This window comes from Streptomyces sp. NPDC006925, from assembly GCF_042869575.1.
Classification (GTDB): Bacteria; Actinomycetota; Actinomycetes; order Streptomycetales; family Streptomycetaceae; genus Streptomyces.
Map to the genome: position 1 here is coordinate 3644 of NZ_JBIAGB010000023.1, position 56592 is coordinate 60235.

48 protein-coding genes and 1 riboswitch are annotated in these 56592 nt (G+C 73.1%); of the genes, 14 read left to right on the forward strand and 34 right to left on the reverse strand.

What is annotated here, in order from left to right; translation table 11 throughout:
• Positions 1-157: 157 nt before the first annotated feature.
• A complete protein-coding gene (locus tag ACFYNS_RS25145) occupies positions 158-1315 on the reverse strand; it encodes an acyltransferase (protein ID WP_360294326.1) in 1158 nt (385 codons plus the stop codon).
• Between the two features lie 292 nt (positions 1316-1607).
• Between ACFYNS_RS25145 and ACFYNS_RS25150 the strand changes: the two genes are divergently transcribed.
• The 5 genes from ACFYNS_RS25150 to ACFYNS_RS25170 all read left to right on the forward strand — a co-directional run bounded on the left by ACFYNS_RS25150 (position 1608) and on the right by ACFYNS_RS25170 (position 9061).
• Positions 1608-2006, forward strand: a complete 399-nt coding sequence (locus ACFYNS_RS25150; RefSeq protein WP_360294329.1) for a YrhK family protein — start codon at positions 1608-1610, stop codon at positions 2004-2006.
• Between the two features lie 996 nt (positions 2007-3002).
• Complete coding sequence (locus ACFYNS_RS25155) at positions 3003-4640, forward strand: DUF4331 domain-containing protein (protein ID WP_360294331.1); 1638 nt, start codon at positions 3003-3005, stop codon at positions 4638-4640.
• 108 nt (positions 4641-4748) lie between these two features.
• Positions 4749-6134, forward strand: a complete 1386-nt coding sequence (locus tag ACFYNS_RS25160) for a tetratricopeptide repeat protein (protein WP_360294334.1) — start codon at positions 4749-4751, stop codon at positions 6132-6134.
• The gene (locus ACFYNS_RS25165; protein WP_388605209.1) at positions 6131-7876 is read left to right on the forward strand and encodes a nickel/cobalt transporter; all 1746 of its coding nucleotides are present in this window, start codon (positions 6131-6133) and stop codon (positions 7874-7876) included. Before ACFYNS_RS25160 ends, ACFYNS_RS25165 begins: the two co-directional genes overlap by 4 nt.
• A 174-nt stretch (positions 7877-8050) precedes the next feature.
• A complete protein-coding gene (locus ACFYNS_RS25170) occupies positions 8051-9061 on the forward strand; it encodes a hypothetical protein (protein WP_388605211.1) in 1011 nt (336 codons plus the stop codon).
• 367 nt (positions 9062-9428) lie between these two features.
• Here the strand turns inward: ACFYNS_RS25170 and ACFYNS_RS25175 are convergent, their stop codons facing one another.
• From ACFYNS_RS25175 to ACFYNS_RS25205, 7 genes are all read right to left on the reverse strand, one after another.
• Positions 9429-10667, reverse strand: a complete 1239-nt coding sequence (locus ACFYNS_RS25175; protein ID WP_360294343.1) for a PP2C family protein-serine/threonine phosphatase — start codon at positions 10665-10667, stop codon at positions 9429-9431.
• Between the two features lie 343 nt (positions 10668-11010).
• Positions 11011-11523: a hypothetical protein gene (locus ACFYNS_RS25180; protein WP_360294346.1), complete on the reverse strand. Its 513-nt coding sequence runs from the start codon at positions 11521-11523 to the stop codon at positions 11011-11013.
• A 270-nt stretch (positions 11524-11793) separates the two neighbouring features.
• A complete protein-coding gene (locus ACFYNS_RS25185) occupies positions 11794-12780 on the reverse strand; it encodes an SRPBCC family protein (protein ID WP_360294349.1) in 987 nt (328 codons plus the stop codon).
• Positions 12781-12785: 5 nt separating this feature from the next.
• The gene (locus ACFYNS_RS25190; protein WP_360294352.1) at positions 12786-13379 is read right to left on the reverse strand and encodes a hypothetical protein; all 594 of its coding nucleotides are present in this window, start codon (positions 13377-13379) and stop codon (positions 12786-12788) included.
• A gap of 435 nt (positions 13380-13814) precedes the next feature.
• Complete coding sequence (locus tag ACFYNS_RS25195; RefSeq protein WP_360294355.1) at positions 13815-14243, reverse strand: Asp23/Gls24 family envelope stress response protein; 429 nt, start codon at positions 14241-14243, stop codon at positions 13815-13817.
• A 494-nt stretch (positions 14244-14737) separates the two neighbouring features.
• The gene (locus tag ACFYNS_RS25200; protein ID WP_019356197.1) at positions 14738-15109 is read right to left on the reverse strand and encodes a peptidase inhibitor family I36 protein; all 372 of its coding nucleotides are present in this window, start codon (positions 15107-15109) and stop codon (positions 14738-14740) included.
• A gap of 248 nt (positions 15110-15357) precedes the next feature.
• The gene (locus tag ACFYNS_RS25205) at positions 15358-16101 is read right to left on the reverse strand and encodes an AraC family transcriptional regulator (RefSeq protein ID WP_388605258.1); all 744 of its coding nucleotides are present in this window, start codon (positions 16099-16101) and stop codon (positions 15358-15360) included.
• Positions 16102-16155: 54 nt separating this feature from the next.
• Between ACFYNS_RS25205 and ACFYNS_RS25210 the strand changes: the two genes are divergently transcribed.
• Complete coding sequence (locus ACFYNS_RS25210; protein WP_360294361.1) at positions 16156-17388, forward strand: MFS transporter; 1233 nt, start codon at positions 16156-16158, stop codon at positions 17386-17388.
• A 96-nt stretch (positions 17389-17484) separates the two neighbouring features.
• Here the strand turns inward: ACFYNS_RS25210 and ACFYNS_RS25215 are convergent, their stop codons facing one another.
• Positions 17485-17670 (reverse strand): DUF1737 domain-containing protein, encoded by a 186-nt coding sequence (locus tag ACFYNS_RS25215; protein ID WP_360294362.1) that lies wholly within the window; start codon positions 17668-17670, stop codon positions 17485-17487.
• A gap of 187 nt (positions 17671-17857) precedes the next feature.
• Complete coding sequence (locus tag ACFYNS_RS25220) at positions 17858-19360, reverse strand: SulP family inorganic anion transporter (protein ID WP_360294364.1); 1503 nt, start codon at positions 19358-19360, stop codon at positions 17858-17860.
• Between the two features lie 394 nt (positions 19361-19754).
• On the opposite strand from ACFYNS_RS25220, the gene ACFYNS_RS25225 reads away from it, so the two are divergent.
• Positions 19755-20150, forward strand: coding sequence for a MerR family transcriptional regulator (locus ACFYNS_RS25225; protein WP_360294367.1), 396 nt, complete (start codon positions 19755-19757; stop codon positions 20148-20150).
• A gap of 228 nt (positions 20151-20378) precedes the next feature.
• Here ACFYNS_RS25225 and ACFYNS_RS25230 read toward each other — a convergent pair whose 3' ends face one another.
• Positions 20379-21788: a peptidase C39 family protein gene (locus ACFYNS_RS25230; RefSeq protein WP_388605214.1), complete on the reverse strand. Its 1410-nt coding sequence runs from the start codon at positions 21786-21788 to the stop codon at positions 20379-20381.
• Positions 21789-22041: 253 nt separating this feature from the next.
• Between ACFYNS_RS25230 and ACFYNS_RS25235 the strand changes: the two genes are divergently transcribed.
• Together ACFYNS_RS25235 and ACFYNS_RS25240 are read left to right on the forward strand one after the other, a co-directional pair.
• Positions 22042-22683 carry a uridine kinase gene (locus tag ACFYNS_RS25235; protein ID WP_388605216.1) on the forward strand — a complete coding sequence of 214 codons (642 nt, stop codon included), beginning with the start codon at positions 22042-22044 and terminating at the stop codon, positions 22681-22683.
• Between the two features lie 382 nt (positions 22684-23065).
• Positions 23066-25162 carry an AAA family ATPase gene (locus tag ACFYNS_RS25240; RefSeq protein WP_388605260.1) on the forward strand — a complete coding sequence of 699 codons (2097 nt, stop codon included), beginning with the start codon at positions 23066-23068 and terminating at the stop codon, positions 25160-25162.
• Here the strand turns inward: ACFYNS_RS25240 and ACFYNS_RS25245 are convergent.
• The 10 genes from ACFYNS_RS25245 to ribD form a co-directional block, all read right to left on the reverse strand.
• Complete coding sequence (locus ACFYNS_RS25245; protein ID WP_388605218.1) at positions 25083-26303, reverse strand: hemolysin family protein; 1221 nt, start codon at positions 26301-26303, stop codon at positions 25083-25085. The two genes, ACFYNS_RS25240 and ACFYNS_RS25245, sit on opposite strands and share 80 nt — an antisense overlap.
• Positions 26300-27739, reverse strand: coding sequence for a hemolysin family protein (locus ACFYNS_RS25250; RefSeq protein ID WP_388605219.1), 1440 nt, complete (start codon positions 27737-27739; stop codon positions 26300-26302). The genes ACFYNS_RS25245 and ACFYNS_RS25250 overlap by 4 nt, the downstream gene beginning before the upstream one ends.
• A gap of 202 nt (positions 27740-27941) precedes the next feature.
• Complete coding sequence (locus ACFYNS_RS25255; protein ID WP_388605220.1) at positions 27942-28445, reverse strand: PH domain-containing protein; 504 nt, start codon at positions 28443-28445, stop codon at positions 27942-27944.
• Positions 28446-28464: 19 nt separating this feature from the next.
• Positions 28465-29313: an ATP phosphoribosyltransferase gene (gene hisG / locus ACFYNS_RS25260; RefSeq protein WP_360302511.1), complete on the reverse strand. Its 849-nt coding sequence runs from the start codon at positions 29311-29313 to the stop codon at positions 28465-28467.
• Positions 29314-29360: 47 nt separating this feature from the next.
• Positions 29361-29633: a phosphoribosyl-ATP diphosphatase gene (locus tag ACFYNS_RS25265; protein ID WP_360302508.1), complete on the reverse strand. Its 273-nt coding sequence runs from the start codon at positions 29631-29633 to the stop codon at positions 29361-29363.
• A gap of 34 nt (positions 29634-29667) precedes the next feature.
• Positions 29668-30153, reverse strand: coding sequence for a 6,7-dimethyl-8-ribityllumazine synthase (ribH, locus tag ACFYNS_RS25270; protein WP_360302505.1), 486 nt, complete (start codon positions 30151-30153; stop codon positions 29668-29670).
• A 111-nt stretch (positions 30154-30264) separates the two neighbouring features.
• Entirely contained in the window at positions 30265-31626 is a 1362-nt protein-coding gene (locus ACFYNS_RS25275; RefSeq protein WP_360302502.1) for a bifunctional 3,4-dihydroxy-2-butanone-4-phosphate synthase/GTP cyclohydrolase II, read from the reverse strand.
• A 46-nt stretch (positions 31627-31672) separates the two neighbouring features.
• The gene (locus tag ACFYNS_RS25280) at positions 31673-32356 is read right to left on the reverse strand and encodes a nicotinamide mononucleotide transporter family protein (RefSeq protein WP_019356182.1); all 684 of its coding nucleotides are present in this window, start codon (positions 32354-32356) and stop codon (positions 31673-31675) included.
• Positions 32353-33030, reverse strand: a complete 678-nt coding sequence (locus ACFYNS_RS25285; protein WP_360302499.1) for a riboflavin synthase — start codon at positions 33028-33030, stop codon at positions 32353-32355. The genes ACFYNS_RS25280 and ACFYNS_RS25285 overlap by 4 nt, the downstream gene beginning before the upstream one ends.
• Positions 33031-34173: a bifunctional diaminohydroxyphosphoribosylaminopyrimidine deaminase/5-amino-6-(5-phosphoribosylamino)uracil reductase RibD gene (ribD, locus tag ACFYNS_RS25290; protein ID WP_388605262.1), complete on the reverse strand. Its 1143-nt coding sequence runs from the start codon at positions 34171-34173 to the stop codon at positions 33031-33033. It lies immediately after the preceding gene.
• A gap of 205 nt (positions 34174-34378) precedes the next feature.
• A riboswitch (FMN riboswitch) is annotated at positions 34379-34509 on the reverse strand.
• A gap of 257 nt (positions 34510-34766) precedes the next feature.
• On the opposite strand from ribD, the gene ACFYNS_RS25295 reads away from it, so the two are divergent.
• Both ACFYNS_RS25295 and ACFYNS_RS25300 read left to right on the forward strand, forming a co-directional pair.
• Positions 34767-36158, forward strand: coding sequence for an MFS transporter (locus ACFYNS_RS25295; RefSeq protein WP_388605223.1), 1392 nt, complete (start codon positions 34767-34769; stop codon positions 36156-36158).
• 128 nt (positions 36159-36286) lie between these two features.
• Positions 36287-37669 carry a solute carrier family 23 protein gene (locus ACFYNS_RS25300; protein WP_360303858.1) on the forward strand — a complete coding sequence of 461 codons (1383 nt, stop codon included), beginning with the start codon at positions 36287-36289 and terminating at the stop codon, positions 37667-37669.
• Here ACFYNS_RS25300 and ACFYNS_RS25305 read toward each other — a convergent pair.
• Positions 37651-38241: a GNAT family N-acetyltransferase gene (locus ACFYNS_RS25305; RefSeq protein WP_388605225.1), complete on the reverse strand. Its 591-nt coding sequence runs from the start codon at positions 38239-38241 to the stop codon at positions 37651-37653. The two genes, ACFYNS_RS25300 and ACFYNS_RS25305, sit on opposite strands and share 19 nt — an antisense overlap.
• 129 nt (positions 38242-38370) lie before the next feature.
• Between ACFYNS_RS25305 and ACFYNS_RS25310 the strand changes: the two genes are divergently transcribed.
• On the forward strand, positions 38371-39081 hold the full coding sequence (locus tag ACFYNS_RS25310; RefSeq protein ID WP_360303099.1) for a DUF5995 family protein: 711 nt from the start codon (positions 38371-38373) through the stop codon (positions 39079-39081).
• Positions 39082-39222: 141 nt separating this feature from the next.
• Positions 39223-40149 carry a TIGR03619 family F420-dependent LLM class oxidoreductase gene (locus ACFYNS_RS25315; protein WP_360303101.1) on the forward strand — a complete coding sequence of 309 codons (927 nt, stop codon included), beginning with the start codon at positions 39223-39225 and terminating at the stop codon, positions 40147-40149.
• A 49-nt stretch (positions 40150-40198) separates the two neighbouring features.
• Here the strand turns inward: ACFYNS_RS25315 and ACFYNS_RS25320 are convergent, their stop codons facing one another.
• From ACFYNS_RS25320 to fmt, 10 genes are all read right to left on the reverse strand, one after another.
• Entirely contained in the window at positions 40199-41920 is a 1722-nt protein-coding gene (locus tag ACFYNS_RS25320; RefSeq protein ID WP_360303103.1) for an NAD(P)/FAD-dependent oxidoreductase, read from the reverse strand.
• Positions 41921-41982: 62 nt separating this feature from the next.
• On the reverse strand, positions 41983-42762 hold the full coding sequence (locus tag ACFYNS_RS25325) for a carbon-nitrogen hydrolase family protein (RefSeq protein WP_360303105.1): 780 nt from the start codon (positions 42760-42762) through the stop codon (positions 41983-41985).
• Positions 42763-42900: 138 nt separating this feature from the next.
• On the reverse strand, positions 42901-43356 hold the full coding sequence (locus ACFYNS_RS25330; protein WP_019356172.1) for an Lrp/AsnC family transcriptional regulator: 456 nt from the start codon (positions 43354-43356) through the stop codon (positions 42901-42903).
• A gap of 221 nt (positions 43357-43577) precedes the next feature.
• Complete coding sequence (locus tag ACFYNS_RS25335; protein ID WP_360290424.1) at positions 43578-45014, reverse strand: GuaB1 family IMP dehydrogenase-related protein; 1437 nt, start codon at positions 45012-45014, stop codon at positions 43578-43580.
• Between the two features lie 157 nt (positions 45015-45171).
• On the reverse strand, positions 45172-46440 hold the full coding sequence (locus tag ACFYNS_RS25340; protein WP_360290422.1) for a cation:proton antiporter: 1269 nt from the start codon (positions 46438-46440) through the stop codon (positions 45172-45174).
• 97 nt (positions 46441-46537) lie between these two features.
• Positions 46538-47014: a cation:proton antiporter regulatory subunit gene (locus ACFYNS_RS25345; RefSeq protein WP_276474258.1), complete on the reverse strand. Its 477-nt coding sequence runs from the start codon at positions 47012-47014 to the stop codon at positions 46538-46540.
• Positions 47015-47035: 21 nt separating this feature from the next.
• Positions 47036-48037, reverse strand: coding sequence for a sugar-binding transcriptional regulator (locus tag ACFYNS_RS25350; RefSeq protein ID WP_019356168.1), 1002 nt, complete (start codon positions 48035-48037; stop codon positions 47036-47038).
• A gap of 117 nt (positions 48038-48154) precedes the next feature.
• The gene (gene rpe, locus ACFYNS_RS25355) at positions 48155-48844 is read right to left on the reverse strand and encodes a ribulose-phosphate 3-epimerase (protein ID WP_360290420.1); all 690 of its coding nucleotides are present in this window, start codon (positions 48842-48844) and stop codon (positions 48155-48157) included.
• 34 nt (positions 48845-48878) lie between these two features.
• Positions 48879-50327 (reverse strand): RsmB/NOP family class I SAM-dependent RNA methyltransferase, encoded by a 1449-nt coding sequence (locus tag ACFYNS_RS25360; protein ID WP_388605229.1) that lies wholly within the window; start codon positions 50325-50327, stop codon positions 48879-48881.
• A 101-nt stretch (positions 50328-50428) separates the two neighbouring features.
• Positions 50429-51391 (reverse strand): methionyl-tRNA formyltransferase, encoded by a 963-nt coding sequence (gene fmt, locus ACFYNS_RS25365; protein ID WP_360290416.1) that lies wholly within the window; start codon positions 51389-51391, stop codon positions 50429-50431.
• A 289-nt stretch (positions 51392-51680) separates the two neighbouring features.
• Between fmt and ACFYNS_RS25370 the strand changes: the two genes are divergently transcribed.
• Positions 51681-52349, forward strand: coding sequence for a hypothetical protein (locus ACFYNS_RS25370; RefSeq protein ID WP_360290414.1), 669 nt, complete (start codon positions 51681-51683; stop codon positions 52347-52349).
• A 285-nt stretch (positions 52350-52634) separates the two neighbouring features.
• On the opposite strand, the gene ACFYNS_RS25375 is transcribed toward ACFYNS_RS25370, so the two are convergent.
• Both ACFYNS_RS25375 and metK read right to left on the reverse strand, forming a co-directional pair.
• Positions 52635-54800, reverse strand: coding sequence for a primosomal protein N' (locus ACFYNS_RS25375; protein ID WP_388605231.1), 2166 nt, complete (start codon positions 54798-54800; stop codon positions 52635-52637).
• 275 nt (positions 54801-55075) lie between these two features.
• Positions 55076-56284, reverse strand: a complete 1209-nt coding sequence (gene metK, locus ACFYNS_RS25380) for a methionine adenosyltransferase (RefSeq protein WP_026004561.1) — start codon at positions 56282-56284, stop codon at positions 55076-55078.
• Between the last annotated feature and the right edge of the window lie 308 nt (positions 56285-56592).

Sequence of the window (56592 nt, forward strand, 5' to 3'; positions counted from 1 at the left end):
CGCCTCCTTCAGCCCCCCCCCGGTCTCCCCCCCGCCGCCCCCCCCGGGGCGCGGGGGGGGGGCGGGGCGCGGGGCCGGCCCGGCCCCCCCCCCCCCCCCCCCCCCCCCCCCCCTCCCTCCGTCGGATCGCGCCCGGCGGTTGCCCGGTGGCACCTGGCTACCCGAGGTAGCGCCTCAGCTTGAACCGCCCCCACAGCATGCTCAGGCCGAAGGACGGCACCACCGTGACGACCGTCAGCGCGGCCGCGGCCCCCGCCGCGCCCAGCCATCCGCGGTCGGCGGAGACGAACGCGGGCGAGATCGTCTTCAGCAGCAGCACATGGAACATGAACGCCCCCAGCCCGGCGTCCGTCAGCTTGGTCAGCGTCGGACGCATCCGCTCCGGGATCCGCACTCCGTTGGCTGCGAACAGTACGCAGACGCTGAGCGCGGCGACGAAGACGCTGGCGTTGGGGATCACGAAGTGGATGCGGTCCTGCGACCAGAGCACCAGGCCCAGGGCTGCCACGGCGCCCGCGAGCCACCAGCCGCGGTGCCTGCGCCGGGTGGCGGGCAGGCTGAGCAGCAGCGCTCCGAGCACGGCGTAGACGAGCGAGTAGCTGCCGACCTGCCAGCCGAAGTGCGGCACGTCCCAGCCGGTGAGCCGGGCCAGATCGCTGAAGGCCGTGGGGCCCGCCGAGATCACCACGAGTGCGGCCACCACGCCCCAGGGGCGCTGGCCCGCCTTGAGCAGCATCACGAAGCCCAGGATCAGGATGAGCGGCACGTGGGCGTAGAAGTACCAGAGGTGGAAGGCCGGCTGGACGGTGCCGAAGAGGGCGTCCAGCGCCAGCTTCGAGGTCGGTCCGCCGTTGGTGTCCCGCAGCCGTCCCCACAGCAGGTAGACCGCCGACCAGATGCCCACCGGGATGATCATGCGCAGCGAACGCTTGCGCAGCGTCCCGCCGTTCCGCGGCGGCGCCCCCACCAGCACCGCCCAGCCGGCGATCGCGAAGTACATCGGAACGGCCCAGCTGGTCACCGAGTCCAGGAAGAGGCCCGTCCAGTAGACGGCCCGGCCGTTCTCCGCGCTCTTGCCGACCGCCAGCATGCACTCGCCGCCGACGTGCCCGGTGATGACCGCGCAGGCGCAGATCACCCGCAGCAGGTCGATGTCGAAGCGGTGTTCGCGGCGCACCCGCGGCGCCTGCCCGGAGGCGGCCGGCCCGGCGGGTGCGGCCTCGGTGACGACGGTGCCGGCCGCCGGATCCGCGGGAGGAACCACCGGACTCGCGGGCGGGGTCACCGGGCCCGCGGAAACTTCATCAGTTGACATGCCCAGCCTTGAGAGGACGAGGATTTCCTGTGCCGCCTCGCCGGTCACCGGCGAGGCGGACCCGCAAGAGCGTGCCAGCCGCCCGGGCCCGCAACCTGTACGCGAGGGGAACAGCAGCGGAACTCCTCCGCCGGGCCCGTGCCGCGCGCCGGACAGCGGCGGTCGCCATGTTCAGGCAGCGGGGTGCCGGGTACGGGCGCAGAGGGTCGTCAGCATCCTCCCGCGCGAGCGGTGCGCGGTTGCCGGGGTGTCCGACGACGTCCGGCCGTCCCGTTCCAGGAGGTTCCCGCAGGTGTCCGAATCCGCGTCCACGACCGCGTCCACGTCCACGACCGCCTCTGCCGACGGCGGCGATCCCGGCCCGCACCGGCTCGCGGGCGCGCCCCGGCCGCCGCGCCGGGAGACGTCCTCGCGTCCGCTGACCGTGCAGATCGGCCACGAGGAGCTGGTGATCCGCCGGCGGTACGCCACCGCGAGCATCGTCAACGACATCCTCATCGCCCTCTGGTTCATCGTCGGCAGCGTGATGTTCTTCTCCGAGGCGTGGACCGTGCCGGGCACCTGGTGCTTCCTCATCGGGAGCGTCGAGCTCCTCGTCCGCCCGGTCATCCGGCTCGGCCGGCACGTTCATCTCCGCCGGGTGGGCGGCAGTCCGGAGGCGGCGCACCTGGCGTCCTCGCAGGACTACTGACCGGCGGGACGCCGACGACGGGCCGGGGCTCCTCCACGCCCTGCGGCGAACGAGGGGCGCGGCAGCCGCCGTCGGCACCCGCCGCCCCGGGCACGGTCACCCGCGCCCGACGGGCCGCGGCCCCGCGTCCCGCAGGCCCGGGGTGGTGCGGCCGCCCGCGCGCACCGGTTCCGCGCCCGATGCGGGGGGTCGACTTTCCGCTGATCAACTTCAAGCACATTGGTTTCCAGCGCATATTTCCACGCATGAAAAATGCGCAGCCCGCCGCAGGGCCGAGGCCGCCGAGATCTCCTGTTCACATATCGTCGTTACAGCTATATCGAACTCCATTGATTTGCATGAGCCAATATATTTATTGCTCTCCTGTGAGGTTTTCGTCAGGTCTTCGAAGCGCCGCACCCCGCTCCGAGCGCCACGGGGCCGCTCCGAGCGGCGCCGCACCCGGGACACCCCGCACGACACCCACCTCCTGTCACAGTCGCGGAGCCCTTCGGCGCCGCCCGGACCGGCCGAACTGCCCGTCACCCCCGATTCGGGGCAATGAAGCCACCGGATGGGCCGGGCCGCCACATATCACCCGAAAGCAGTGACCGCGCCCCTCCCCGTTGACATCTCCGCCCGCCGTGCACCCCCGGAGCGGAGCCCGGGAGTTTGCCGCACACCCCCGCCACGCCCTCGCCGACCTGCGAATGCTTCTCCGCCTGCAATTCTCTTGCAACCCATGTGCAACAGGTATGCCACGCCCACAATCACACTCCACAGGACGCCGTACCCCAGGCCTCCGGATACACACGGGAACCGAATTACCGGTGATTGCGAAATTCAGTGCTTTACTTCTGCTTGCCCTGCGGAGAACAGGAGAAAGGCGATGCGCCGATCGGCTCCGCGGACTTCTCTCCGCCCAGCGGATCGCCGTGACCGAGGTACTGACCGGGCTGATCAGCCGGCAGCAGTCACGCCTTCGACCCGATGCCGGCGGCCGACCGGAAGGACCCCATGAGAAACCGTTCATCCACCCGCAGGTTCCGCCTGCCCGACGGCAAGGCGTTCGACCGCGCCCTGGTCACGACAGGCGTCGGAATCCTGGCGACCGCCGCCGCCGTGACCGGACTGGCGCCGGGCACCAGCGCGGCGTCCAGCCACCGGGAGGCCCCGCTCATCTCGGGCGACCCCCGTGCGGACAACACGGACGTCTACGCGTTCACCAGCCCGGACAAGCCCGACACCGTCACGCTGGTCGCCAACTGGATCCCCTTCGAGGAACCGAACGGCGGGCCGAACTTCTACCCGTTCGCCGAGGACGCCCGCTACCACATCAAAATCGACAGTGACGGCGACGGCCGCCCGGACACCACGTACACCTGGACCTTCCGGAACCGCACCAAGAACGCCGGCAGCCAGTTCCTGTACAACAAGGGCGTCGTCACCGGCTTCGACGACCCGGACCTGCTGTTCAAGCAGACCTACGACCTGCGCGTCACCCGCGCCGACGGCCGCACCCGCACCCTGCTGCACGACGCGCCCGTGGCTCCGTCCCGCGTGGGACCCGCCTCGATGCCGGACTACGGCAAACTCCGCGACCAGTCCGTACGCCGACTGCCGGGCGGCGGCAAGGCGTTCAGCGGCCAGGCCGACGACTCCTTCTTCCTCGACCTCCGCGTCTTCGACCTGCTCTACGGCGGGGACCTGAGCGAGCGGGGCAAGGACACGCTGGCCGGCTACAACGTCAACACGCTCGCCGTCCAGGTGCCCAAGAAGCACCTGGCACTGGAAGGCGACGCCGGGCGCAACCCCGTCATCGGCGTGTGGTCCACCACCGACCGCAAGGGAGCCGGCGTCCTCGAGGGCCGGGAGGCAAAGCGGCACCACCGCTGGCGCCAGGTCTCCCGGCTGGGCAACCCCCTGGTCAACGAGGTGGTGGTGCCCCGCAAGTACAAGGACGCCTTCAACAGCATCTCCCCCGACCAGGACCGCACCGTGCAGCCGGTCGTCGACAAGGTCTACGACCCGATCCTGCCCAAGACCATCGAGAAGGTCTACGGCGTCCCCGCGCCCAAGACCCCGCGGGACGACCTGGCGGAGATCTATCTGACCGGCATCTGCAAGGCGTGCGGCCCCATCAAGGCGGACCTCAACGCCCACCGCCTCAACAAGGACGCCGACCGGGACCGGATCGTCCCCGCGGAAGAGCTGCGACTGAACATGGGCGTCGCCCCGGCCGGAAAGCCCGACCGCCTCGGGGTGCTGGGCGGAGACCTGGCGGGCTTCCCCAACGGCAGGAGGCTGACGGACGACGTGGTCGACATCTCCCTGCAGGCGGTCGAAGGCGCAGCCCAGACGGGCAAGCTGGTCGAGGCGCTGGCCGACGGCGACCAGGTGGATGCGAACGATCGCGCCTTCGGAAAGACCTTCCCCTACGTGGCGCTGCCGCACACCAAGAGCGTGAACGAAGCCGGTTCCGGTGGCGGAGCACGGCAGTCCGCCGCAGAGGGCGACCGGGCGGGCTTCCTGGGCGTGCCGCAGGAAGCGGCCGCCCCGGCCGGGCTCGCCGCGCTCGGCGCACTGCTGCTGGGTGCCGGCGGTCTGCGCCTCCGGCGCCGCAGGTCCGGACGGGAGCACCGCACCACCGCGTGACCCGAACGCCCACCACGGACGGCCTGCGGACATCCGGTACCCGACCGGGACACGCAGGCCGTCCGTCCCCTCTGCCCCACCCCGCCACAGCCGACCTCCGGGGGTTCCGTGACCGCCGCACCGCCGCACCGCCCCACCGACAGCGCCCCTCCCGCCCCGCACGCCCCGGGGCGGCGAGCGCGGCGCCGACACCTGCGCAGAACCGGTGCCGTCCTCGCCCTGGGAACCGCGCTGTTCGCGGCAGGCGCCCTGGGCCTCGCGCCGGACCGGGCCGACCCGCCCACAGGCGGGGGACGCGCCCCTGCCGCCTCCTCCGAGGACACCGCCCAGCGCCGGATCGAGGCGCTGCGGCAGCAGATCCGCCGTACCGGGAAGAACCCCCGGGCATGGGCCGAGCTGGGGCTGGAGTACGTGCAGCAGGCCAAGACGACGGCCGATCCCGCCTACTACCCGAAGGCCGAGAAGTCGCTGCGCAGATCACTGGACCTGCAGCCGCGGGACAACTTCACCGCGGAAGTGGGGCTGGGTGCGCTGGCGGCGAGCCGCCACGAGTTCCGCGACGCACTGCGGTGGGCCCGCCGTGCGGCGCGGACCAATCCGGCCAACGCGGCCGCCCGGGGAGTGCTGGGTGATGCGTACACCCAACTCGGCCGATACCGCGAATCCTTCGAGGCCGTCCAGAAGATGGTCGACCTCCAGCCGGGCACTCCCTCGCTCGCCCGCGCCTCCTACACATGGGAGCTGCGCGGCGAGACGGACCGGGCACGTGCCCTGATGCGCCGGGCGCTGAAGGCGGCGTCGGACCCCGGGGACACGGCCTTCGCGCGCTACCACCTGGCCGGGTTGGCCCTGCGATCCGGTGCGCCCTCCACCGCGTTGCGGGAGGCGAACGCGGGCCTGCGCAGTGTTCCGGACAATCCCGACCTCCTCGAAGTGCGGGCACGGGCCCGCACCGCGCTCGGCCGGCCGACCGCGGCCGTGGACGACTTCGAGCAGGCCATCGCCCACGTACCGCAACCGGCCTACGTGATCGCGCTGGGCGAGCTCCAGCAGGCACGGGGACACCTGGGGGAGGCACGTCGGCAATACGCCCTGTACCGGGCCCAGGAGCGGCTTCTGCAGCAGGCCGGGGTCCGGGACGACGCCGAGGCGGTGCTCTTCGAGGCCGACCACGGCGACGCCGACCGCGCGGTCGGGCTCGGGCGCCGGGCGGTGCGCAGCCGCCCGTTCCTCGCCAGTCACGATGCCTACGCCTGGGCACTGCATCGAGCGGGCCGCGACCGCGAGGCGCTCTCGCACGCCGAGCAGGCCCTGCGCCTGGGGACCCGCAGCGCCCTCTACCGCTACCACCGCGGCATGATCCACCACGCTCTCGGGGACCGCGCGGCCGCACGCACCGACCTGCGGGCGGCGCTGCGGACCGACCCGCACTTCCACCCGCTCCACGCACCGGCCGCACGCCGGACACTCACCAGGATCGGAGCCGAGGCATGAACGGCCGTACGCGGCGCAGGATTCCCGTACCGACCGTCGCGCGGGCGGCGGTCGGCACCGCCTCGGCGACGCTGCTGCTCGTGGGCTGCGCGCCCACGGCGCAGGCCCATCCGCTGGGCAACTTCACCGTCAACCACTACTCCGGGTTCACACTCTTCCCCGACCGGATCGACGTCACGGCCGTCGTCGACCGGGCCGAGATCGCGGCGGCCCAGGAGCTGCCGGCCGTCGACGCCGACGCGGACGGACGGACCTCCGAAGCCGAACGAACCGCCTACGCCCGCCGACAGTGCGCCGAGCTGGCGCGGAAGGTCACCGCGCAGGTCGACGACCGGGGAGTCCACTGGCGCGTGCGCAGCAGCGCCTTCACCCGCCACCCCGGCCAGGCCGGGCTGCGGACCAGCCGGCTGCACTGCGACCTCACCGGTCCGGCCGACCTCTCCTCCCCCGCGCGGGTCGAGGTCACCGACTCCTTCGTGGGAAAGAGCGTCGGCTGGCACGAGATGACCGCCGAAGGCAGCGGCGTGCGGCTGTCCTCGTCTCCGCTGCCGACGTCGTCCGCGACCGACGAGCTGCGGCACTACCCGGCGGACCTGCTCGCCGACCCCCTCGACCAGCGCTCGGCGACGCTGCGGACCGAACCGGGCGCCGGCGGGGACGGCGCTCCCGCCGTCCCCTACGAACTGCCGGGCGCCGGGCCGCTGACCGCGGCGCTGACCCGGGTCACCGACCTCTTCGACTCCCTCGTCGGTGCCGACACCCTGACCCTGCCGGTGGGACTGCTGGCGCTGGCCCTCTCCCTGGTGCTCGGGGCGTCGCACGCGGCCATGCCCGGCCACGGGAAGACCATCATGGCGGCGTATCTGGCCGGACGGCGCGGCAGCGTGCGGGACGCGGTGACCGTCGGTGCGACAGTCACCTTCACCCACACCGCCGGAGTCCTGGTCCTCGGCTTCGCCCTTCCTCTGACGACCCGTCTGGCGGGCGAGTCGGTGCTGGGATGGCTGGGAGTCGCCAGCGGACTGCTGGTCACCGGCATCGGTCTGGCGCTGCTGCAAGGAGCGTTGCGGGGCGGCGGCGACGGCATCGGCCACTTCCACGGTCACTCCCACAGCCATGGGCACGGCCACGGCCATGGGCACGAGCACGGGCACGGGCACGGACACGAGCACGAGCACGGGCACGGGCACGGACACGGGCACGGGCACGGACACGGGCACGGGCACGGGCATGGGCACGGCCACAGCCAGGGGCACGAGCACGCCCCCGGGCCCCCGCACCCGGGGCAGCCTTACGCCGACGGGAAAGCGCACGGCGGTGTCGCCGTGCTGGCCCCCACCCCGGACGCCACCGAGCCCGAGGCCCGGGCCCGTCCCGGCGCCGCTCCCCCGTCCGCCCGCACCCACGCCCGACGCGGCCTGATCGGTGTCGGGATCGCGGGCGGACTCGTCCCCAGCCCCTCCGCGCTCGTCGTGCTGCTCGGGGCCGTGGCGCTGGGACGTACGGCCTTCGGAGTGCTGCTCGTGCTCGGCTATGGGCTCGGCATGGCGCTCACCCTGACCGCGGCGGGTGTCGCGCTGGTGAAGTTCCGCGACGCGCTGACCGGCTCACAGCGCCTCTCCCGGCTGGCATCTTCCCGGGTCGTCACCCACCTCGGCCGACGCGGCCCGGCGCTCACGGCCGGACTCGTGGTGGCTGTCGGCCTCGGGCTGACGGCACGCGCCTTCTTCGGCAGCCTGTGAACGAGCGCAGAGGTAGTCCGCGAAGCGGTTCTTCCCGAGCCGCCGTGCGCCCCGGAACGCCCTTCAGCACCTGTGCCGTGCCGCCGGCACTGAGGGTCGTTCCCGGGCGCGGAATCCGGGCGCCCCCTCTAGGGTGAAATGAGTGGATACAGCGTAGACACTCCGAGGTGCGACATGCGGGAGCGCGGCGAGAACGACGCTGAGCCGGACACGGACGAGGACGAGCGTGACCTCTCCTCCGACGACGGCGAGCGTGAGGACGAGGAAGCGACTGACGCGGAGTGGACCCAGGAGGACGAGGACGAAGAGCCTCTGGAAGGCGAACTCGCGGAATCCCCGTCGGCACAGCCGGTCGGCAGGTCCGACGACCCGGACGTTCTGCTGGACGTACCACAGCTACGGGTCGAGGAGATCGATCTGCAGGTCGAGGATCTGCAAGCCCGGGTCTCGCTGCAAGCTGAAGTCCTGGACCTCCTCAAGCTCAACGTCGGCGCCGATGTGTCACTCGGCCGCGTCGAGCTGGACATCAAGGGCGTGGAGGCGCAGGCCCTGCTCAAGGTCCGGCTCGACAACGTCGCGGCGATCGTGGGCAGGGTGCTGTCCACCATCGACCGCAACCCCCAGATCCTGGAGCAGATCACCTCCGGCGTCGGCTCCGCGGCGGAGAGCCTGGGCAGCGGCGCCGGGAAGGCGGTCGGCGAGCTGGGAGAGGGTGCCGGCGAAGCCGTCGAGGACGTCGGCAAGGGCGCGAGCAAGGCGGTCGAGGACGTCGGGGAGGGCGCGGGCGGAGCCGTGGAGGACGTCGGCAAGGGCGCGAGCAAGGCAGTCGAGGACGTCGGCGAGGGCGCGGGCGGAGCCGTCGAGGACGTCGGCAAAGGCGCCGGAAAGGCCGCGGAAGACGTCGGCGAAGGCGCCGGAAAAGCAGCGGAAGACGTCGGCGAAGGCGCCGGTGAGGCGGTAGGGGAGGTGGGGGGCACGGCCTCCGAGGCGGCTGGGGCGGCCGGGCGTGCGGTGAGGAGTTCCACGGGCGGACAGTCCGGCGGGAGCTCGGGCCGCGGTTCGGGGGCCGAGGGTCGGACCACGAAGAAGAGCTCCGGCTCCGGGAGCAGAGACGAATCCGCCGGGCGGGCCTCACACAGGCGCAAGTCCTCGTTCCGCGGCCGCGAGCGGGAACGGCCGCCATGAACGTCCGCCCCGGACATCGAGGCCTCCTCCGTGGTGGAGGCCGACCGGCCGTGCTCTCGAGGTTCTGGTGAGCAGACTGGCACTGGTGAGCAGGAGGGGTACCCGGGGGCGGCACGGCACCGGACATCGGTCTTCCGCGCGGTGCGCCGCCGCCTGTCGCACGATCCGCCGGCGTAGCGGGGCGCCCGCACACCGGCCGTCTGAGCGCGTCCGGATCCGCGGCCGACCGCCGGTCGCCCGCGTCCGTGCGCCGGTGTGCCGGCGCTCCGGGGCGGTGAGAGACGGCCCCTCGATACCGGACCTGCGGCAGGAGCTCCCGGCCGGGGTCCTGCATCGGGGTCCTGCATCCCGGCTACGGTGTCGGGGCCTACGGTGTCGGGCGGCGCTCCGGAGAGGCTTTCCGCGTGTCAGCGCCGGAGCTGACACACCGCTGGGTCTCGGAGGGTCCGTACCAGTCCAGGCAGACCACCGTGGCGTCGTCTTCGAGCCGCCCGCCGCACGCGTGCAGAACTGTGGTCGTCAGAGCCATCGTGATCTCCCGCGGATGCAGGTCCCGTGTGCGCTCCAGCACGGCGGCCAGATTCACCCTCTCGGCGTTCCGCTCCAGCATGCCGTCGGTGAGCAGGAGCAGTCGGTCGCCAGGGCGCATCTCGAGGTCCTGGACACGGTAGGCCCAGGACGGGGAGATCTGGAGGCCGAAGGGGTGGTCCACCTCGCAGGTGACTTCCTCCACTGTGCCGTCCCGCATACGCAGAGGCCACGGATGGCCTGCGTTCACGAACCGGGCCCGCCCGCTGCGGAGATCGAAACGCAGCAGTTGACCGGTGGCGTGACCACGACCGTACCCGGCGAGCGCTTCGTCGGCCCGGCGGGCCTGATCGGCCAAGCCGGCTCCGGCCCGCCGGGCGCCGCGCAAGGCGCCCACCAGAACCGTGGCGGCGAGAGCGGCCTCGACATCGTGCCCCATGGTGTCGGTCACCGACACGTGCAGGGCGTCACGGTCCAGGGAGAAGTCGAAGGTGTCGCCGCTGAGATCTTCGGAGGGTTCCAGGTTCCCGCACAGGGCGAACTGCGCGGCTTCGCACGACAGGGACGGGGGCAGCAACTGGTATTGGATCTCCGCCGCCAACGTGGGCGGCTTGGTGCGTTTGCCCCAGGTGTAGACATCGGTGAAGCGTCCGTTGGCGATGACGATGTAGGCCAAGGCATGGGCGGCTTCCCCGACCTCCTGGAGGGTCCGCTCGTCCACGCCGGCCGGAAGGCGGAGTTCCAGCACCCCGATCGCATCGCCGCGGTTGGTCACCGGCACGATGACTCTCCGTCCCTGTCCGGTCCCCTCCTGATACAGCCGCTGCGTACGGATCACCTGCTCATAGGGGCTTCCGCGGAGCATGATCCGCTCCGCTGCGGCGGAACCGGCCCCCGCCGCAGCGGAGCGGGCCAGCCGCACCACGGCTCTGCCCGTCAGATCCACGATGAGGAAGGAGACCTCGGAGGCTTGGAATCGCTGCCGCAGGTCCTCGGCGACCACATCGACCGCCTCCACCGGCGCGGCCGCCTCAGCGGTCGTCAGCAGCCGGGCGAGTTCACCGTGCGCACCACTCACGGCACGCTCCTTTCCCTCCCCCTTCTGCCAGCTTGGAGTCCACCGTGGTCAGCGTCAAACGGCGGCCGGTGCGAGGGGTACGGACGGTCACGAGGGCCCTCCCTCCATCCGGATGCGCCGCAGCGCGTGTCCGGCTCGCGGAGTCTCCCCGTACAGCAGCGGGCCGACCGCGGCAGCGCCGATCAACAGGGCGCGGCTGTGGACCAGGAGCGGTCGAGCGCGGCCGATCAGTGGCCGGGGAAGTGCGCGACGCAGCCGCTGGGAGCGGCGGGCGCCTGCCTTCAGCGGAATTCTGCGGCACATGGGCGTGGGCTGTCCGGCGGCCCGGTCTCCTCCCGCCGTGTCACCGCTTGCCCGGTGCGGTGCTGTACACGTCCTGGGAGAAGTTCGCCTCGACCGCGACCAGGCGCAGCGCCTCGAGCGTGTCGATCTGTTCCAGGGCTCGCTCGAGCAGCTGACCGATCCGGTCCTCGTCCGGCGCGCCTTCCCGCTGCCCCGTCCGCAACAGGGTGCGCCAGAGCAGGGCTTTCCCCTCGACCCCCAGCCTCAACGTCTCCAGTTCCATGAGGCTGTTCAGCCCGGAGGGGCCGTGCAGCACGCCGTTGGGCTTCAGGCGCTCCAGCAGCTCGGCCACCCTGCCGCCGTAGATCTTGTAGCGGCGGACGGGCAGGCCGAGCTCGCCCATGATCGTCAGCAAGGAGTTCCGGTCTTCCGCGATCTGTTCGGCCAGGTGCTCCAACTCGGCCCCGTGCGCCCCGTTCCGGCCCCGGCGGGCGATCCGACGCGCGAGTCCGGTACCGAAAGTCGCGCCGGCCAGATGGTCGTTGAGATAGATCGCCAGCTTGTCGGCATGCATTGTGGCCCTTCCCCGGCTGTAGTGGGATCTCCAGGAGCATGCGCACTCCGACAGCGGACCCGTGGGGCGCGACTCGTGGTACCGGCCGCCCGCGGCGGGTCCGCCGGGCCGCGAGGCAGGCCTCGGTATCAGGCCGGGGCGGTTCCCGGGCCTGTCCTGCACCAGTACCCCCCGGTTCCGGTCTCCTGCGGAGCGACCGGGGCTCGGAAAGACGGACACCGGCGCATGACCGGCCCCGGCCAACGGTGGCGAGCGCGCAAAGGGCCGGCCCTACCGCTGACGGCCCTCCTCCTCGCTGTCCTCCTCGTTCTCGTTCTCCTCGCCGTTCTCGTCCTCCCCGTTCTCGTCCTCGCCGTTCTCCTCGTTCTCCTCGCCCTCAGCGGGCCCTTCGTCCTCCCCTTCCTGCTCCTCCTGCACCACTTCGTCATGGCTGCGGACGACCTCGCCGTCGCGGATCTCGCACCGCCAGCCCTCCACTTCTTCGGCCTGGAGAGTGACATAGCGCTGGAAGTGCTTGAGGTCGAGACGAAGGCGGCGGCCCTGAGCCCGCCAGATGTTGCCGAGCTTCTCGAAGAAGCCGGACGGGTAGTACTCCACGACCACTGTGACCCGCGTCAGTTTCTCATCCAGCCAGTGGAAGCTGACCGCGCCGCGAGTGGTGCCCTTCGATCCTTCCGACGTCCACACGATCCGCTCGTCCGGCACCATCTCCAGAGTGGTGGCCTTCCAACTTCGGGTGGACGGCCAGACGCGGACCTTCCAGTCGGTGGTGGTCTCGTCCTCGTCGTCCACCGACACGTTGCTGACGCCGTTGGTGAAGGTGCCGAAGTTCTCGAACTGCGAGAAGTGGTTGTAGACGACGCGGAGCGGCCGGCCGATGTCCACGTGCTCGATGATGTTGATGGCCTTCAGGTCGCCTGCTTCGCTGCTGCCACCGTCCATACCGACCGCTTCCTTGGCCTTCCCCACCGCCTTGTCCTTGGCTCCCTTGGCCTTCTCCTTGACTACGGCCTTGACCGGGTTCTCGCCCTTGGCCGCGGCCTCCGCGGCGCCTGCGAGAGCACCGCCGCCCTCACTCCCCGGCAGCAGCTTGCCGAGGCCGCCGTCTGCGTCCGCCACGCTCTCCAACTTGTCCGTCACTTTGCCGACGGCCTGCTTGCCCATCGCCCCCAGGAACTCCAGGACCTGTTCACGAAGCTGATCGAGAGGAGAGGGGCCGCCCTCGTCCGGCTTCGTCTTCTGCGATTGTCCGGCCACGCCACTCACCTCCTGCGGCTCGAACGAGCGGCCGGCCTCTTGTCCGATCCGCCTGAGGTCTTCTTGGCGGACGAACTCTCCGGCTTTCGTCCCCGGGCGGGGGCCGTCTGCGCGCCGGTGCCGGAGCGCTTCGCCGGTCGGCGGCTGCCGCCGTCCGACTTGGCGGGTGCCTTCTTCGCGGGCTTGCGCCGCGGCTCCTCGGACTCTTCCTCGGGCTCTTCCCCGGCTTCCTCGTCCCGTTCTTCCTCGCCCTCGCCGCTCTCCTGTTCACCGTCCGCCGCCTCCTTGGGGCTCAGGCTCTCGGTGCGTCCGCGGAGCGACTCGGTGAAGGACTCGATACGCCTGTTGGTGACCGCGCTGAGGGCCGTGCGCGCGGTGCTCAGCAATTCCTCCTGCACCTGTTCGGTGAGGGCCGCGAACTGCGGCGTCTCGGAGAGCTTCCGAACGCCCTTGCTCACCAGTTCCTGCGGGTCGAGTCCCAGCCGGCGCCCGGCGACCGCAGAACCGAGGACGAGCGCGAGCTTCGCCTTCCTCGTCCTGCCGAGCAGGTATCCACCGGCGACGGCGGCGATGACCGCTTTTTTGCAACTGTCTTCCATAGCTGATTCCTCGGGCTCGTTCGGCTGGTACCCCATGCCGTCGCGGGTCTCGGAACGGTTCGGAAAGGCGCTGCCAACAGGCACTGGGAGCGGTTCACCGCCCCTGGAGCAGGCTTCCGCGCGCAGTTCTTTCGGACGGGAAGCCCGGATCGGCCGACCGGGCGCTGCCGGGAGGGCGGAGCCCGGCGGGGCGGTGGTGCTGCTGGTACCGGTTCACACCTCGGCAGCACTGATGATCAGACATATAAATATTGTGCTCATATGCCCTTCTCGCCCGCATATCGAGACGTGCATATGCGCCACAGACTGCCCCCGCCACCCTGCGGGCAGGTCGGACAGGGTTCCGCCGGATCGCAAGACGGTCGGCTCGAACAGCGCTCGCACAGCCCGAGGGGGCGTGAGCGGCTCGTCGCCGGATCCGCGGCCCCGCCGGGTCTAGCGCAACGAACGCCCGCTGGCCGCGCCGCTCTCCTCGTCGCCCTCCTCGTCCTCCTGGAGCGCGACATCGGGAATGACGATGTTCACCTCGGCGACCTCGAAACCGGTGGTGTTCTCCACCGTGGAGATCACGTGCTCCCGGACACGCTGGGCGACGCGATGGACAGGCTCGCCGTACTCCACGACGACGCTCAGGTCTATCGCGGCCTGTTGCTCACCGGTCTCGACGGACACGCCCTGCTGAGCGGCGCTGCCCTCACCCCCGACACGCCGGCGCACCGCTCCGGTGGCACGCGCCCCTGCTCCGCCGAGGGCGTGGACGCCGGACACCTCGCGGGCGGAGATACCGGCCGTCTTGGCAACCACCGTGCCGGAGACGGTGGTGGTGCCCCGGTTCTTCGGGTCCTTCTGGTTGCCGTCAGCCATGATGCACCTCCAAGGGCCGGATCGCCGGAGCCCGTCGGCCGACTGCACTGCATCCCGGCTGCTCGGCCACACTCTCCACCCTCCGCCTGCGAAGGCATGAACGCCAATCCGGGGCCGGCATCCCGTCCTCACCCGAAGAAGCTCTGCTGACCTGCGGTGATACCGACCGGCAGCGCTGCCCCGACTGACCCGCGCCCCTCCTGGTCAGGCCCCCACCGCCGGAAACCCCGCCGATTCGCCTCGCCGCCGCCGAGCCGTCACCGCCCGTCGCCGGAGGTATACGCAACGTCACCACGAGTGCCACCTCCCACCCGATGCCTCCCGGGTGGGAGCTGTCGCCGAAGGGGGGCCGTCCCGCGCGGACGTCGCAGGACGGCCCGGGCACCGGCGGATGCCGAGATGGCGTGGTCCGAAGACGGAGAGGCGGGCCACGCGGAGTCCGCCGCCCCACTGTGGGGGGCACGCGGCAGGCGGTGGCGGGTCCTACGGCACGCTCAGCACTCGCCCCGCCACACGACCTTCTGGACGACGAGCGTGCGGTAGGCGGTCCATTTGTACTGGCCGGGACCGGGGTTGTAATGGAAGCAGGAGGTGGCGGTCCCCTCGTACCAGTAGGTCATGTCGACGTGATCGGCGCCGGGGTAGGCGTAGCCGTTGTTGAAGACGGACCTGAAGGCGACACTGCCGCTCCAGTTGCCCGCCGTCCTGAGCACCAGCGAACCGGTCTGGTCCGGTCCGCTCCAGGCGCAGAAGTACCCCTTGGGGCAGCCGGGCGGGCTGGCCTCGGCGGAGGCGGTGGGCGCCAGGCCGATGATGCCGGCTAACGCGCCGGAGGCGGTGAGAGCTGCGACGGTCGACTTGCGCATCGGATGTCCTTCCGGGACGGATTCGGGAGTGCACGCCGGTCGGTGGCGCTGTGCGGTCGATACCCGGTCACTGCGGTTCGTCCATTCCCCTCGGCGCATGCGGCGCAGCAGCCTCCGAGGGGCGGAGCCGAACACTCGAAGGGCCCGTCGGCCCATCAGTTGGACACTCGGCAGCTCTCTACGGTTGTGCTTCCGCGCCGGTCCGGGCCGCTTCCTCCCGTCGCCCCCGGGGCATGCGGCCGGGGCTTTCAGTCCGCCGGGTGGGAGCCCGGGGTGTGCCCGAAGGTGCGCCGGAAGACGTCGATGAACGCGCTGGTCGACGACCAGCCGCAGCGGTGGGCCACCGCGGTGACCGGCTCCTTCTCGGCCAGCAGGACCAGGGCGTGCTGAAGCCGCAGTTGGGTGCGCCACTGCGGGAAGGTCATGCCGAGATCGCCGCGGAACAGCCGGGAGAGGGTGCGCTCGCTCGCGCCGACCTGGCGGCCGAGTTCGGCGAGGGTGCGGTCGTCGGCCGGATCGGCGCGCAGGATCCCGCACAGCGCGCGCAGTGCGGGTGCGGACGGCGCCGGCAGGTGCAGCGGCTGTTGCGGGGAGGCGCGCAACTGGTCGAGCAGCACCGCGCGCAGCCGGGCGCGTTCGGGGCTCTCGTCGTCGGGTGCGCGGGTGTAGGCGATGATCAGCTCACGCAACAGCGGGCCCACGGCGAGCACGGTGGGGGCGTCCAGGCGGAGCGGGTTGTCGGTCGCGGGCAGCCCCACCAGGTGCAGGTCGAGCTCCCCGCGGGCCTCGTGGGCGTGCACCGTGCCGGCCGGCACCCAGATGGCGCGGTTCCCCGGGGCGACCCAGGAGCCGGAGCCGGTCGTGACGATCAGCACCCCGCGCCCCGCGTAGACGATCTGGTGGTCGTCGTGCCGGTGCGGGTCGATCGCGCCACCGGAGGCCAGTCGCCGGGTGTGCGTCGGAGCGATCGGCGTGTGGCGGGTATCCGTCATCATTCGGCAGATTATCGGAAGCCCGACAGCCGCGCCGCCCCGGAGCATGGCGCTGTGCGAAGAAACCTCTCGATCACTCTGCTGTCCGTCGGGCACGCCTGCGTCGACGTCCACCAGGGGGCGGTGGCGTCCCTGGTCCCGTTCTTCGTCGCCGAGCGCGCCTACGGCTACGCGACCGTCTCCGGCCTGGTGCTGGCCGCCTCCCTGCTGTCCTCGGTGGTGCAGCCGGCGTTCGGTGCCCTGACCGACCGCTGGTCGATGCCGTGGCTCCTGCCCGTCAGCACGCTGGTGGGCGGCGCGGGCATCGCGCTGAGCGGAACCAGCGGCTCCTACGGTGCGACCGTGCTGTTCCTGGCGGTCTCCGGAATCGGCGTGGCCGCCTATCACCCCGAGTCCGCCCGGATCGCCCGGATCGCGTCCCGCGGCAGCCACAGCGCCATGGGCTGGTTCTCCACGGGCGGCAACCTCGGCTTCGCCCTCGCCCCGCTGATGGTCGGCGCGGTGGTGGGGACCGGCGGGCTGCGCCTGACTCCGCTGCTGGCGCTGCCCGCGCTCGCTGGGAGCGTGCTGTGCCTGCCGGTGCTGCGCGCGCTGGGACGGCGGCACACTGCCGGGGCCTCCGCGGCGGGCGCGTGCGGAGCGGACGACAGGGCCGCGTTCGTGCGGTTGTCGCTGGCCGTGGTGTGCCGCTCGATCGTCTTCGTAGGACTGAGCACGTTCCTCTCGCTGTACGCACAGCAGCGGATGGGCGGCGGCTCCGCGACGGGCACGGCGGCCCTGTTCGTGCTCTACCTCGGCGGCGCGGTCGGCTCCGTACTGGGCGGCGCCCTGGCGGGCCGCTGGGGGCGGGTCACCGTCGCCCGCTGGTCGTACCTGGTCGTGACCGGCGCGGTCGCGGGCGTGCTGGTCGCGCCGGGCCCAGCCCTGTACCCGTTCGTGGCGCTCACGTCGGTCGGCCTCTACGTGCCCTTCTCGCTGCAGGTCACTCTCGGCCAGGACTACTTGCCCTCGCGGGTCGGCACGGCGGGCGGGATCACGCTCGGGCTCGCCGTCAGTGTCGGCGGGCTGGCCGGTCCCCCGCTGGGCGCCCTCGCCGACGCGACCTCGCTGCGGACCGCCCTGGCCCCGCTCGTCCTGATGCCGGTCCTGTGCTGGCTGCTGTTCCGCACGCTGCCGGAACCGGCCGCACCGCTCCCGGCATCCGGGCCGCCTGGGGACCCGGCCGCCGCGGAGGCGGAGCCGGGCGCGACGGCCGCGGAGCCCGGCCGGCAGTCCCGCCGGGGCTGAGCCGAGCCGCTCCCGTTCGGCAGGGGCGCCACGGAGGAGCGCACCTGAGCTGCCCGCCGCCGCTCTCGGCGACGGCGGGCGGGGCTCTCAGGGACCCTACGACCGCGTCGGCCAGACCAGCGCCTGGGCGACGACGACGTTCTCCCCGTCGAAAGTGACGGCGGGGCCTTCGTGCAACTCGTAGCCCATGCCCATCGCCTCGCTCACACGGTGGCAGAACGCGGCATCGTCCGGCCCGGTCAAGACCCGGTAGAGGGGCCATCCCTCAGGGGGTGTGCTCATAGGCGAAGGATCCCACGCAAGCCCCGGGCCTCCATGAACACCCCCAGCTCCTTCGCTCCCCGGGTCGTGGGGACGACCGCGCGTCGGACGTGGAGCCCGTCGTCCGGCAGGCGGTGCGGGCGCGGACAGTGAGGAACCGGTTGCCGGGCGGACGCTCCGTGGCGGGCACCGGGAGGCGGCCGACTGGTCAGTGACTGCCGTTCAGTTGCCCGGCCAGCTGCTCGTGCATGGTGGCGCTGGGCTCGTTCAGGCCGATGATCGTGACCTGCTTGCCGCGCTCCGCGTACTTGGTCTCCACCGCGTCGAGAGCGGCGACGGAGGAGGCGTCCCAGATGTGTGCGTCGGACAGGTCGATGACGACGTCGTCCGGGTCGCCCTTGTAGTCGAACTGGTAGACGAGGTCGTTGGAGGAGGCGAAGAACAGCTCGCCGGTGACGGCGTAGACGACCTGTGTGCCCTCGGGGTCGACGACGCCGGTGACTTCGGCGAGGTGGGCCACCCGCTTGGCGAAGATCACCATGGCGGTGACCGAGCCGACGACGACGCCGATGGCGAGGTTGCCGGTGGCGACGACCACGATGACCGTGATGGCCATGACCGCGATCTCACCGGCCGGCATGCGCTTGAGGGTCTTGGGCTGGATCGAGTGCCAGTCGAAGGTGCCGACGGCCACCAGGACCATGACCGCGACGAGCGCTGCCATGGGGATGTCGGAGACCACGGGGCCGAAGGCGATGCACAGCACGAGCAGGAAGGCTCCGGCCAGGAACGTGGACAGGCGGGTGCGCGCGCCGGATGTCTTCACGTTGATCATGGTCTGGCCGATCATGGCGCAGCCGCCCATCCCGCCGAAGAAGCCCGTGACGATGTTGGCGACGCCCTGACCCACCGACTCACGGGTCTTGTTGGAGTGGGTGTCGGTGATGTCGTCCACCAGCTTGGCCGTCATCAGCGACTCCATGAGACCGACCAACGCGAGTGCGAGGGCGTAGGGGGCGATGACGGTGAGCGTGTGCAGGGTGAGGGGCACATCGGGCAGGCCGGGGACGGGAAGGGAGCCGGGCAGCTTGCCCTTGTCGCCGACTGTGGGGACCGCGACACCCGCGGCAAGGGTGATCACCGTGAGGACGACGATGGACACAAGCGGTGCGGGCACCGTCTTGGTGAGCTTCGGGAAGAGGACCATCAGCAGCAGTCCCGCCGCGATCAGCGGGTATACGGGCCATGGCACATGCGTCATCTCCGGCACCTGGGCCATGAAGATCATGATGGCCAGCGCGTTGACGAAGCCCACCATGACGCTGCGGGGGACGAACCGCATCAGCTTGGCGACGCCGAGAGCCCCGAGGATCATCTGGAAGACACCGCCGAGGATGACGGCGGCGATCAGGTATCCCAGCCCGTACTCGTGGTTCAGCGGTGCGACAACGAGGGCGATGGCGCCGGTGGCGGCCGAGATCATCGCCTTGCGGCCGCCGACGAACGAGATGACCACGGCCATGACACAGGCGGCATACAGGCCGACCTTCGGGTCGACGCCGGCGATGATCGAGAAGGAGATCGCCTCGGGGATCAGCGCGAGGGCCACCACCAGACCGGCCAGCACCTCGGTGCGCAGCACCTTGGGAGAGGCGAGCCATTCCGGCTTGGACAGGCGCAGCTTGGCAGCCACGGGAAGCGGTGAGGACATGCAACCGTTTCTGTTCAGGCGCGCGTCCAGGCCGTGGACGCACACGCGTCGTACTGGCTCCGCAAGGAGCGGGAACATCCGGCGGCCCGGCCGCCTCAGCGCGGTCGCCGGACCAGGGCGGCAACCGCGCGGTTGCCGATCGGGCATCATTGCCCGGAAGACTCGGGCGCCGGCGGGCCCCCGCCGGGGCCTTCGCTACGGCGAGATCACCTCTACCGTGTACGGGACGGTGGAGGCGAACACCTGAAAACTCTACCCTGACGTGAGGGCAGAGTGCGACCCGTGGGCTGTGAATTGCAGGTAAACCCCCTCAAGATCCTGTGATTCATCTCACGCACAGGCGGAGTCGTCCCGTCTTCGAAAACAGCGAATGACAGAAGGAGAAGACGCGGCCATGAGCGAGCGGCAGATGCAGATCGGTGAGGTCGCCGAACGGACCGGTTTGTCGCTGCGCACCATCCGCCACTACGAGGAAGTCGGCCTCGTCATCCCCTCCGCCCGCAGCAAGGGCGGGTTCCGGCTCTACACCGAGGCCGATGTCGAGCGTCTGATGGTCATCCGCCGGATGAAGCCGCTGGACTTCTCCCTGGAGGAGATGCGGGACCTGCTGGAGATCACCGACCGGATCGCCGCCACGGACGACCCACCCGCCGACGAGGAGCGCGAGCGGCTCCGCGAAAGGCTCGACGCGTACCGCAAGGTGGCTGACGAGCGCTGCGAGACGCTGCGCGCCCGCCTGGAGATGGCCGAGGACTTCGCCTCCACCCTGCGCCGGCGCCTGGGTTCGTAGAGCCGCGGGGTGAGCGGGCACGGCTGGCTGGTCCGGCCGGGGCCCGACTGCGGGTCAGTGCCTCCCCCCGGGCCGGGCGGGAGCGAGGGCTTCGGCGCCGGACGCGTCAGTGGCTCGGGCCCCCGTGCGCCCCGCGCGCACTGCGGCACAAGCCGGCCACCGCCTGACGGCAACCGCGCTGCCGTCAGGCGGTGGCCGCGGTGTACGCCGATCACCTGCCCGACCGGCTCAGCACACCCCGTGCTTGCGCAGCACCCGCCGCTGGGCGCCGGTCAGCTTCGTCGGGAAGTAGAGGTAGCAGATGCCGCCGGTGCCGCCGACGACCTTGCCGTCGGCGTTCTTGCGCTTGGTCCGCAGCCAGATGTTCTCGAACTGCCGGCGCCGGTAGACGTGCCGGACGGAGGGATTGTCCGGTGAGTTGGGGTCGTTGGCGATGACGTCGCCGGACGCGGTGAAGCCGATGACGGTCATCAGGTGACCCGAGGTGCCGTATCCGGCGCCGTCCAGTTCGGACTCGAGGAAGGACTGGGAGGTGATCAGCGGGATGCCCGCCGCGACGAGTTCCTCGGCCTCGTTCAGCGAGTTCACGCGGGTGACGACCGCGTTCATGTCCCGGTAGGTACTGGCGTAGGCGCCGTTGAAGGGCCAGTTGCCGCAGCCTTCGTACCGGTAGTCGAAGGTGTACCGGGCGGCGTGGCAGACCTGCGGGTCGGCGTAGTCGGGGTTGACCCAGGCCAGGTCCTCGGCGCTGGGCCTGCGGCCCCAGTACTCGATGATCATCTGCGAGGAGGTGGGGCTGCACCACGCCTCTCCCCCGTTGTCGTACTCGGGGTACTGGCCCTTGTGGATCTCCTGCGAGTAGCGCGGCACCTTCAGCTCGACGTCCCGGCCGAGGCCCGGCTCGGAGGCGGGGACCTCGAAGCGGTCGGGCACGTCGGAGCACATCGCGCCGGCCCGCCAGACGGTGGGGGTGGCGCGACTGCCCGGGGCCCGGTAGAGGGTCAGGCGGATCCGGTAGGACGTCAGGCGGAGCCCGGTGGCGGGGTCGTCCACGGCGAAGGTGTCGGTGTAGATGGTGCTCTTGCCGTCCTTCTGGCCGCCGACCGAGGTACGGCGCGGTACGTCGTCGCCGTCGCCCGAGGTCCAGATGCCCATGGTGTACCAGGGCGTGTGCCCACCGTCCGAGTAGCTGCCGCGCAGTTCGACCCGGATCCAGGTGCCCTCGGGGGTGTGGGCGTTCCAGGAGGCGATGGCCTCACTCGCCGGGACGGCGCAGGTGTGGCGCGGCGAGGTCCAGGTGGCGTACTCCCAGTCGGCCTTCCTGCCGGTGTGCGGATCGCTGTAGGAGGTGGTGCCCGCGGCGTTCCCGAGCACGATGCCGGGGCGCCTGCCCGACCGCACCCGGGTGCCGTCGGCGGCGCCCGTGGCCCAGTCGCGCCGGGAGGCCCAGTCGTGGAACTCCACCTGTCCCGCCTTCCCGGGTCGACCCGGCCGGGGCGGGCGGCCGGGGTGCGGCGCGCCGGTGGTTCCACCCGTCCGGGCGTCGGCTGCCAGAGCGGTGGGAACCGCGCCCGCCGAGGCGGCCACGGCGACGGCGGCGGCCAGGACGGTACGGCGGTTGGCGGATCTGCTGGTCATGCGGAGTGCCCCCAGTCGTGGGTCGGTGCGTTGGTGCCTCACGGTGGTGCGCGGCGTCGTACGCGGTCCTGCCCTGCGGTCCGGTCCGGGCCGTACGCGGAAGCCAACTATCGCGGCTCGGCGGGGTGCGTGCCAGGGCTTCGGCCGCTCGGCATGCCGCCGTCATTGGCCGAGACCAGTGACGCACCGTGGCTGTCCCGCCGGCACGGGAGGGTTCCGCACACTTGTGTGAATCGGGACGTACGCTGAGAGGATGCCTGCTCCGCTCCTGCTCGACGCGCTCGCCGACCGGCTCGCCGCGCTGCCCGCCTCGTGCGGGCCGGTGCGTCTGGTCGGTGTGGACGGGCATGCCGGATCGGGCAAGACGACCCTGGCCCGGGAGCTGTCGGAGCGGCTCGGCGGGGCGCCGGTGCTGCACCTGGACGACCTGGCCTGCCACGAGGGACTGTTCGACTGGACGGAGCGGCTCACCCGGCAGGTCCTCGAACCGCTGGAGCGGGGGGTCCGTGCACGCTACGTGGTCTACGACTGGGTGGCGCGCGCCTTCACTGCGGAGGCCGGGCTGCCGCCCGCGCCGGTCGTCCTCGTCGAGGGCGTGGGGGCGGGACGGGCTGCGCTGCGGCCCCGGCTGGCCTCGCTGCTGTGGGTCGAGATGGCGGCCGCGGACGCGTGGCGGCGCGGGCGCCGCCGCGACGGCCCGGAGCAGCGGGACTTCTGGGCGCGGTGGATCCCCGCGGAGCGCGCGCATTTCGCGGCCGACCCGTCGCGCCCGTTCGCGGACTTCCTGGTACGCGAAACGGGCCCGGGACGCATGGGATACGAGGTGCGGGAGAGGCGTGAAGAGACGCCGGGCCCGCCGCTGAATATGACGCTCCGTATAAGCGACGGCCGTTGAGGGCATACTGTCGGTACGGTGTGCAACCGAGCGGCTTGACCATCGGCGCAGGACCGATTAGTTTTCCAACAGGCGGTCTGCGCAGGCCGTCTTCGGACGCGAAGCCCCCGGTTGTTCCCCCGTGACCGGGGGCTTCGTTCTGCCTCGGAACACCCGAAGCGGAATAAGAGACTCGTATTTCTCTCACCCTCTGTATCGGCTCTACGGATACCCTTCCGCGCCGGACCCCCCTTCGCATCCCGCCCCGGCAGGCCGTTCCGCACGCCCGGAAGCCGGGTAGACCGCCCTTCGACAGCGCCCTGAGCACGGGTACGATGCGGAACAGCGTGGGAACCCCGGGTGATAACCGGCAGATGACGGGGGACATTTCGTGGGGGACGTGATGAACTTCGGCACGCAGGACCCCCAGGGCCTGCACGCCCCGGCCGAACTCGCCTGGCTGCGCGGGGTGGACGCGTACACCATCGGCGGATACGCGCAGGCCGAGGAGGAGTTCCGCACCGCGGTGCGGCTCGATCCGGGGATGGCCGACGCCTGGCTGGGCCTGCACGCGCTGCGCGCCGACACCGCGACCGCGCTGCTGCGGATGCACCACCACCGGGAACGCTTCGGCGAACAGCGCGCCCGGCACGGGCGCACCCTCAACTCCTGGTACTGGCTGGGCTGGTGGGTGCAGCCGGTACTGGAGTACGAGCGGGACCTGCTGCTGGCGCACGCCTCGCACTGGCTGGACGGGCGCCACGTCGCCGAACTCGACCGTGCCCTGGCGGGCTGCCCCCCGGTGGACGCCGACCCGCAGGTGCGGTTCCTGCACGCCTGCCGGGCCTATCTGGCCAAGGACTGGGAAGGGCTGGTCGCGCACACCGAGCCGTTGGTGGACGATCCCCTGCTGGGCATCGAGGCCGGGCTGTTCGCGGGCATGGCCCGGGTCCGACTGGAGATGTACGGGCAGGCCGAACCGCTGCTCGCGGCCGCACTGATGCGCTGCCGCAGCGAGCAGCCGCAGCGCAAGGAACTGCGCTACTGGTTGGCCCGCGCCCGCGAGGGCACCGGGCGCAGCGCCGCGGCACTGCCGCTCTACCGCGCGGTGCACCGGATCGACCCGACGTTCATGGACACGGCGGCCCGGCTGACGACGATCGCGGACGGCGACGGTGGCGGCACGGCGGAGGATCTGGCAGCCGTCGTGCTCTCCGGCTCGCTGGGCGGCCCGGACCGGACCACGGCCCCGGAACTGTTCGACAGAGGTGCCGAACCGCCCGGCGACCCGGCACAGCCCGCCGATCCGGCGGATCCCACCGACGGCGCCGCAGCCGAGGAGAGCCGCGCCCTCGGAGGCTCGGGGTTCCGGGACGGCGGCGCACGCCGCAAGGACCCGGGCGGGCCGCCGGGCACCGCCGGTGGCGGGGAGCCGGAGCCGGCGGACGACGCCGGGGCCGCCGACCCGCTGGTGGATCCGGAGGTGGACGCGCTGCGCCTGGAGGACTCCGGCGACCCGGCCGAACCGGTCCGCGTCGACACGGGCGTGCTGCGCGGGCGCCGGGCCGCCGCCGGGGACGGCAGAGTGCCGGCCGGGCCCTCGGACCCGGTGCTGCTGGCGCAGGCGCTGGAGGAGTTGGAGCGGATGGTCGGCCTGGAGCCGGTCAAGCGCCAGGTCCGGGCGCTTTCCGCGCAGTTGCACATGGCGCGGCTGCGTGCCGGTCAGGGGCTGCCCGTCCAGCCGCCGAAGCGGCACTTCGTCTTCTCCGGCCCCTCCGGCACGGGCAAGACCACGGTGGCCCGGATCCTGGGCCGGGCCTTCTACGCGCTCGGGCTGCTGGGCGGCGACCATCTGGTCGAGGCGCAGCGGGCCGATCTGGTGGGCGAGTTCCTGGGGCAGACGGCGGTCAAGGCCAACGAGCTGATCGACTCGGCGCTGGGCGGGGTGCTGTTCGTCGACGAGGCGTACGCGCTCTCCAACTCGGGTTACTCCAAGGGCGACGCGTACGGCGACGAGGCGCTGCAGGTGCTGCTCAAACGCGCGGAGGACAACCGGGACCAGCTGGTGGTGATCCTGGCGGGCTACCCGGAGGGGATGGACCGGCTGCTGGCGGCCAACCCGGGGCTCTCCTCCCGTTTCACGACCCGGGTCGACTTCCCCAGCTACCGGCCGCTGGAACTGACGGCGATCGGTGAGGTGCTGGCCGCCGACAACGGTGACGTCTGGGACGAGGAGGCGCTGGAGGAGCTGCGCAGCATCAGCGGGCACGTCGTCGACCAGGGCTGGATCGACGAGCTGGGCAACGGCCGCTTCCTGCGCACCCTCTACGAGAAGAGCTGCGCCTACCGGGATCTGCGGCTGTCCGGCTACGCGGGCACCCCCTCCCGCGACGATCTGGCGACGCTCCGGCTGCCCGACCTCATGCAGGCGTACGGCGAGGTGCTGTCGGGGCGGGGGCCGGACGGCTCTCCTCCGGGTCCGCAGCCGCCGCCGGGTTGACGCCCTCCGCGCCGCCGCTCCGGGCGTCCGGCAGCCGCCGGGCACCCGGTACGGCACCTCCGGCCCCGGCGGATGGCGCCGCGGCGGCAGGGCCGGGCCCGGGGCCGCCCGGGTCGGTGTGGGCGGGATCGTGCACCTCGCCGACCAGGATCTCCAGCACATCCTCCAGCGCGGCCACGCCCAGCACCCGCCCCGCGGCGTCGGCGACGGCGGCCAGGTGCGAGGCACCGGCCCGCATGGCGGTCAGCGCGTCGTCCAGCGGCAGCTCGCCGCGCAGGGTGGCGATCGGGCGCCACAGCCGCTGCGGCACGGCCCGGTCGGCTTCCTCCAGGTCGAGCACGTCCTTGACGTGCAGGTACCCCAGGAAGCCGCCGTCTTCGGCGCGCACCGGGAAGCGGGAGTAGCCGGTGCGCACCGTCAGCTCCTCCACCTGGCGCGGGGTGACGTCGGTGCCGACGGTGACCAGCTCGGTGCGGCCCAGCAGGACGTCGGTCAGCGGCCGGGAGCCGAGTTCCAGCGCGTCGGCCAGCCGCTCGTGTTCGTCCGGCTCCAGCAGGCCCGCCTGGCGGGAGTCGTCCACGAGCTGGTTGAGCTGTTCGCTGGTGAAGGCGGCCGCCACCTCGTCCTTGGGCTCGACGTGGAAGAGCCGCAGGACGAGGGTGGCGCACGCCCCGAGCGCGGCGGTGACCGGCCGGGTCAGCCGCGCGAAGGCGACCAGCGCGGGGCCGAGCCACAGCGCGGTGCGCTCGGGCGCCGCCATCGCCAGGTTCTTGGGCACCATCTCGCCCACGACCAGGTGGAAGAAGACCACCACGGCCAGCGCGAGCACATAGCCCACCGGGTGCACGAGCGCCTCGGGCAGCCGGGCGGCGTGGAAGGCGGGCTCCAGCAGGTGGGCCAGCGTCGGTTCGGCCACCGCCCCCAGCGTCAGCGAGCAGACGGTGATCCCGAACTGCGCGGCGGCCATCATCTGCGGCAGCGTCTCCAGTCCGCGCAGCACGCGCCGGGCACGCACCGATCCGCCGGCCGCGAGCGGCTCGATCTGGCTGCGCCGCACCGAGACCAGCGCGAACTCGGCGCCGACGAAGAAGCCGTTGGCGAGCACCAGCAGTGCGGCGAAGAGGAGTTGCAGCACGCTCATGACGCCACCGCCTCCACCTTCCGGACCGGCCGCCGGGATGCGCCGTCGGCCGGTCCGGCGGGAGCGGCGGGGCGGGTGGCGGCGCGGGAGTCGGGAGCCACGATGCGGACCCGTTCGGCACGGTGGTGCGCCACGTGCCGTACCCGCAGCTGCCACTCCGGGCCGTCCTCGCCGGCCCGCGGCTGCGGCACCCGCAGCCGGGCGGTGTCGCCCGGTACCGGGATGCGGCCCAGCAGGTCGGCGACGAGTCCGGCGACGGTCTCGTAGGGGCCTTCGGGGACCTCCAGGCCGATGCCGCGCAGGGCGCCCACCCGGCAGCCGCCGTCCGCCTCCCAGGCCGGGCGGCCCTCCGACTCGGCCGGCGCCGGGGCCAGCTCGGGCAGTTCGTCGTAGAGCTGCCCGTCGTGTTCGTCGCGCACCTCGCCGACGATCTCCTCGACGATGTCCTCCAGCGTGACGACCCCGGCCGTTCCGCCGTACTCGTCCACGACCACGGCGATGGGCTGCTCGCTGCGCAGCCGCGCCAGCAGCGGGCGGACGGGGAGTGTCTGGGGGACGAGCAGCGCCGGGACGGCGATCCGGGCTGCAGGGGTGTGCAGCCGCCGGTGCGCGGGCACGGCGAGCGCGTCCTTGAGGTGCACCATGCCCACCACCTCGTCCAGGGTGTCCTGGTAGACGGGGAAGCGGGAGAGGCCGGTGGCGCGGGTGAGGTTGAGGACGTCCTCCGCGGTCGCCGCGGCCTGCAGCGCGCCGACCCGGACCCGGGGCGTCATCACGTGCTGGGCGGTCAGCCCGCCCAGCGCCAGGGTGCGCACGAACAGGTCGGCGGTGTCCTGTTCGAGCGCCCCGGCACGGGCCGAGTGGTGGGCGAGGGAGACGAGTTCACCGGGGGTGCGCGCCGAGGCAAGTTCCTCGGCCGGCTGGACTCCGAAGAGCCGCACCAGGCGGTTGGCCGCCGCGTTCAGGCCCGCGATGACCGGCCGGAACGTGCGGGAGAAGAGGCGCTGCGGACCGGCGACGAACCGGGCGACCGCCAGCGGGCGGGAGACGGCCCAGTTCTTGGGCACCAGTTCACCGACGACCATCTGGACCGCGGAGGCGGTCAGCATGCCGGTGACGACGGCGATTCCGCCGACGGCGCCGGACGGTATCCCGAGCGCGCCCAGCGGCCCGCTCAGCAGCCGGGCCAGCGCGGGCTCGGCCAGCATGCCGGTGACCAGGGAGGTGAGGGTGATGCCGAGCTGGGTACCGGAGAGCTGGAAGGAGAGCTCGCGCAGCGCCAGGACGACGCCGCGCGCCTTGCGGTCGCCCTCCGCGGCGGCGCGTTCGGCTTCGGGTCTCTCGACGGTGACGAGCCCGAACTCGGCCGCGACGAAGAAGCCGTTGGCGAGTACGAGCAGGAACGCCACACCGAGCAGGACGAGCGGGAGGGTCATGCCGCGCCCCCGTGGAGACGGGACGCGGCGCATGTACTACAGGACGATCCGTCCATCGCTGGAGGGTCTCACTCCTCGGTTCGCAGGTGCCCGCGCGAGCGCGGGGCGGCTCACGCCGGTGTGCTCCAGAGTAGACACTGGGCCGCACCTCGCGAAGACGCGCGGCGCCGCGCCGGGGTTGCCGCGACGGGCGGCCGGGCCGCTACTTTCCGGCCTCGGACCCCGTCCCGCCCGCGGCGTCGCCCGGTACTCCGTTCGGGGCGGTGTCCGGGACGCCCTTGAGGTCGACCAGTGCCCGCAGGGCCCGCGCGTCGGCGAGGGCCTGCTGCTTGGCGATGCCCGGCTGGATGCCCATCGCGGGCAGGCTGGTGCCGTCGGCCAGGTCGAGCGAGACCCAGGGGTCGCCGGGCCGCAGATGGACGGCGAGCACCTGCGCCCATGCGAGGCGCCGCTTGGTGGTGAGGTTGACGACCGTCACCGCGTCCTCGTCCGCGGTCACCCGGGGGCGGCTCAGCAGCACCAGCACGCCGAGGAAGAGCGCGGCGGTGCAGATGAAGCTGGCCCGTTCGCCGCCGCCGAGCTGGAGCATCAGCGAGATCGCGGTGATGACGACGAACGCGGCGAGCCCCGCGCTCAGCAGCACCGCGCGGGTGCGGGTGGGCCGGAAGGTGACGGGAAGCGCGGGCACCCGGGGGCTGTCGGTCATGAGCGTGCTCCGGTGGCGGTCACAGGCGGCAGGCGTGGATGCCCGTGGTCAGGATGGCGCGGGCGCCCAGGTCGTAGAGGTCGTCCATGATCCGCTGCGCCTCGGTGGTGCGGACCATGGAGCGGACGGCCACCCAGCCCTGGTCGTGCAGCGGGGAGATGGTCGGGGACTCCAGTCCGGGGGTGAGCGCGACGGCCTGCTCCAGGTGCTCGGCCCGGATGTCGTAGTCCATCATCACGTAGCTGCGGGCCACCAGGACGCCCTGGAGACGGCGCAGGAACTGCTGCACCTTGGGCCCGTGCGGATCGGCTCCGGTCCGGCGGATCACGACGGCCTCGGACTCCAGGATCGGCTCCCCCGCGATCTCCAGGCCCGCGTTCCGCAGCGAGGTCCCGGTCTCCACGACATCCGCGATGACCTGGGCCACACCCAGCTCGATGGCCGTCTCCACCGCGCCGTCCAGGTGGACGACCGAGGCGTCGATGCCCTTGTCCGCCAGGTGCTTGGCGACGATGCCCTCGTAGGAGGTGGCGACCGTCAGCCCGGCGAGGTCGTCGAGGGAGCTGACGGTGCCGGGCTTGGCCGCGTAGCGGAAGGTGGAGCGGGCGAAGCCGAGCGGGAGGACCTCCTCGGCCCGCGCACCGGAGTCCAGCAGCAGGTCGCGGCCCGTGATGCCGATGTCCAGCCGCCCGGAGCTGACGTAGATCGCGATGTCGCGGGGACGCAGGTAGAAGAACTCGACGTCGTTCTCCGGGTCCACCAGCACGAGTTCCTTGCTGGCCTTGCGCTGCTGGTACCCGGCCTCATGCAGCATCTCCCCCGCAGGTCCGGAGAGGGAACCCTTGTTGGGGACGGCGATGCGCAGCATGCGGGAGCTTCCTTTGTTCGTACGGCGGCAGCAGGTCGTGCCGGGTCTCAGAGGTGAGCGTATACGTCGTCGAGGGAGAGGCCCTTGGCGGCCATGAGCACCTGCAGATGGTAGAGGAGCTGCGAGATCTCCTCCGCCGTGCGCGCGTCGCCCTCGTGCTCGGCGGCCATCCAGACCTCGGCGGCCTCCTCCACGATCTTCTTGCCGATGGCGTGCACGCCCTGCGCGGTCAGCTCGGCGGTACGGGAGGTGCCGGGGTCGCCGGTGGCGGCCTTGTGCTGCAGCTCGGCGAAGAGCTGCTCGAATGTCTTGTTCGCCATGGTGCCTCTCACCCTACGCGGTGGCGGGCAGCGCTCACCGCCAGGGCTCCGCGATCGTGCGCAGCGTCGCGGCGGTCGCCACGGCGGCCGTGACCGCTTCGTGTCCCTTGTCCTCGCCGGAGCCGGGAAGTCCCGCGCGGGCCACCGCCTGCTCCTCGTCGTCGCAGGTCAGCACGCCGAAGCCGATGGGGACACCGGTGCGCACCGACACCTCGGTGAGCCCCTGGGTGACGCCCTGGCAGACGTAGTCGAAGTGCGGGGTGCCGCCCCGGACGACGACGCCGAGCGCCACGATCGCGTCGTAGCCGCGGTCGGCCAGGACCTTGGCGACGACGGGCAGCTCGAAGCTGCCCGGGACGCGCAGCAGGGTGGGCTCGTCGATGCCCAGTTCGCGCAGCGCGCGCAGGGCGCCGTCGACGAGGCCGTCCATGACCTGCTGGTGCCACTGCGCGGCGACCACGGCGACCCGCAGGTCCTGGCAGTTCTTGACGGTCAGTTCGGGTGCGCCCTTGCCGCTCACGGTGCTCCTCGTGCGTGTGTGTCGTGTGCTGTGTGGTGGTGGTGCTGCCGGTGTCCCGGATCCGCGCGGAGACCGAGCTCCTCGGAACGCCCCGCGGATCCGGACCCGCGGCTACTGGGTGCCGCAGGGGGAGCTGCGCTCGGCGTCCAGCCAGGGCAGGTCGTGGCCCATCCGGTCGCGCTTGGTGCGCAGGTAGCGCAGGTTGTGCTCGCCCGCCTGCACGGGCATCGGCTCGCGTCCGGTGACGCGCAGGCCGTGCCGCTCCATCGCGGCCGTCTTCTCCGGGTTGTTCGTCATCAGCCGCAGGGACCGCACCCCCAGGTCGGTGAGGATCTGCGCGGCGGCCGCGTAGTCGCGCGCGTCGGCCGGAAGCCCCAGTTCGAGGTTGGCGTCGAGGGTGTCGCGGCCCCGTTCCTGGAGCTCGTAGGCGCGCAGCTTGGACAGCAGTCCGATGCCGCGGCCCTCGTGTCCGCGCAGGTAGAGCACCACGCCGCGGCCCTCCTGCTGGACGCGCTCCAGGGACGCCTCCAACTGGGGTCCGCAGTCGCACCGCTGGGAGCCGAAGACGTCGCCCGTCAGGCACTCGGAATGCACTCGTACGAGCACGTCCTCGCCGTCGGCGGGATGCCCGGGGTCCCCCGGGCCGGTGAGGTCGCCGGCGACGAGCGCGATGTGCTCCACCCCGTCGACGACGGAGCGGTAGCCGTAGGCGCGGAAGTCGCCGTGCCGGGTGGGCAGCCGGGTCGTCGCCTCGCGCCGCACGGTGGGCTCGGCGGAGCGACGGTAGGCGATCAGGTCCTCGATGGAGATGATCCGCAGCCCGTGCTTGCGTGCGAACGGGACCAGTTCGGGCAGCCGCAGCATGGTGCCGTCCTCGCCGGCGATCTCCACGATGGCGGCGGCGGGGCGCAGCCCGGCCAGCCGGGCCAGGTCGACGCCCGCCTCGGTGTGCCCGGCGCGGGCGAGCACACCACCGGGCCTGGCCCGCAGCGGGAAGGCGTGCCCGGGCCGGACGAAGTCGGCCGGTGCCGTGCCGGGGTCGGCGAGCAGCCGGATGGTGGCGGCGCGGTCGGCGGCGGAGATGCCGGTGGTGACGCCGTGCGCGCCGGTGGCGTCGACCGAGACGGTGAAGGCGGTGCCCATGGACTCGGTGTTCTCGGCGACCATCTGGGGCAGCGCGAGCCGGTCGAGGTCGGCCCCTTCCATGGGGGTGCAGATCAGGCCGCGGCACTCGCTCATCATGAAGGCGACGGTCTCGGCCGTGATCAGCTCGGCGGCGACCACCAGGTCGCCCTCGTTCTCCCGGCTCTCGTCGTCGACGACCACGACCGGGCGGCCCTCGGCGAGGTCGCGGACCGCCTCCTCCACGGGGTCGAGCGCGAGCCCGAACACCGCCCCGGGGTCGGCCGGTTCCGCCTCGGACGGGGATCGCGGGGCGGGGGGCGCGTCGTACCAGTTCGGCAGCGCGGTCATGGGCGTGCTCCTTCCTTGCGGTGCGCCGGGGCGGGGTACGGCGCGTTCACAGCGCGGCTCCGGCCGAGTGCAGCGCGTGCTCGGGGCGGGCGGCGGCCCGCGCGCCCGCCTCCTCGCGGGAGCGCTGCCACCAGGCACGCAGCCCCCACAGGACGAGGGCGAGATAGACGACGTAGACGAGGCCGGAGAAGGCCAGTCCGCTGCTGAAGGCGAGCGGCACCCCGACCACGTCCACCAGCAGCCAGGCGAGCCAGAACTCCACCAGTCCGCGTGCCTGGGCCACCATCGCGGCCAGGGTGCCGACGAAGATGTAGGCGTCGGCCCAGGGGCTCCAGGAGAGTGCGGGCACCAGAGTGAAGAGGGTGCCGACGGCAGCCGTGCCCAGCGCGGTGCCCAGGGCGAGCAGGCCCCGCTCCCGCCAGGTGGCGAACCGTACGGCGATGGAGCCGTCCTGCGCCTGCCGCCGGCCGCGCCCCCACTGCCGCCAGCCCCACAGCGCCACTCCGATGACCAGGAGCTGCTTGCCGACGCCGCCCGCCAGCTGCGCTGAGGCGAAGGCGCCCACGAGGATCAGCCCGGACAGCAGTTGCACGGGCCAGGTGGCTATGGAGCGCCGCCAGCCGAGCGCGAGCCCGAGCAGCCCCATCAGGTTGCCGAGCATGTCGGACCAGATGACGTGCTGCCCGAAGGCGGCGAACGCCTCCTGGTTCAGCCAGTGCAGGCCGCTCATCGCGCCGCCCCGCTCTGCTGTGCGGCGCCGCTCTGCTGCGAGGGTGCCGCATCGCCGGGGCGCGGCGGCTGCGGGATGCCCTGCGCGGTCGGGCCCAGCAGCCGCTCGACGTACTTGGCGAGGACGTCGACCTCCAGGTTGACCGGGTCGCCCGGCTGCTTGGTGCCGAGCGTGGTGAGGGCGAGCGTGGTGGGGATCAGCGAGACGGTGAAGTAGGCGTCGGTGGCTTCCACGACGGTGAGGCTGATGCCGTCGACGGTGATGGAACCCTTCTCGACCAGGTAGCGGCCCAGCCCCTCGGGCAGCCCGATGGTGAGGTCCGTGCCGCTGTCCGCGTCCTGCCGTGCGGTGAGGGTGCCGGTGCCGTCGACGTGCCCCTGGACGAGGTGGCCGTCGAGCCGCCCGCCCAGCGCCATGGGGCGCTCCAGGTTGACGGGTGAGCCCGCGGTGAGGGCTCCGAGGCTGGAGCGCTCCAGCGTCTCGGCGATGACGTCCGCCGTGAACTCGCCGTCGCGGGTCTCCACGACGGTCAGGCACACGCCGTTGACGGCGATCGAGTCGCCGTGCTGCGCGTCGGCGGTGACGCGCGGTCCGCGCAGCCGCAGCCGTGCGGAGCCGCCCCGGTCCTCGACGGCGACGACCTCGCCCAGTTCTTCCACGATTCCGGTGAACACTCAGGACTCCTCGGTCTGTTCGGGCTGCCCGGCGACGGCGGCGGACGGGCGGGTGGTCGGGTGCGCGGTGCTGCCGACCGCGGTGACCCGCAGGTCGGGGCCGATGCGCAGGGTGTCGCTCACGGTGAGCCGCAACGCCTGCGCGATCGTGCTGATTCCGGCGTTCTCCAGGACGGGCGGCCCCGCGCCCAGCAGCACGGGGGCGAGGTAGCCGACGACCCGGTCGACCAGTCCGGCGGCGACGAAGGCGGCGGCGAGGGTGGCGCCGCCCTCCAGCAGGACCGCGCGCACGTCGCGGGTGTGCAGGGCGGTCAGCAGCGCGTCCAGGTCGAGTCCGGCCCGGTCGCCGGCCGCCCGCGGCAGCCGCAGCACCTCGGTCGGGCTGCCCTCGGCCGCGGCCTCCAGCTCGGCGGTGTCCGCGTCCCGTGCGACGGCGATCAGGGTGGGCGCGGCGCCGTCGAGGACGCGGGCTCCGGCGCGTACGGCGCCGGCCTCGGTGTCGACGACGACGCGGAGCGGCTGGGTGGCGCCGGGCACTCCGCGCACGGCCAGGTGCGGGTCGTCGGCGCGGGCCGTTCCGGAGCCGACGAGGACGGCGTCGGACTCGGCGCGCAGCCGGTGCACGTCGGCGCGGGCCTCGGCGGAGGTGATCCAGCGGCTGGAGCCGTCGGCGGCGGCGGTGCGGCCGTCGAGTGTGGCGGCGTACTTCCAGGTGACGTACGGGCGGCCGTGCAGGACGGAGGTCAGCCAGGCCGCGTTGCCGGCCGCCGCCTCGTCGGCCAGCAGCCCCCCTTCGACCTCGACACCGGCGGCGGCGAGGGTCGCGGCGCCGCCCGCCGAGCCGGGGCCGGGGTCGGGCACGGCGTAGACGACGCGGGAGATCCCGGCGTCGATGAGGGCGCGCGAGCAGGGGCCGGTGCGGCCGGTGTGATCGCAGGGTTCGAGCGTGACGACGGCGGTGCCGCCGCGGGCGTCCTCGCCCGCTTCGGCCAGCGCGTGGACCTCCGCGTGCGGGCCGCCGGCCCGCTGGTGCCAGCCCTCCCCGACCTGGCGTCCCACGTGGTCGAGGACGACGCAGCCGACGACGGGATTGGGGCTGGTGGAGCCGAGTCCCCGCGCGGCGAGCGCGATGGCACGGCGCATCGCGTCGCGCTCGGCCTGCGGCGCGAGCGGCGCCTGGGGGTGGGGGGCCACCGGGTCCTCCTGCCTCTTCGGGCACGGACTCCGGGGCTGTGGGACTGTGACGGACGCGGGTACGGGACGACCTGCCGGAACGGGAAGGTCCGCTCCGGTGCGGCCGTAGCCTCCGGAACGGGACCGCCGGTCGGCGGCGCACCGATCGCGTCCGCCGCGCACTGCCTCCCATCCGGACTTTCACCGTCGGTCCAGGAATCTCACCTGGTCAACCGACCGCTGGAGGCGGCCGGGTCGCGGACTGTAACCGCCGGTTCGGACTTTCACCGACCCCGGAGTGCGCTGACGTCACTGGTACTCCCCCAGCTTGCGGCCGGGGGTACTCCCAAGTCTGCCACGCGGGGGCGGGTGCCATGCGGGCGGCTGCTGTGCGGTGACTCACAGCAGCCCCGCGGAAGCGCGTGCGCCCCCCGTGTCCACGGGTGTTCGAGCCAGGTCCGAGCGGGGCACGATCAGCGTCGTGGGCCGCGCGGACCCGCCGCCGTGCGGCGGTACGGACGTGCGCCGGAGGGCGGTGTCGGAACGTGCGGCGGGGAGACGGTATGCGTACGGATGCACACGGACCCGACCCGGGTGCCGGCCCGAGGACCGGCGCGGAGGCGGGAACCGGTACCGAACCGGATGCCGGGGCGGAGCCGGGGTTCGGTACGGAGCGGGGGACCGGTACGGAGCCGCGGACCGGTACGGAGCCGGCAACCGGTGCGGGGACGCCCGGCACGCGCTCGGGCGGCCCCCGGAGCGCGCCCGGCGCGCGGCCCGCGAGGCCCGCACGGGCCGGGCGAGTGGCGGTCTCGGTGGTCTTCGCGGTGCACGGGACGGCCAGCGGCACATTCGCCACCCGGATCCCCTGGCTGCGCGAACATCTCGGGCTGAGCCCCGGCTGGCTGGGGCTGGCGCTGGTCTTCATGACGGCCGGGGCCTCGGCGGCCATGCCGCTCGCCGCACGCGCGGCGCACCGGCACGGTCCGCGCCGGGCGCTGGCCGCGGTCTCACTGGCCTGCTGCGCCGGGCTGGTGCTGCCGCCGCTCGCCCCGGCCCTGGGATGGCTGTGCCTGGCGCTGTTCCTGTACGGCTGCGGGCTCGGTCTGATGGACGTGGCGATGAACGCCCAGGGGGTGCGGGTCGAGGCGGAGTACGGGCGGTCGGTGATGTCCTCGCTGCACGGACTGTGGAGCGTGGGAACGCTGGTGGGCGGCGCAGGGGGCGTGCTGGCCGCGCACGCCGGGCTGGACGCGCGGGTGCATCTGGGGCTTGCTGCTCCGCTGCTGGCCGCTGCCGCGGTGGCCGCGGCCCGGTGGACCCCGGACCGGGAGCAGCCCGGGGAGCCGGCCGGCACCGGGGAGGGCGTCCAGGAGGACGCCCAGAAGGACGGGGCGCCTCCGCGCTTCGCGCTGCCCACCCGCGGGGTCGTGGCGATCGGGCTGCTCGGCTTCTGCGCGGTCTTCGCCGAAGGCGCCTCGATGGACTGGTCCGGCATCTACCTGGCGGACGTGACGGGGGCCGGGCCCGGCCTCGCCGCCTCCGCCTACACGGCGTTCGCCTGCACGATGGCGTCGGCCCGGCTGTCGGGCGACGCCGTGGTGCGGCGGTTCGGGCCGGTGGCCACCGTACGCGCGGGCGGGACGCTGGCTGCGGCGGGCGGCACACTGGTGGTCGCGGCACGGACGCCGCCCGCGGCCGTCGTCGGCTTCGCACTGATCGGGGTGGGGATCGCCGTGGTGGTCCCGCTGTGCTTCGCCGCCGCGGGCCGCACCGCGGCGGCCGCCCCCGGCCAGGCCATCGCGGGGGTGGCCACCCTGGCCTACGCGTCCGGCCTGGCGGCGCCCGCCGCCGTCGGCTGGATCGCCGAGTCGACCACCCTGTCGGCCTCCTTCGGTGTCGTCACCGTCCTGCTGCTGGGGCTGGTGGCGGGGGCCCGGGTGCTCCGCACCTGAGAGCCGGGCGATCCGGCGGTGCGGCGCCCGCTCCCGGGCCGCCGAGGGAGCCGTACGGAGGCACCGCGCTGGTCGAACTAGTATGTGGGCCGATCAGAATCAGCCAGGCAGCGAGCGGGAGTGAACACATGGGCGGCGGGCTCGGCGTGCGGTGGAAGGTGCACGGCGACGGTCGGGTCCCGGCACCCGGCGCGGTGGTACGGCCCGACGAACGGCTCTCCTGGCCGCGGACGGCGGGCCTGGGCGCCCAGCACGTGGTGGCCATGTTCGGCGCCAGCTTCGTGGCACCGGTCCTCATGGGCCTGGACCCGAACCTGGCGATCATGATGTCCGGCCTGGCCACGATGGTCTTCCTGCTGGCCACCCGCGGCCGGGTGCCGAGCTATCTGGGGTGCAGCCTCTCCTTCGTCGGAGTGGCCGCGGCCATCCGCGGCCAGGGCGGCGGCAGCGCCACGGTGACCGGGGCGATCCTGGTGGTCGGGGCCGTGCTGCTGCTCGTCGGGCTCGCCGTGCAGAAGTTCGGCGCGCGGATCATCCACGCGGTGATGCCGCCCGTGGTGACCGGCGCGGTCGTCATGCTCATCGGCTTCAACCTGGCGCCCGTCACCGCCTCGACCTACTGGCCCCAGGACCAGTGGACAGCGCTGCTGACCATGCTGCTGACCGGACTCGCGGTGGTGTGTCTGCGCGGCTTCTGGTCCCGGATCGCGATCTTCCTCGGGCTGGTCGCCGGCTATCTGATGTCCTGGGCGTTCGACACGCTCTTCGGCCGGATCCACTCGCCGGACGCGAGCGGCAAGACGGTCGACCACTGGCGGCTGGACCTGTCCGGCGTGGGCAGGGCCGACTGGTTCGGGCTGCCGTCCGTGCACGGCCCCGACTTCTCCTGGTCGCCGGTGCTGGTCGCGCTCCCGGTGGTGATCGCGCTGGTGGCCGAGAACGCGGGGCACGTCAAGGCGGTCGGCGAGATGACCGGCGATCCGCTGGACGACAAGCTGGGCACCGCGATCGCTGCGGACGGCGCGGGCAGCGTCCTCTCGACGGCCTTCGGCGGTCCGGCCACGACGACCTACTCGGAGAACATCGGCGTCATGGCCGCGACCCGGGTGTACTCCACGGCCGCGTACTGGGCCGCGGCCTGCTTCGCGCTGCTCTTCGGGCTGTGCCCCAAGTTCGGTGCCGTCGTTGCGGCGATCCCCGGCGGAGTACTCGGCGGCATCACCGTGATCCTCTACGGCATGATCGGCTTGCTCGGGGCGCAGATCTGGATCAACAACGCCGTCGACATGCGCAATCCGCTCAATCTCGTCCCGGTCGCGGCGGGCATCATCATCGGCGTCGGCGGCGTCACCCTGAAGGTCACCGACGACTTCGAACTCGGCGGCATCGCGCTGGGCACCATCGTCGTCCTCACCGGCTACCACGCGCTCAAGGCGCTGGCCCCGCCACATCTCAAGGCCCAGCAGCCGCTGCTGGACGAGGGCACCAGCGGCTACGACGAGCCGAGCTGACCCGCGCCGGGGGCCGTGCCGGGTCCGCCGGAGGCGGTCGCGCGTCCCCCGGACGCCGTTGCGCGCGTGCCGGGCGCCGTCGCCGCGAAGTACCGGACCCGGTGGTCCTCGCCCACCGGCCGCATCCCGGCCGCCGCCATCACGTGCTGCGAGGCCAGGTTGTCCAGGTCGGCGTCGGCCTCCACCCGGGCGACGCCCTGCGACCAGGCGAAGGCCAGCAGCGCGCGCAGTGCCTCGGTGGCATACCCCTTGCCGCGTGCCGAGGCGTTGAGGCCGTACCCGACGGTGACGGCATCCGCCGCGCCGGACACCCGGTTGAGGCCGATGCCGCCGATGGCGCGGCCGTCCTCGCGGCGCCGGATCTCGTAGTTGCCGACCGGTCGGTGATCGCCGTCGGCGCCGCACGCGGCCAGCAGGACCCGGGCGCCCCGCACATCCATCGCGTCGGGATACTCGGGCCCCCAACGGTCCCCGGGGCCGGGGCTGCCCCGCACGACGCGTTCGGCCTCCTGACGCGTCATGGGATGCAGCACCAACCGCCCGGTGTGCAGGTCGGCCCTCGCGGTGGTCATGGCCCGAGTATCACGCCATCCCGTCGGCCGCGCACCTGAATTGAACGAGAGGGGCACACGTCCTCCGTCCGGGGGCCGCCATGGCCGCGCTGCCCGCACCGGGGGCCGGCGGCTGTCAGGCTGCCCGGCATGACCTCCATCGAGCAGGTGCCAGCGCAGCGCGCGGCGACGGCCGCGCCCATCGCCGATGTGACGGCCCGGATGCGCGAGATCGGCGCCCTGCTGCCCAGGCAGGACGGGGTGGCGGTGTTCAACCGGGTGTACCTGTCGGTGACCGAGGAGCTCGAACGGCGCCTGGCCGCCGGGCACTTCCGCGACCGGGCCGCCACCGGGGAGCTGGGAAGCCGGTTCGCGCAGCGCTTCCTGGACGCGGTGGACGCCGAGGCGGCCGGACTGCGGATGCCCGCGTGCTGGCGGCCGTTCTTCCGCTTCCGGCGCCATCCCTCCGTCCATCCACTGCAGTTCGCGCTGGCCGGCATCAACGCGCACATCGGCCACGATCTGCCGCTGGCGCTGGTGGACACCTGCCGGGCACTGCACGCCGAGCCCGAGGAGCTGGAAGCGGACTTCGAGCGGATCGGCGAACTGCTGACGGGCCTGGAGGAACGCATCCGGGAGGACCTGATGCCGGGCCCGGACCTGCTGGACGTGGCCGATCCACTCACCCACCTGGTCGGTTCCTGGAGCCTGGAGCGGGCCCGCGCGGGCGCCTGGGTGTCGTTCCGGGCGCTGTGGGGACTGCGGGACTGCGGGGAACTGCTGGAGGAGATGGCCGAGGGGCTGGACGCGACGGTCGGCTTGACGGGCCGCTGCCTGCTCACGCCGCTGTGGCACGGCTGACCGCCGCGGCACCGGGACCGCCGGGGACGGGATGGCATTGCCCGGCATCCGCACATCGCGTATGCAGGGACGCTCCGGTACCGGGGGGCCGGAGATGAACTGCCGGGAACCGGCGGGCAGGTGGAGAGCTACGGAGGCGACATGGCACTGCGACTGGGGCTGGGACTGCCGCAGACCGGCGCGTACGACCTGACGGCCGACGTGACGGAGGTGGCACGGGCGGCCGAGGAGCTGGGGTACGACAGCGTCTGGGTGCTGGAGCGGCTCATGCGCCCCGAGGAGCCGCTGGACGACATGTATCTGGTGCCGGGGATGCGGTGGGCGGACTACTTCCGGTCCGTCGCCGACCCGCTGGTCACCCTGTCGCTGGCGGCCGCCGTCACCGAACGGGTGCGGCTGGGCTCGGCGGTGCTGGTCGGCCCGCTGCACCAGCCGCTGCTGCTGGCCCGCGCCCTGGCGTCGCTGGACGCGGCCGGCGGCGGCCGGCTCGTCGCGGGGCTGGGCACGGGCTGGTCCCGGGACGAGTACGCCGCGGCCGGCGCCGAGCACGCCGCCCGCGGGGCGGCCCTGGACGAACTGCTGGACGTGTGCGCCGCGGTGTGGGGGCCGGATCCGGCCGCCTACGAGGGCCGGCGGACCCGGTTCTCCCCCTCGGCGATCGGCCCCAAGCCCGCCCGACCGATCCCCGTGCTGCTGGCGGGCGGCACGGACAAGGCGCTGCGCCGCCTGGTGCGGCGGGCCGACGGATGGCTGCCCTCGATGCTGTCGAACGAGCAGATCGCCGCCACCCGGGCGAGGATCGCGGAGCTTGCCGGGGAGGCGGGCCGGGACCCGGCTGAGCTGTCGACCACCGTACGGGCGGCGGTCCAGCTCACCGACCGGCCGGTGGAGGGCAGGCGCCGTCCGCACCACGGCAACGTCGAGCAGATCGTCTCGGATTTGGCCGGCGCGGTGCGGGCAGGCGTCCAGGAGGTCCTGCTGGACGCCCAGTTGACGTGCCGCGACGCGCAGGAGCTGATCGGTACCGCGAAGGTGTTGCGGGAGGCGGTGACCGAGGCGGACCTGTGAGGCGGGACCGGCGCCGCCGGGCTGCGCCGTCCCGCCTCCCGGCCGCCGGTCAGTCCTCCGGGAGCCGCACCGGCTCGATCTCCTCGAAGACGTCCCCCGGGCCGGGGTTGGCGGGGTCGGTGGTGCCGCCCAGATGGTGCATGACGCCCCACACGGCGTTGAGCGCGGTCTGCACGGCGCCCTCGGCCCAGCCCGCGGTCCAGGAGATGTCGTCCCCGGCGAGGAAGAGGCCGCGCCGGTCGGCGGGCAGCGTCTCCTGCATGAAGTGGGTGAACAGCCGCCGCTGGTAGCGGTAGTGGCCCGGCAGGTTGGCCTTGAACGCGCCGAGGAAGTACGGCTCGTCCTCCCAGGAGACGGTGAGCGGGTTGCCGGTGATGTGCTTGCGGATGTCGACACCGGGATAGATCTCGCCGAGGGACTTGAGCATCACCTCCATCCGCTCGTTGGCGTCCAGCGGCAGCCACTTGAGGCTGTCGTCGCACCACGTGTACGACAGGCAGATCACGGCCGGCTTGTCGGGGCCGTCGTCCAGCAGGTAGGTGCCGCGCGTCATCCGGTCGGTGAGGGTCATGCTCATCGTGTCCCGGCCGGTCCGTGGGTCCTTGTCGAGCCAGAACGGCCGGTCGACGGGCACGAACAGCTTGGAGGACTCCATGTAGTGGGTGCGCTCCACCGCGGTCCAGTGGTCGATGGGCAGCAGCGCGTCGTCGCAGTCGATCCGGCTCAGCAGCAGCCAGGACTGGGCGGTGAAGACCGCGGCGCGGTAGGTGCGGATGTCACCGTCCGCGTCGGTGACGGTCACCCGGTTCCCGGCCGTGCGGTGCAGCCTGGTGACGGCGGGGCGGTGCGCACCGCCTGGGTGCAGCGAGCTGAGGCTGGTGCCCTGCGGCCAGTGGACGAGCTTGTCCGGCTGGTGTTCCCACAGCCGCAGCGGAAGCTGCTGGCAGCCGCCGACGATACCGCGGTGGTCGTCGTCCGCGCCGGTGTAGACGACGCGCAGGATCTCCAGGATGGAGTTGGGGAAGTCGGTGTCCCAGCCGCCGGTGCCGAACCCGACCTGTCCGAAGATCTCCCGGTGCCGGAAGGAGGAGAAGGCCGCGGAGTCGCACAGGAAGCCGTAGAAGGTCTGGTTGTCCAGCTTCTCCACCAGGCGGGACCAGATCTCCCGGATCCGGGGGACGTCCCGCTCGCGTATCGCCTGCTGCATCGCCGAGAAGTCGGCTCCCTCCTCCAGGCAGGCGTTCCATGCCTCCATCACCTGGTGGTAGACGGGCGGCAGGTCCTCCAGCGTGCGCGCGTAGTGCGGCTCGCCCTTGAGGTCGACCACGGTGGAGGGGGTGTCGGGAGCCAGCGGGTTGGGGAACGGCTCGGTCTCCAGGCCCATCAGGTCGATGTAGTGCCGGAACGCGGTCGAGGACGGCGGGAAGCGCATGGCGCCCATCTCCGCGCGCAGCGACGGGTCGCCGCCGTCGAAGGTCGCCGTACGCAGCCGGCCGCCGAGCTGGTCGGCCTCGTGGACGACCGGCTTGAGCCCCATCTTCATCAGTTCGTACGCCGCCACCAGGCCCGAGAGGCCGCCGCCGATCACCGCGACCTCGGTGCCGTGCTCGGTCGGCGGGACAGCGCCCAGGCCCGTCGGATGCGCGAGGAAGTCGTCGTAGGCGAACGGGAAGTCGGGGCCGAACATGGTCAGCGGGCCCTGGGTCTGCTGCTGTGCGGCGTCGCGCAGCTCGTCGTGGTCGTGGGCGGCGGTGGGCACGGTGGAGGTCATGCGGGTGTCGCTCCTGGGAGTACGGGACGGCTGCGCGGGGGCGCGCGGCCGCCCTGGAGGGGTCAGTGCGCGTAGAGCTCGGGGCGGCGGTCGGCCAGATACGGGTTGCGGTCGCGGGAGGCCCGCAGCTCCTCGGGATCGACGTCGGCGACCAGCAGCGCCGCCGCCCGGCCGTCGGCCCGCACCGGCACGGTGCCGTCCGGCGCAGCCAGACAGCTCAGCCCGGCGAAGTCGAACGCACCCTCGGGGCCGACGCGGTCGGCGTAGGCGACGTAGAGCTGGCTCTCCACCGCACGCGCCGGGACGAGGGTCGTGGCGACGGTGTCGTAGGGCCGCATCAGCGCGGTGGGCACCAGCAGCAGGTCGGTTCCCGCCAGGGCGTGCGCGCGGACGGCCTCCGGGAACTCCACGTCGTAGCAGATCAGCAGGCCCAGCCGGAGCCCGTCGAGGTCGGCCTGGACGGGCAGCCGGGTGCCGGGGGTGTAGTGCTCGGCCTCGTAGGTGCCGTACAGGTGCGTCTTGCGGTAGTCGGCGAGTGCCGCACCGTCCGGGCCGACCAGCCGGACGGCGTTGTGCACGGCACCGTCCTCGCCCGCCTCGGGGTACCCGTAGACGAGGGCGACCCCGTGCTCGCGAGCGATGCGGGAGACGGCCGCCGCGGCGGGTCCGTCGGCCGGCTCCGCCACCTCGGCCGGGTCCTCCAGCGCATAGCCGCTGAGCGAGAGTTCCGGCGTCACCAACAGCCGGGCGCCGCGCGCAGCGGCGTCCCGCGCGGCGGCGTCGAGCGCGGCCGGCCCGCGGGAACGGGGCTGGTCCTGGGTCTGGAGGAGAGCGATACGCACGCATTCGAAGCTACGGGCGCGCCCGGTGCGCCACAAGCGGCGGATCTTGCGGAGGGACCCGCACTTCGTTGCGCACTTCTGCCTCGGATCGGCGATGTGTTGCGGCGAGTGTCCCGGCTCACAGCCGGGACACATGGATCACAGCGGAGGCCCGGCGGTGTAGCGCCGGAGCAGCGGGGAGAGCACCAGGACCGACTTCGTCCGCTCGACGAACGGCTCCCCCGCGATCCGCTCCAGCACGGCCTCGAAGTGCCGCATGTCCGCGGCGAAGACCTGCACGAGCGCATCGGCCTCGCCGGTGACGGTGGAGGCCGCCGCCACCTCGGAGTAGTGCGCCAGCGCCCGGTGGATGTCCTCCGGCGAGGTGCGGGAGCGGCAGTACATCTCGATGAATCCCTCCGTCTGCCAGCCCAGCGCCGAGGGGTCGACCCGCACCGTGAACCCGGTGATGGCACCCCGCTCCCGCAGCCGGTCCACCCGGCGTTTGACTGCGGGAGCCGACAGGCCGACCTCGGCCCCGATGTCGGCGTAGGTACGGCGGGCATCCTCGGCGAGGGCGTGGACGATGCGTTCGTCGAGATCGTTCAGTGGCACGGCGACAGTAGAACACGGCCCGGCGGGCGGTCCGGCGCGGCGGATACGGCGGGCCCGCGCAGCCGCGCCCGGGAGCGCCGACCCTGGTCAGGGCGACCGGTGGCTCCGGGGCGCGCACCGTCCGCGGCGCGGCGGGCGCCCCGGGGCCGCCCCGCGCGGCCCGGCCGGCACCGGGCGGCGGGACGCTGCCGCGGGCCGGGCACCGGCGCGGACGGGCGGGGTCACCAACTGGCGTGCAGGGGCTTGCCCTCCGCGTAGCCCGCGGCGCTCTGCACGCCGACGACGGCGTTGCGGGCGAACTCCTCCAGCGTCGCCGCACCCGCGTAGGTGCAGGCCGAGCGCAGGCCCGCGATGACCGAGTCGATCAGGTCCTCGACGCCGGGGCGCGCCGGGTCCAGGAACATCCGGGAGGTGGAGATGCCCTCCTCGAACAGGCCCTTGCGGGCCCGGTCGTAGGCGGACTCCTCGGCGGTCCGGTTGCGCACGGCGCGTGCCGAGGCCATCCCGAACGACTCCTTGTAGAACCGCCCGTCGGCGGACTGCTGGAGGTCGCCGGGGGACTCGTGGGTGCCGGCGAACCAGGAGCCGATCATCACGTTGGAGGCTCCGGCAGCCAGCGCCATCGCGACGTCGCGGGGGTGCCGTACCCCGCCGTCGGCCCACACGTGCTTGCCGAACCTGCGGGCCTCGGCCGCGCATTCCTGGACGGCCGAGAACTGCGGCCTGCCGACGCCGGTCATCATGCGGGTGGTGCACATGGCGCCGGGGCCGACGCCGACCTTGACGATGTCCGCGCCCGCCTCGACCAGATCGCGCACACCTTCGGCGGCCACCACGTTCCCGGCCGCGATCGGCACGGCCGGGTCCAGCGCGCGGACGGCCCGCAGCGCCTCGAGCATGCCCTCCTGGTGGCCGTGCGCGGTGTCCACCACCAGGGTGTCGACCCCCGCGGCCAGCAGGGCCTCGGCCCGGGCCGCGACCTCGCCGTTGATACCGACGGCTGCGGCGATCCGCAGCGCTCCGCCGGAGTCCACGGCAGGGGTGTAGAGCGTGGCGCGCAGTGCGCCCTTGCGGGTGAGGATGCCCACGAGCCTGCCGTCGGCGTCGACGGCAGGCGCGAACTTGCGATGGGCGGCGTCGAGCCTGTTGAACGCCTCGCGCGGGTCGATGTCCGCGTCGAGCACCATCGGCTCGGCCGTCATGACCTCGGAGAGCTGGGTGAAGCGGTCGACGCCGGTCAGGTCCGACTCGGTGACGACGCCGACGGGCCGGCCGTCGCGGCAGACGACCCCCGCGCCGTGCGCCCGCTTGGGCAGCAGCGAGAGCGCGTCGGCCACGGTCTGGGTGGGCGCGAGGGTGATGGGGGTGTCGAGGACGTGGTGCCGCTGCTTGACCCAGCCGATGACCTCCGTGACGACGTCGATCGGGATGTCCTGCGGGATCACCACGAGCCCGCCGCGGCGGGCCACTGTCTCGGCCATCCGGCGCCCGGCGATGGCGGTCATGTTGGCGACCACCAGCGGGATGGTGGTGCCCGTCCCGTCGGGCGAGGTGAGGTCGACGGCTTGCCGGGAGCCGACCGCGGAGCGGTTGGGCACCATGAAGACGTCGTCGTACGTCAGGTCGTACGGGGGCCGCTGATCATTGAGAAAACGCACGTACTTCAGTCTCCCATGTCCGCACACCCGCGCGAGGGCGGACGATCCACCGGAGTAGCGGGATTCTGCTGGTGGGATCGTACGAGGCTGTGACGGGGAGCGCGGCGCCCCCGCACGAGGAGTGACCGGACCCGGGGGTACGCGGTGGACGGTCCGCTCACGACGGGTGCCCGGTGCCGCCGACCGGATCCGGTACGCCCTCAACGTCCGGGAGCGCCGCCTCGCGGCGCACCGCGTCGGTGCCGGCCGGCTCCCGGCGGGTGCGGCGGGCGTCCACCAGCCGTTTGAGGCCGCGTACGGCCGGTTCGGTCCAGCGGGCCGTCAGCGGACCGAGGATCACCATGATCATCACGTAGGAGGTGGCCAGGGGGGTGATCCGGGGATCCGTGCCCGCCGCGAGCCCCGCGATGACGATGGAGAACTCGCCGCGCGCCACCAGCGCCCCGCCGGCCCGCAGCCTGCCCCTGCTGCCCACACCGGCCCGGCCCGCCGCGTACCAGCCGGTGAGCGCCTTGGTCACGACGGTGACCGCGGCCAGCGCCAGCGCGGGCAGCAGCACCGGGGGGATCTCGGCGGGTGCGGTGTTGAGCCCGAAGAAGACGAAGAAGACGGCTGCGAACAGGTCGCGCAGCGGGGTGAGCAGGCTGCGCGCGTTCTCCGCCGTCTCGCCGGAGAGCGCGATGCCCACCAGGAAGGCGCCGACGGCCGCCGAGACCTGGAGCTTCGCGGCGATCCCGGCGATCAGCAGGGTCAGGCCGAGGACGACGAGCAGCAGCATCTCGGGCGTGTCGGAGCTGACGGCACGGCTGATGTGGCGGCCGAACCGCAGCGCCGCGAAGAGCACGATGCCCACGGTCCCGACCGCGACGATCATCGCGAGGCTGGTCCCGGCCAGGCCGAGCCCGGCCACCAGCGCCGTGAGCAGCGGCAGGTAGAGCGCCATGGACAGGTCCTCGATCACCAAGACGCCCAGGATCACCGGTGTCTCCCGGTTGCCGAGCCTGCCCAGATCGGTGAGGACCTTGGCGATGACGCCCGAGGAGGAGATCCAGGTGACGCCCGCCAGCGCCACGGCCGCGACCGGTCCCCAGCCCAGCAGCAGGGCGGCCACGGCGCCCGGCACCGCGTTCAGCGCGAAATCCACCATCCCGGACGGGTACTGCGTCTTCAGGCTCGTCACCAGTTCCGAGGCGCTGTACTCCAGGCCGAGCAGCAGCAGGAGCAGGATCACCCCGATCTCCGCGCCGACCTCGATGAACTCCTCGCTGGCGGTCAGCGGGAACAGTCCGCCCTGCCCGAACGCCAGGCCGCCCAGCAGATACAGCGGGATCGGGGAGAGGCCGATGCGGCCCGCGAAGCGGCCGACCAGTCCGAGGCCCAGGATGACGGCGCCGAGTTCGATCAGCAGAACGGTGGTGTCGTGCACAGAGGGCCTTTCAGTCGTCCGGCGGCTGTCCGTGGTCGGGCGGCTGTCCGGGGCGGCGCACGGCCCCTGCGGGACCGGACCGCGGAGTCGGTGCTGCTCAGGTACCGGCGATGATCCGGGTCAGCTCGTCCACGCCCTCGCGGGTGCCGACCGCGACCAGGGTGTCGCCCGCCTCCAGCCGGAAGTCGGGGGTCGGCGAGGGCACCGCGCCGGTCCGCCGCAGCACCGCGACGATGGACGCGCCAGTACGGGTCCGCGCCTGCGTCGCACCCAGCGGCTCCCCGCTGTAGGGGGACTGGCCCGACATCGGGATCCGGACGGTGACCAGATCGATCTCCATCTCGCAGGTCCCCAGCCGCGGGCTCTCCCCCGGGGCGAGGATCTCCGCGAGGGAGGCGGCCTCCTCGTTGTCGAGCTGCACCGTGGCCTGGCAGGCATCCGGGTCGTCCTCGCGGTAGAAGCCGAGGAACCTGCGGCCGTCCTGGTGGGCCACCACCGAGATGTGCCGGCCGTTCCGAGTGGTGATGTCGTACTGCTTGCCCAACCCCGGCAGCTTGGTGCTCTTGGTCGTCATGGCTGGCTGCCTTTCGCGAACCTACTGTGAAGCGGCGGTACTGTCCGGGTCCGTACGTTCCAACGCGGGGCGCGGTCCGGGTTGTTCCTCGTTCAACAGCCAGTCGGCGGCCGCGGTGTCGGTGACCAGGCTGGTGACCAGGCCGGAGCGGAGCACGGCACCGATGGCCGCGGCCTTGCGGTGCCCCCCGGCGATGGCGACGACCTCAGGGATCCGGCGCAGCCGCTCGGCCTCCACGGTGATGCAACGCTCCCCCAGGTCCCGGCCGATCCGGCGGCCCTGCGCGTCGAAGAGGTGCGCCGACATCTCCGCGGCCACCCCCAGCGACGAGTAGTGGTCCCGCTCCTGCGCGCTGAGCATGTCGTGCACCGTGGAGATCCCCGGCTCCCAGGAGCCGATGGAGACGGCGGCCACGGTGACCTTGTCGAAGTACTCGAAGGCCCGCGCGATGCCCGTCTGGTTGCGCAGCGCGGCAGCGGTGGCGCTGTCCGGCAGCAGCATCGGCGCGTAGACCGGGTGCGCCTCGCCGCCGGCCACCTCCGCCGCCCGCCGTACGGCCTCCACCGAGCCGCGGTCGGCCGTACCGGCGTCGTAGACCCCGGTCAGCTGCACGACGGTGCAGGGCGGCAACTGGCGTAGCGCGGTCGCCATGTGGATGGTGGAACGGCCCCAGGCCAGTCCCAGCACATCGCCGTCGGTGACCAGTTCGCCGAGCAGGTCCGCGGCGACCTCGCCGAGGTTCTCCGGATCCGCCGCGTCGTCCACGGCCTCGGTGGGCGACTCGACGACCACCGCGTGCCGCAGCCCGAAGCGGGCGCGGAGCGCGTCCGAGCGCTCGGCGTCCAGCTCGGCCGGGACCCGGATCTCGATCCGCACCAGGTCACGTTCGAGCGCGGTCTCCAGGACCCGGGCCACCTTGAAGCGGCTCACCCCGAACTCGTCGGCAATCTGGATCTTGGATTTGCCCTCCAGGTAGAAGCGGCGCGCCATCGCCGCGGCCTGCATGAGTTCGGCGGGTCCCATTCGCGTGGATCGCCCCGACGACACCGCTCTCACCTCACTGTCTTGCTGTGTCCGCGCTGCCGGCGCTCACGCGCCGCGCGTTCATCCTTGCAGATCCCCGGCCCATGGTGACCGTCCTCACTCCCGGCCCTCCCCGGCGGGCCCCGCCGCCGCTGCCGCCTGCCGCCGCAGCGCCCGCACGGCCGCCGCCGGATCCTCGGCCCCGTAGACGGCCGAACCGGCGACGAACACGTCGGCGCCCGCCTCCGCGCACCGCTCGATGGTGGCGGCCGAGACGCCGCCGTCCACCTGGAGCCACATCTGCAGCCCGTGCTTGTCGATGAGCTGCCGGGTCCGGCGGATCTTCGGCAGCATGATGTCCAGGAACGCCTGCCCGCCGAAGCCCGGCTCCACCGTCATGACCAGCAGCATGTCCAGCTCCGGCAGCAGGTCCTCGTACGGCTCGATCGGAGTGGCCGGCTTCAGCGCCATGGAGGCGCGGGCACCCTTGGCCCGGATCTCGCGGGCCAGCCGCACCGGTGCCGCCGCGGCCTCCGCGTGGAAGGTGACCGAGCCGGCGCCGGCCTCCACGTAGGCGGGCGCCCAGCGGTCGGGCTCCTCGATCATCAGGTGGCAGTCCAGCGGGATGTCCGTGGCCCGGCCCAGCGACTCGACCACCGGCGTGCCCAGGGTCAGATTCGGCACGAAGTGGTTGTCCATCACATCGACGTGGAGCCAGTCGGCGCCCTCCGCGCCTTCGACCCGCCGCGCCTCCTCGGCGAGGCGTGCGAAGTCTGCCGACAGGATGCTGGGGTTGATCTGAGCCATGACTACCAGTATTCCGTGTGTGCGTTCGAGGTGATCACGCGGTGCGGCGCAGCAGCGCCAGATACATCGCGTCGGTGCCGTGCAGATGCGGCCAGAGCTGGAGGTCGGGGCCCGCGCCCAGGTCCGGGACGCCGGGCAGCAGAGGGCGCGCATCCAGCTGCTCCGCGGCCGTCGCCCCCTCCTTGGCCAGCTCCCGCAGGACGTCGTCCACCACGGCACGGGTCTCGGCCAGGTGCGGCGAGCAGGTCACATACGCGACGACGCCTCCGACCCGGGCCGCCTCGAGCGCCTGGCGCAGCAGCGCGCGCTGCAGTGGTGCGAAGCCCGCCAGGTCCTCCGGGCGCCGCCGCCAGCGCGCCTCGGGCCGGCGACGCAGCGCCCCCAGCCCGGTGCAGGGCACGTCGACCAGCACCCTGTCGAAGCTGCCGGGCCGCCAGGCGGGGCGGGTGCCGTCCGCGGCGACCACGGCCCACGGGCCCGGGTTGCCCCGCAGGGCGCGCTCCACCAGCCGGGCGCGGTGCGGCTGCTTCTCGGACGCCAGCAGCGCGGCCCCCCGCTCGGCCGCCAGCGCGCCCAGCAGCGCCGCCTTGCCGCCGGGGCCCGCGCACGCGTCCAGCCAGCGCGTGTCGGCGCCGTCCACGGGCGCCGCGGCCAGGGCCAGCGCGACGAGCTGGCTGCCCTCGTCCTGGACTCCGGCCCGGCCCTCGGCCACGGCCTCCAGCGCGCCGGGCTCGCCGCCCTCGGCCAGCCGGACCGCGTGCGGCGACCAGCGGCCGGGCACGGCCTCGCCGGTGGCCCGCGCCGCGCTGTGCAGCTCCTCGGTGGTGGCCCGCCCAGGCCGGGCCACCAGGGTGACCTCTGGCCGCTCGTTGTCCGCCTCCAGCAGCGCGGTGATCTCCTCGCGTCCGCCGCCCAGCGCGTCCCACAGCGCGGAGACCACCCAGCGCGGGTGCGCGTACCGCAGTGCGAGGTGCTCCTCCGGGTCCTCGTCGTAGGGCGGCGCGACGCGCTCCAGCCAGCCGTCGAGGTCGTGCGCGGTCAGCCGCCGCAGCACCGCGTTGACGAACTTCGCCCGGCCGTCGCCCAGCACCACCCGGGCCAGCTCGACGGTGGCACTCACCGCCGCGTGCTGGGGGATGCGGGTGCCGAGCAACTGGTGGGCGCCCAGGGAGAGGACGTCCAGCACCGGCGGGTCGACCTCGCGCAGCGGCCGGTCGACGCACTCGGCGATGATCGCGTCGTAGGTGCCCTGGCGGCGCAGCGTTCCGTAGACCAGCTCGGTGGCCAGCGCGGCGTCCCGCGCGTCCAGTCCGCCCTGTGCCGGGTCCTGCTCCCGGGCCTTGCGCAGCAACGGCGGCAGGACGAGATTCGCGTAGGCGTCCCGCTCGTCCACCGCGCGCAGCGCCTCGAAGGCGAGGATGCGGACAGGGTCCTTGCGGGGGCGCCGGTACCGGTTGCCGCCCCGGCGGGGTTGAGTGCTCACAGGTGAAGGTGCTCCGCAAGATCAGGGTGTCGAGACCCCCACCCTACGGCCCGGCCGGGGAAAGGCCGCGACGGGTCGTGCGCGGCCCCGGCCCACCCGGCTCAGGAGTCCGGGGTGTCCGGGGCGTCGAAGCGGGCGCCCTGTCCGATGCGGGTGCCGCGGGCCCAGTCGGCTGCCCGCATCGGCTTCTTGCCCTGCGGCTGCACCCACTCCAGCTCCACGGGGTGCGAGCCCGTCCCGACGTGTACGGCGTTCTTGCCGACCCGCAGTTCGCCGGGGGCGGGCTCGGCGGCCTCGGAGCCGGCGCCGCTGCCGGGCAGCAGCGAACGGACCTTCAGCCGCTCGCCGCGGAAGACGGTCCAGGCGCCGGGCGCGGGCGAGCAGGCGCGCACCACGCGGTCGACGCGGAGTGCGGGCGCCGCCCAGTCGATCCGGGCGTCCTCCACGGAGATCTTCGGCGCGAGGGAGACGCCTTCCTGCGGCTGCGGCACCGCCTGCAGGGTGCCGTCCTCGATCCCGTCCATGGTGGCGGCCAGCAGACCGGCGCCGGCGAAGGCGAGCCGGGTCAGCAGGTCGCCGCTGGTGTCGCGGGACCGCACCTCCTCGGTCACCACCCCGTAGACCGGCCCCGAGTCCAGCCCCTCCTCGATGAGGAAGGTGCTGGCGCCGCTCATCCCGTCCCCGGCGAGCAGCGCGTGCTGTACGGGCGCGGCGCCGCGCCAGGCGGGCAGCAGCGAGAAGTGCAGATTGACCCAGCCGCGCGCCGGCACGTCCAGCGCCACCCTGGGCAGCAGCGCCCCGTAGGCGACGACGGGGCAGCAGTCGGGCCCGATCTCGCGCAGCCTGGCCAGGAATTCCTCGTCCCGGGGGCGCGCGGGCTTGAGCACCTCGATGCCCTCCTCCTCGGCTCGCCGGGCCACGGGGCTGGGCACCAGCTTCCGGCCCCGCCCGGCGCGCGCGTCGGGCCGGGTGACGACGGCGGCGACCTCGTGCCGTGCGGAGGCGATCAGGGTGTCGAGCGCGGGGACGGCGACCTCGGGAGTGCCGGCGAAGACGAGCCTCATCAGTGGCGAACTACCTCTCACATGGGGAAAGACAGCACAGTTTACGGTCAGCGCGGGCGTGGTGCCCTGGGGGGCGTGCGGGCTTCCGCGCGCCCTGCCGGTACGACCTCCGCGCCCCCGAAGCGTGACCAGAGGGCCCATCGCAGCGTTGGTCAAGTCAGATTGACCGAACCGAGCGCCGCCCCGCCACCGCGCCGCGGCCTCGCTCCCCCCTCTTCCGCACAGCCAGCCATCCTATCCAGCTCCGTAGCTGAACACCCCCATGCCAACAGGTCCGAGAGGCTTCTTCATGGCCGACCACGCAACCCACGACGCCCAGGCGCGGGCCAGCCTGCACCTCCTGGTGCGGGACATCGAGCGGGTCCGCCGACAGGTGGACGCGCTGCGCACTCTCACCGCGCAGTTGGGCAACGTCTACCGTCCGCGGCGCACCGGCCCGGCCGCGGGCTTCGTCGTCTACGGCCGCGCACCCGCGCCGACCGTCCGGCTCGCCCAGGAACTACGCGACAGCGTCGAGACCCTGGTGACGGCGGCGGTTGACTTCGACCGCTCACTCGGCTTCTCCTGGGACGCCGTGGGCTCGGCCCTGGGCGTCACCAAGCAGGCCGTGCACCGCAGGTACGGCTCCAACCGGCGCGGCCCCACGGCCGGCTCCCCCGAGAACGCCGAGGCCCCCGCGCCCTCCCCCTCGTCCCCCACACCCGTGCCCCGGCAGTCCGAGGCCGTGCCCGCCGCCGCCCGGTCGCTCCCGACGGCGCCCGGTGCCTCTCCGGCGCACCGGCCGGCGCCGGTCCCCGCGGCCCGCTCGATCCCGCCGCAGCAGCCCCCTGCGCAGCAGCCGTACGAAGCCCGGCACGAACCGCGGCACGACGGGCGCCAGGACGGACGTCAGGACTCCTACCGGGAGGTGCGGCAGGAGCCCCGTACGGGGGCGCTGCCCGCACCCCGCAACGGCTGACCGGCGCCCCCCGGCCGAGCCCGTGCGGCGCGCGCAGCTGCTGACACGTGCCGCTGCCGCGTTCCGGTCCGGTCGGTCTCGGTCCCGGTCCCGTCGGGAGCTCTTCGCAACCGCGCCGAACCCCGCAGCACATCCGTACCCCGCCGCTGTCCGGTGCCGCCCGCACCGGACAGCGCGCCATGTCGGCACCGGTACGCCGCTGCCGGTCCGGACCGGCGACGCGGCGCGCGGGCATCCGACCGCCTGACCGGCGCCGCCGCCGGGCTGCGGCCCTCCCACCCGGCGTCACCCGATGTCCAGCGGATCGACCCGCACCTGCGCGATCGGCCCCTCCCTGCGGGTCAACCGGCCCACCTGCGCCGTCTTCAACGCCGCGGCCAGCGCTGCGCCGCTGCCGCGCGGCACCCGCACCAGCGCCCGCTCCCACTGCTCCCCCGGCGGCGGGTCACCCGGGTTGCGGGGCCTTCCGGGCTCCAGCACCGGAAGGGGCACCGGGCCGAGCACCTGGGCGCCCTCGGGCAGCCCGGCGTCCTCGGCCGCGGCCAGCAGCCCGGCGACGGCCTCGGACGGACCGGTGACCGCCGCCATCCGGGAAACCGGCGGAAAGCCCAGCTCAGCGCGGTCCGCCAGCTCACGCAGCGCATGTCCCGCCGGGTCCCAGCGCACCAGTGCCTGCACCGGGCGCACAGACTCCTCCGCGACCACCACCACCGTCCCGCCCTCGCCCTGCGGCCGGACCAGCGAGGCGGCGCCCAGCCAGCGGCGCAGGGCCTCCTCGCCCGCGCGGAGATCGGGGCGGCTCAGCAACGCCCAGCCGTCGAGCAGCAGCGCGGCCGCGTACCCCTCGCCGCCCTCCGGCACGGGCTCCGCACCGGGGGTGGCGACGACCAGCGCGGGACGCCCCGGCACCGACTCCAGCACGTGGGTGCCGCCCGAGGTCCGCACCGGCACCGCGGGGAATGCGCGGCCCAGCTCCTCCGCCGTGCGGCGGGTGCCGATCACACTGCCGCGCAGCCGCGTCCCGGAGCACATGGGACAGCGCCACTGCGGGGTCTCCCGCGCGCACCAGCCGCATCGCAGCGCCGTGCCCTCCGCGGCCGCCTCCAGCGGACCCGAGCAGTGCGCGCACCGGGCCGGCTCGCGGCACCGCTCGCAGACCAGCCGCGGAACGTAGCCACGGCGCGGCACCTGCACCAGCACCGGGCCAAGCTCCAGCGCGTCCCGCGCGGCGCGCCAGGCCAGGCTCGGCAGCCGGGCACTGCGGGCTGCCGGATCGCGGCCGGCGTCGCCCTCGGCCGCCGTACGGACCCGGGGCATGACGGCCCGCACGGTGTCCCGGTCGGCAGCCAGCGGCCGCGCGAAGCCTGACTCCACGAGCTGCGCGGCCTCCACCGTGCAGCCGTGCGCACCGAGCAGGAACGCCGCCTGCTCGGTCACCGCACGCTGCAACAGCACCTCGCGGGCGTGCGGCTGCGGGGCCCGCTCCTCGCTGTGGTTGCTGTCGCCGTCCTCCCAGACGGCGGCGAGCCCCAGGCGGCGCACCGGAGCGAACATCGCCGCCCTGGTGCCGACGACGGCACGCACCGCTCCGCGGCTGACCGCGAGCCACCGCCGGTAGCGCGGCTCGGGTCCGGCGTCCGCGGTCAGCAGCACATGCTGCCCCTCGCCCACCAGCGCGGTCAGCGCGGCGTCCACCCGTGCCGCCGACTTCCCGTCGGGCAGCACCGCGAGCGCCCCCCGGCCCGCGGCGAGGGCGGTGGCCATGGCGCGGGCCAGCTCGTCCGCCCAGCTCTGCGGGCCGGGCAGCGCGGTCCACACCGCACGGGGCGCTGCCTTCTCCGCGACGGCCCGCAGGAACGCGGGCCCCTCCGGATAGCGCGCCCAGCCGCCGGGCTCCGGCGCCGCGGGTTCGGCCGGGCGGCGCGGCGAGGGCTGCTTCTCCGCCCTGGCGCGGCGCGGCGGGACGGCGAGCTGGACCACGTCGGCGAGCGATCCCGCGTACCGGTCGGCAACCGCCCGGCACAGTCCGAGCAGTTCGGGTGTGAGCACCGGTTCGGGCGAGAGCACCTGGGCGAGCGGGGCGAGCCTCCCGGTGAAGTCGGTGTCGGCCCGGCGCTCGACGATGAATCCGTTGATGAGGCCGCCTCCCTCGCGGCGGCCCTCCCGCTCCCCCGCGCCGAAGCGCACCCGGACCCGCACACCGGGCTGGGCCTCCTCGTCCATCGTGGCGGGAACGGCGTAGTCGAAGTACCGGTCGAGGTGCACCAGCCCCTTGTCGACCAGCACCCGCGCCACGGGCAGCCGCTCCGCCATCTCGGCACCCCGCCAGGTACGCGGTCTGGCCCTCGGCTGTCTGGCCCTGCGCTCCCGCACGGTCTCCCGGATCAGCGCGAGCTGCTCCGGCGCATGCGGCTGACGCTCCCCTTCATCGTTGCCGTCGCCCCTGCTCACAGCCTCAGTCTCGCAAACGGCTCGGACAGCCGCCGCACACCGGACCGGTCCGGCGCCGCCTCCGCCCGGCAGGGTCGCGGCCCGGCCCCGCACCGGTGAGGGCCCCGGTCCCGGCCTCGGACTGCCCGGACGGGTGAGTGGGCCTCAGGCCGGATCCGCGCCCCGGCCCGGCAGGTGTCCGGACACGCCGGAGGCCCGGCACCCCGCCAGCATGGGGTGCCGGGCCTCCGACGGTCGAACGGAGGGATTACTGACGATGCCGACGCGGCGGTGGGCTAGAGCCCGGCCGCCTTGCGCAGGGCGTCGACCCGGTCGGTGCGCTCCCAGGTGAAGTCGGGAAGCGCCCGGCCGAAGTGGCCGTAGGCGGCCGTCTGCGAGTAGATGGGGCGCAGCAGGTCGAGGTCGCGGATGATCGCGGCCGGACGGAGGTCGAAGACCTCGGAGATGGCCTGCTCGATCTTCTCGTGGTCCACCGCGGCGGTGCCGAAGGTCTCCACGAAGAGACCGACCGGCTCGGCCTTGCCGATGGCGTAGGCGACCTGCACCTCGCAGCGGGTGGCGAGGCGGGCGGCCACCACGTTCTTGGCGACCCAGCGCATCGCGTAGGCGGCGGAGCGGTCGACCTTGGACGGGTCCTTGCCGGAGAAGGCGCCGCCACCGTGGCGGGCCATACCGCCGTAGGTGTCGATGATGATCTTCCGGCCGGTGAGTCCGGCGTCACCCATCGGGCCGCCGATCTCGAAGCGCCCGGTCGGGTTGACCAGCAGCCGGTAGCCCTCGGTCTCCAGCTTGATGCCCTCGTCCACCAGGGCCTTCAGCTCGGGCTCGACGACGAACTCGCGGATGTCGGGGGCGAGCAGCGAGTCGAGGTCGATGTCGGCGGCGTGCTGCGAGGAGACCACGACGGTGTCCAGCCGCACGGCCTTGTCGCCGTCGTACTCGATGGTCACCTGCGTCTTCCCGTCCGGGCGCAGGTAGGGGATCGTGCCGTTCTTGCGGACGGCGGAGAGCCGCTCCGAGAGCCGGTGTGCCAGGGTGATCGGCAGCGGCATGAACTCGGCGGTCTCGTCGCAGGCGTAGCCGAACATCAGGCCCTGGTCGCCGGCGCCCTGCTCGTCGAGCTCGTCCTCGTCGCCCTCGACGCGCTTCTCGTAGGCGGTGTCGACGCCCTGCGCGATGTCGGGCGACTGGGCGCCGATCGACTCCGAGACGCCGCAGGAGGCGCCGTCGAAGCCCTTCTTGGAGGAGTCGTAGCCGATCTCGAGGACCTTGTTGCGCACGAGCGTCGAAATCGGGGCGTATGCCTTGGTCGTCACCTCTCCGGCCACGTGCACGAGGCCGGTGGTGATCAGTGTCTCGACGGCGACCCTGGAGTGCGGGTCTTCCTTGAGGAGGGCGTCGAGGATGGTGTCGCTGATCTGGTCAGCGATCTTGTCAGGGTGACCCTCGGTCACAGATTCCGAGGTGAACAAGCGGCGCGACACATCGCTCCCTGGGGTTGCAGCGGCTGCTGGCTGAGCATGGGCGGACCGGTCGGGGGCTGCGCCCAAGCACGGTCCGCGGCCAGTTTATCCATCTCCACCCGCATCCAATCACGGACTCTCGAACTACGAGACGACCATGACCTGCTCGATCCGAACTCCAGGAGCACCGGAAGGGTGCGGGAGATATGGATATGTCAGGGCGTGTCGGACAGCGAAGACGCTGGTCAAGAGCGCCGTTCCAGCCGTGTTCGACGGCTTCCGGCCCACTCGGTCACCCTGTCGACATTTTCGGTGCCCCCGCGGCGGAG

What these genes read in the sequence shown, in the direction of transcription:
- rpe (WP_360290420.1), bottom strand. Translation starts at nt 48,844, where the DNA reads ATGGCTCAGATCAACCCCAGCATCCTGTCGGCAGACTTCGCACGCCTC.
- ACFYNS_RS25180 (WP_360294346.1), bottom strand. Translation starts at nt 11,523, where the DNA reads ATGCATGCCGACAAGCTGGCGATCTATCTCAACGACCATCTGGCCGGC.
- ACFYNS_RS25310 (WP_360303099.1), top strand. Translation starts at nt 38,371, where the DNA reads ATGACCTCCATCGAGCAGGTGCCAGCGCAGCGCGCGGCGACGGCCGCG.
- ACFYNS_RS25215 (WP_360294362.1), bottom strand. Translation starts at nt 17,670, where the DNA reads ATGAGCACACCCCCTGAGGGATGGCCCCTCTACCGGGTCTTGACCGGG.
- ACFYNS_RS25220 (WP_360294364.1), bottom strand. Translation starts at nt 19,360, where the DNA reads ATGTCCTCACCGCTTCCCGTGGCTGCCAAGCTGCGCCTGTCCAAGCCG.
- ACFYNS_RS25250 (WP_388605219.1), bottom strand. Translation starts at nt 27,739, where the DNA reads ATGACCCTCCCGCTCGTCCTGCTCGGTGTGGCGTTCCTGCTCGTACTC.
- ACFYNS_RS25235 (WP_388605216.1), top strand. Translation starts at nt 22,042, where the DNA reads ATGCCTGCTCCGCTCCTGCTCGACGCGCTCGCCGACCGGCTCGCCGCG.
- ACFYNS_RS25155 (WP_360294331.1), top strand. Translation starts at nt 3,003, where the DNA reads ATGAGAAACCGTTCATCCACCCGCAGGTTCCGCCTGCCCGACGGCAAG.
- ACFYNS_RS25230 (WP_388605214.1), bottom strand. Translation starts at nt 21,788, where the DNA reads ATGACCAGCAGATCCGCCAACCGCCGTACCGTCCTGGCCGCCGCCGTC.
- ACFYNS_RS25350 (WP_019356168.1), bottom strand. Translation starts at nt 48,037, where the DNA reads ATGGGACCCGCCGAACTCATGCAGGCCGCGGCGATGGCGCGCCGCTTC.
- ACFYNS_RS25265 (WP_360302508.1), bottom strand. Translation starts at nt 29,633, where the DNA reads ATGGCGAACAAGACATTCGAGCAGCTCTTCGCCGAGCTGCAGCACAAG.
- ACFYNS_RS25295 (WP_388605223.1), top strand. Translation starts at nt 34,767, where the DNA reads ATGCGTACGGATGCACACGGACCCGACCCGGGTGCCGGCCCGAGGACC.
- ACFYNS_RS25315 (WP_360303101.1), top strand. Translation starts at nt 39,223, where the DNA reads ATGGCACTGCGACTGGGGCTGGGACTGCCGCAGACCGGCGCGTACGAC.
- ACFYNS_RS25190 (WP_360294352.1), bottom strand. Translation starts at nt 13,379, where the DNA reads ATGGAAGACAGTTGCAAAAAAGCGGTCATCGCCGCCGTCGCCGGTGGA.
- ACFYNS_RS25255 (WP_388605220.1), bottom strand. Translation starts at nt 28,445, where the DNA reads ATGACCGACAGCCCCCGGGTGCCCGCGCTTCCCGTCACCTTCCGGCCC.
- ribD (WP_388605262.1), bottom strand. Translation starts at nt 34,173, where the DNA reads ATGCGCCGTGCCATCGCGCTCGCCGCGCGGGGACTCGGCTCCACCAGC.
- ACFYNS_RS25225 (WP_360294367.1), top strand. Translation starts at nt 19,755, where the DNA reads ATGAGCGAGCGGCAGATGCAGATCGGTGAGGTCGCCGAACGGACCGGT.
- ACFYNS_RS25305 (WP_388605225.1), bottom strand. Translation starts at nt 38,241, where the DNA reads ATGACCACCGCGAGGGCCGACCTGCACACCGGGCGGTTGGTGCTGCAT.
- ACFYNS_RS25345 (WP_276474258.1), bottom strand. Translation starts at nt 47,014, where the DNA reads ATGACGACCAAGAGCACCAAGCTGCCGGGGTTGGGCAAGCAGTACGAC.
- ACFYNS_RS25275 (WP_360302502.1), bottom strand. Translation starts at nt 31,626, where the DNA reads ATGACCGCGCTGCCGAACTGGTACGACGCGCCCCCCGCCCCGCGATCC.
- hisG (WP_360302511.1), bottom strand. Translation starts at nt 29,313, where the DNA reads ATGCTGCGCATCGCCGTCCCCAACAAGGGTTCCCTCTCCGGACCTGCG.
- ACFYNS_RS25145 (WP_360294326.1), bottom strand. Translation starts at nt 1,315, where the DNA reads ATGTCAACTGATGAAGTTTCCGCGGGCCCGGTGACCCCGCCCGCGAGT.
- ACFYNS_RS25205 (WP_388605258.1), bottom strand. Translation starts at nt 16,101, where the DNA reads ATGACGGATACCCGCCACACGCCGATCGCTCCGACGCACACCCGGCGA.
- ACFYNS_RS25170 (WP_388605211.1), top strand. Translation starts at nt 8,051, where the DNA reads ATGCGGGAGCGCGGCGAGAACGACGCTGAGCCGGACACGGACGAGGAC.
- fmt (WP_360290416.1), bottom strand. Translation starts at nt 51,391, where the DNA reads ATGAGGCTCGTCTTCGCCGGCACTCCCGAGGTCGCCGTCCCCGCGCTC.
- ACFYNS_RS25300 (WP_360303858.1), top strand. Translation starts at nt 36,287, where the DNA reads ATGGGCGGCGGGCTCGGCGTGCGGTGGAAGGTGCACGGCGACGGTCGG.
- ACFYNS_RS25245 (WP_388605218.1), bottom strand. Translation starts at nt 26,303, where the DNA reads ATGAGCGTGCTGCAACTCCTCTTCGCCGCACTGCTGGTGCTCGCCAAC.
- ACFYNS_RS25200 (WP_019356197.1), bottom strand. Translation starts at nt 15,109, where the DNA reads ATGCGCAAGTCGACCGTCGCAGCTCTCACCGCCTCCGGCGCGTTAGCC.
- ACFYNS_RS25240 (WP_388605260.1), top strand. Translation starts at nt 23,066, where the DNA reads ATGAACTTCGGCACGCAGGACCCCCAGGGCCTGCACGCCCCGGCCGAA.
- ACFYNS_RS25370 (WP_360290414.1), top strand. Translation starts at nt 51,681, where the DNA reads ATGGCCGACCACGCAACCCACGACGCCCAGGCGCGGGCCAGCCTGCAC.
- ACFYNS_RS25320 (WP_360303103.1), bottom strand. Translation starts at nt 41,920, where the DNA reads ATGACCTCCACCGTGCCCACCGCCGCCCACGACCACGACGAGCTGCGC.
- ACFYNS_RS25280 (WP_019356182.1), bottom strand. Translation starts at nt 32,356, where the DNA reads ATGAGCGGCCTGCACTGGCTGAACCAGGAGGCGTTCGCCGCCTTCGGG.
- ACFYNS_RS25195 (WP_360294355.1), bottom strand. Translation starts at nt 14,243, where the DNA reads ATGGCTGACGGCAACCAGAAGGACCCGAAGAACCGGGGCACCACCACC.
- ACFYNS_RS25165 (WP_388605209.1), top strand. Translation starts at nt 6,131, where the DNA reads ATGAACGGCCGTACGCGGCGCAGGATTCCCGTACCGACCGTCGCGCGG.